The organism is Streptomyces sp. NPDC054813, assembly GCF_053611365.1.
In genome coordinates, this window is record NZ_JBSHAF010000012.1 from 20,131 (window position 1) to 76,194 (window position 56,064).

The 56,064-nt window shown below is 71.5% G+C and carries 51 protein-coding genes, 4 tRNA genes and 2 pseudogenes (1 of these 57 only partly in view); 29 read left to right on the forward strand and 28 right to left on the reverse strand.

What is annotated here, in order from left to right; genetic code table 11:
• The first annotated feature begins 128 nt into the window (after positions 1–128).
• Together ACWGJB_RS24480 and ACWGJB_RS24485 are read left to right on the forward strand one after the other, a co-directional pair.
• Positions 129–410, forward strand: coding sequence for a hypothetical protein (locus ACWGJB_RS24480; protein ID WP_453382254.1), 282 nt, complete (start codon positions 129–131; stop codon positions 408–410).
• Positions 411–468: 58 nt separating this feature from the next.
• A complete protein-coding gene (locus ACWGJB_RS24485) occupies positions 469–597 on the forward strand; it encodes a hypothetical protein (protein WP_453382255.1) in 129 nt (42 codons plus the stop codon).
• Positions 598–720: 123 nt separating this feature from the next.
• Here ACWGJB_RS24485 and ACWGJB_RS24490 read toward each other — a convergent pair whose 3' ends face one another.
• Positions 721–2,283, reverse strand: coding sequence for a helicase HerA-like domain-containing protein (locus ACWGJB_RS24490; RefSeq protein WP_453382256.1), 1,563 nt, complete (start codon positions 2,281–2,283; stop codon positions 721–723).
• A 112-nt stretch (positions 2,284–2,395) separates the two neighbouring features.
• On the opposite strand from ACWGJB_RS24490, the gene ACWGJB_RS24495 reads away from it, so the two are divergent.
• Entirely contained in the window at positions 2,396–2,692 is a 297-nt protein-coding gene (locus ACWGJB_RS24495; RefSeq protein ID WP_003955420.1) for a type II toxin-antitoxin system VapB family antitoxin, read from the forward strand.
• Positions 2,693–2,836: 144 nt separating this feature from the next.
• The gene (locus tag ACWGJB_RS24500; protein WP_453382257.1) at positions 2,837–3,484 is read left to right on the forward strand and encodes a LytR C-terminal domain-containing protein; all 648 of its coding nucleotides are present in this window, start codon (positions 2,837–2,839) and stop codon (positions 3,482–3,484) included.
• A 163-nt stretch (positions 3,485–3,647) separates the two neighbouring features.
• Here ACWGJB_RS24500 and upp read toward each other — a convergent pair whose 3' ends face one another.
• Complete coding sequence (upp, locus tag ACWGJB_RS24505; RefSeq protein WP_360481103.1) at positions 3,648–4,283, reverse strand: uracil phosphoribosyltransferase; 636 nt, start codon at positions 4,281–4,283, stop codon at positions 3,648–3,650.
• 116 nt (positions 4,284–4,399) lie between these two features.
• On the opposite strand from upp, the gene ACWGJB_RS24510 reads away from it, so the two are divergent.
• From ACWGJB_RS24510 to ACWGJB_RS24550, 9 genes are all read left to right on the forward strand, one after another.
• Positions 4,400–4,597 carry a hypothetical protein gene (locus tag ACWGJB_RS24510; RefSeq protein ID WP_360481335.1) on the forward strand — a complete coding sequence of 66 codons (198 nt, stop codon included), beginning with the start codon at positions 4,400–4,402 and terminating at the stop codon, positions 4,595–4,597.
• A 361-nt stretch (positions 4,598–4,958) separates the two neighbouring features.
• Complete coding sequence (locus ACWGJB_RS24515) at positions 4,959–5,498, forward strand: tRNA adenosine deaminase-associated protein (RefSeq protein WP_450760626.1); 540 nt, start codon at positions 4,959–4,961, stop codon at positions 5,496–5,498.
• A 56-nt stretch (positions 5,499–5,554) separates the two neighbouring features.
• The gene (tadA, locus tag ACWGJB_RS24520; RefSeq protein WP_453382258.1) at positions 5,555–5,986 is read left to right on the forward strand and encodes a tRNA adenosine(34) deaminase TadA; all 432 of its coding nucleotides are present in this window, start codon (positions 5,555–5,557) and stop codon (positions 5,984–5,986) included.
• A 77-nt stretch (positions 5,987–6,063) separates the two neighbouring features.
• Positions 6,064–6,148: transfer RNA gene (locus ACWGJB_RS24525), tRNA-Ser, on the forward strand.
• A gap of 218 nt (positions 6,149–6,366) precedes the next feature.
• Positions 6,367–6,543 (forward strand): hypothetical protein, encoded by a 177-nt coding sequence (locus ACWGJB_RS24530; RefSeq protein ID WP_360481094.1) that lies wholly within the window; start codon positions 6,367–6,369, stop codon positions 6,541–6,543.
• 22 nt (positions 6,544–6,565) lie between these two features.
• Entirely contained in the window at positions 6,566–6,859 is a 294-nt protein-coding gene (locus ACWGJB_RS24535) for a Dabb family protein (RefSeq protein ID WP_453382259.1), read from the forward strand.
• 234 nt (positions 6,860–7,093) lie between these two features.
• A complete protein-coding gene (locus ACWGJB_RS24540) occupies positions 7,094–7,981 on the forward strand; it encodes an RNA polymerase sigma factor SigF (protein WP_453382260.1) in 888 nt (295 codons plus the stop codon).
• 442 nt (positions 7,982–8,423) lie between these two features.
• Entirely contained in the window at positions 8,424–9,338 is a 915-nt protein-coding gene (locus ACWGJB_RS24545) for an RNA polymerase sigma factor SigF (protein WP_453382261.1), read from the forward strand.
• A gap of 50 nt (positions 9,339–9,388) precedes the next feature.
• Positions 9,389–10,117 (forward strand): hypothetical protein, encoded by a 729-nt coding sequence (locus tag ACWGJB_RS24550; RefSeq protein ID WP_453382262.1) that lies wholly within the window; start codon positions 9,389–9,391, stop codon positions 10,115–10,117.
• 116 nt (positions 10,118–10,233) lie between these two features.
• Here ACWGJB_RS24550 and ACWGJB_RS24555 read toward each other — a convergent pair whose 3' ends face one another.
• Positions 10,234–10,437 carry a hypothetical protein gene (locus tag ACWGJB_RS24555; protein WP_453382263.1) on the reverse strand — a complete coding sequence of 68 codons (204 nt, stop codon included), beginning with the start codon at positions 10,435–10,437 and terminating at the stop codon, positions 10,234–10,236.
• 194 nt (positions 10,438–10,631) lie between these two features.
• Between ACWGJB_RS24555 and ACWGJB_RS24560 the strand changes: the two genes are divergently transcribed.
• The 4 genes from ACWGJB_RS24560 to ACWGJB_RS24575 all read left to right on the forward strand — a co-directional run bounded on the left by ACWGJB_RS24560 (position 10,632) and on the right by ACWGJB_RS24575 (position 15,227).
• On the forward strand, positions 10,632–11,204 hold the full coding sequence (locus ACWGJB_RS24560) for a MarR family winged helix-turn-helix transcriptional regulator (RefSeq protein ID WP_453382264.1): 573 nt from the start codon (positions 10,632–10,634) through the stop codon (positions 11,202–11,204).
• A gap of 20 nt (positions 11,205–11,224) precedes the next feature.
• The gene (locus ACWGJB_RS24565; protein ID WP_453382265.1) at positions 11,225–13,762 is read left to right on the forward strand and encodes an MFS transporter; all 2,538 of its coding nucleotides are present in this window, start codon (positions 11,225–11,227) and stop codon (positions 13,760–13,762) included.
• Between the two features lie 111 nt (positions 13,763–13,873).
• Positions 13,874–14,695 (forward strand): YceI family protein, encoded by an 822-nt coding sequence (locus ACWGJB_RS24570; RefSeq protein ID WP_453382266.1) that lies wholly within the window; start codon positions 13,874–13,876, stop codon positions 14,693–14,695.
• 58 nt (positions 14,696–14,753) lie between these two features.
• Positions 14,754–15,227 carry a PPOX class F420-dependent oxidoreductase gene (locus tag ACWGJB_RS24575; protein WP_453382267.1) on the forward strand — a complete coding sequence of 158 codons (474 nt, stop codon included), beginning with the start codon at positions 14,754–14,756 and terminating at the stop codon, positions 15,225–15,227.
• A gap of 69 nt (positions 15,228–15,296) precedes the next feature.
• Here the strand turns inward: ACWGJB_RS24575 and ACWGJB_RS24580 are convergent, their stop codons facing one another.
• From ACWGJB_RS24580 to ACWGJB_RS24615, 8 genes and pseudogenes are all read right to left on the reverse strand, one after another.
• Positions 15,297–16,031: a TetR/AcrR family transcriptional regulator gene (locus tag ACWGJB_RS24580; RefSeq protein WP_453382454.1), complete on the reverse strand. Its 735-nt coding sequence runs from the start codon at positions 16,029–16,031 to the stop codon at positions 15,297–15,299.
• Between the two features lie 154 nt (positions 16,032–16,185).
• Positions 16,186–17,600: pseudogene (locus tag ACWGJB_RS24585) on the reverse strand (MFS transporter).
• Positions 17,601–17,707: 107 nt separating this feature from the next.
• Positions 17,708–20,005: a glycosyltransferase family 39 protein gene (locus tag ACWGJB_RS24590; RefSeq protein WP_453382268.1), complete on the reverse strand. Its 2,298-nt coding sequence runs from the start codon at positions 20,003–20,005 to the stop codon at positions 17,708–17,710.
• On the reverse strand, positions 20,002–21,492 hold the full coding sequence (locus ACWGJB_RS24595; RefSeq protein ID WP_453382269.1) for a glycosyltransferase: 1,491 nt from the start codon (positions 21,490–21,492) through the stop codon (positions 20,002–20,004). The genes ACWGJB_RS24590 and ACWGJB_RS24595 overlap by 4 nt, the downstream gene beginning before the upstream one ends.
• A 14-nt stretch (positions 21,493–21,506) precedes the next feature.
• Positions 21,507–23,141 (reverse strand): HAMP domain-containing sensor histidine kinase, encoded by a 1,635-nt coding sequence (locus ACWGJB_RS24600; RefSeq protein WP_453382270.1) that lies wholly within the window; start codon positions 23,139–23,141, stop codon positions 21,507–21,509.
• The gene (locus tag ACWGJB_RS24605) at positions 23,138–23,878 is read right to left on the reverse strand and encodes a response regulator transcription factor (RefSeq protein ID WP_234491525.1); all 741 of its coding nucleotides are present in this window, start codon (positions 23,876–23,878) and stop codon (positions 23,138–23,140) included. The genes ACWGJB_RS24600 and ACWGJB_RS24605 overlap by 4 nt, the downstream gene beginning before the upstream one ends.
• Positions 23,879–24,182: 304 nt before the next feature.
• Positions 24,183–25,055: a DUF2797 domain-containing protein gene (locus ACWGJB_RS24610; RefSeq protein ID WP_453382271.1), complete on the reverse strand. Its 873-nt coding sequence runs from the start codon at positions 25,053–25,055 to the stop codon at positions 24,183–24,185.
• Positions 25,056–25,128: 73 nt separating this feature from the next.
• Positions 25,129–25,497, reverse strand: coding sequence for an HGxxPAAW family protein (locus tag ACWGJB_RS24615; protein WP_453382272.1), 369 nt, complete (start codon positions 25,495–25,497; stop codon positions 25,129–25,131).
• Between the two features lie 196 nt (positions 25,498–25,693).
• Between ACWGJB_RS24615 and ACWGJB_RS24620 the strand changes: the two genes are divergently transcribed.
• From ACWGJB_RS24620 to ACWGJB_RS24630, 3 genes are all read left to right on the forward strand, one after another.
• Positions 25,694–26,203 (forward strand): MarR family winged helix-turn-helix transcriptional regulator, encoded by a 510-nt coding sequence (locus tag ACWGJB_RS24620; RefSeq protein WP_453382273.1) that lies wholly within the window; start codon positions 25,694–25,696, stop codon positions 26,201–26,203.
• 99 nt (positions 26,204–26,302) lie between these two features.
• The gene (locus tag ACWGJB_RS24625; RefSeq protein WP_453382274.1) at positions 26,303–26,824 is read left to right on the forward strand and encodes a hypothetical protein; all 522 of its coding nucleotides are present in this window, start codon (positions 26,303–26,305) and stop codon (positions 26,822–26,824) included.
• A 106-nt stretch (positions 26,825–26,930) separates the two neighbouring features.
• Positions 26,931–29,240: a YncE family protein gene (locus ACWGJB_RS24630; RefSeq protein ID WP_453382275.1), complete on the forward strand. Its 2,310-nt coding sequence runs from the start codon at positions 26,931–26,933 to the stop codon at positions 29,238–29,240.
• 366 nt (positions 29,241–29,606) lie between these two features.
• Here ACWGJB_RS24630 and ACWGJB_RS24635 read toward each other — a convergent pair whose 3' ends face one another.
• The 4 genes from ACWGJB_RS24635 to ACWGJB_RS24650 form a co-directional block, all read right to left on the reverse strand.
• A complete protein-coding gene (locus ACWGJB_RS24635; RefSeq protein ID WP_360481039.1) occupies positions 29,607–29,828 on the reverse strand; it encodes a hypothetical protein in 222 nt (73 codons plus the stop codon).
• Between the two features lie 186 nt (positions 29,829–30,014).
• Positions 30,015–30,905, reverse strand: coding sequence for a bifunctional helix-turn-helix transcriptional regulator/GNAT family N-acetyltransferase (locus ACWGJB_RS24640; RefSeq protein WP_453382276.1), 891 nt, complete (start codon positions 30,903–30,905; stop codon positions 30,015–30,017).
• Between the two features lie 108 nt (positions 30,906–31,013).
• Positions 31,014–31,086: transfer RNA gene (locus ACWGJB_RS24645), tRNA-Arg, on the reverse strand.
• A 281-nt stretch (positions 31,087–31,367) separates the two neighbouring features.
• Positions 31,368–31,458 (reverse strand) — tRNA-Ser (locus ACWGJB_RS24650).
• Between the two features lie 169 nt (positions 31,459–31,627).
• Here ACWGJB_RS24650 and ACWGJB_RS24655 point away from each other — a divergent pair.
• Both ACWGJB_RS24655 and ACWGJB_RS24660 read left to right on the forward strand, forming a co-directional pair.
• Positions 31,628–32,050, forward strand: coding sequence for an SSI family serine proteinase inhibitor (locus tag ACWGJB_RS24655; protein ID WP_453382277.1), 423 nt, complete (start codon positions 31,628–31,630; stop codon positions 32,048–32,050).
• A 308-nt stretch (positions 32,051–32,358) separates the two neighbouring features.
• Entirely contained in the window at positions 32,359–36,465 is a 4,107-nt protein-coding gene (locus ACWGJB_RS24660) for a PAS domain-containing protein (protein ID WP_453382278.1), read from the forward strand.
• Positions 36,466–36,608: 143 nt separating this feature from the next.
• Here the strand turns inward: ACWGJB_RS24660 and ACWGJB_RS24665 are convergent, their stop codons facing one another.
• From ACWGJB_RS24665 to ACWGJB_RS24700, 8 genes are all read right to left on the reverse strand, one after another.
• Positions 36,609–38,264: a long-chain fatty acid--CoA ligase gene (locus ACWGJB_RS24665; RefSeq protein ID WP_453382279.1), complete on the reverse strand. Its 1,656-nt coding sequence runs from the start codon at positions 38,262–38,264 to the stop codon at positions 36,609–36,611.
• Between the two features lie 124 nt (positions 38,265–38,388).
• Complete coding sequence (locus tag ACWGJB_RS24670; protein WP_453382280.1) at positions 38,389–38,946, reverse strand: SigE family RNA polymerase sigma factor; 558 nt, start codon at positions 38,944–38,946, stop codon at positions 38,389–38,391.
• A 192-nt stretch (positions 38,947–39,138) separates the two neighbouring features.
• Positions 39,139–40,305, reverse strand: coding sequence for a lipid-transfer protein (locus ACWGJB_RS24675; protein ID WP_453382281.1), 1,167 nt, complete (start codon positions 40,303–40,305; stop codon positions 39,139–39,141).
• Positions 40,302–40,751 (reverse strand): MaoC family dehydratase, encoded by a 450-nt coding sequence (locus ACWGJB_RS24680; RefSeq protein WP_453382282.1) that lies wholly within the window; start codon positions 40,749–40,751, stop codon positions 40,302–40,304. Before ACWGJB_RS24680 ends, ACWGJB_RS24675 begins: the two co-directional genes overlap by 4 nt.
• On the reverse strand, positions 40,741–41,895 hold the full coding sequence (locus ACWGJB_RS24685; protein ID WP_453382283.1) for an acyl-CoA dehydrogenase family protein: 1,155 nt from the start codon (positions 41,893–41,895) through the stop codon (positions 40,741–40,743). Before ACWGJB_RS24685 ends, ACWGJB_RS24680 begins: the two co-directional genes overlap by 11 nt.
• 1 nt (position 41,896) lies before the next feature.
• On the reverse strand, positions 41,897–42,859 hold the full coding sequence (locus ACWGJB_RS24690) for a bifunctional MaoC family dehydratase N-terminal/OB-fold nucleic acid binding domain-containing protein (RefSeq protein WP_453382284.1): 963 nt from the start codon (positions 42,857–42,859) through the stop codon (positions 41,897–41,899).
• Complete coding sequence (locus tag ACWGJB_RS24695) at positions 42,843–44,012, reverse strand: acyl-CoA dehydrogenase family protein (protein WP_453382285.1); 1,170 nt, start codon at positions 44,010–44,012, stop codon at positions 42,843–42,845. The genes ACWGJB_RS24690 and ACWGJB_RS24695 overlap by 17 nt, the downstream gene beginning before the upstream one ends.
• 185 nt (positions 44,013–44,197) lie before the next feature.
• Positions 44,198–44,515: a hypothetical protein gene (locus ACWGJB_RS24700; RefSeq protein ID WP_453382286.1), complete on the reverse strand. Its 318-nt coding sequence runs from the start codon at positions 44,513–44,515 to the stop codon at positions 44,198–44,200.
• A gap of 359 nt (positions 44,516–44,874) precedes the next feature.
• Here ACWGJB_RS24700 and ACWGJB_RS24705 point away from each other — a divergent pair, with 359 nt between their 5' ends.
• The 3 genes from ACWGJB_RS24705 to ACWGJB_RS24715 all read left to right on the forward strand — a co-directional run bounded on the left by ACWGJB_RS24705 (position 44,875) and on the right by ACWGJB_RS24715 (position 46,839).
• Positions 44,875–45,822 carry a bifunctional DNA primase/polymerase gene (locus tag ACWGJB_RS24705; RefSeq protein WP_453382287.1) on the forward strand — a complete coding sequence of 316 codons (948 nt, stop codon included), beginning with the start codon at positions 44,875–44,877 and terminating at the stop codon, positions 45,820–45,822.
• A 42-nt stretch (positions 45,823–45,864) separates the two neighbouring features.
• The gene (locus tag ACWGJB_RS24710) at positions 45,865–46,308 is read left to right on the forward strand and encodes a hypothetical protein (protein WP_453382288.1); all 444 of its coding nucleotides are present in this window, start codon (positions 45,865–45,867) and stop codon (positions 46,306–46,308) included.
• Between the two features lie 159 nt (positions 46,309–46,467).
• Positions 46,468–46,839: a hypothetical protein gene (locus ACWGJB_RS24715; RefSeq protein ID WP_453382289.1), complete on the forward strand. Its 372-nt coding sequence runs from the start codon at positions 46,468–46,470 to the stop codon at positions 46,837–46,839.
• Between the two features lie 21 nt (positions 46,840–46,860).
• Here ACWGJB_RS24715 and ACWGJB_RS24720 read toward each other — a convergent pair whose 3' ends face one another.
• From ACWGJB_RS24720 to ACWGJB_RS24730, 3 genes are all read right to left on the reverse strand, one after another.
• Positions 46,861–47,784, reverse strand: a complete 924-nt coding sequence (locus ACWGJB_RS24720) for a GNAT family N-acetyltransferase (protein WP_453382290.1) — start codon at positions 47,782–47,784, stop codon at positions 46,861–46,863.
• 124 nt (positions 47,785–47,908) lie between these two features.
• Positions 47,909–47,995: transfer RNA gene (locus tag ACWGJB_RS24725), tRNA-Ser, on the reverse strand.
• Positions 47,996–48,055: 60 nt separating this feature from the next.
• A complete protein-coding gene (locus ACWGJB_RS24730; protein WP_453382291.1) occupies positions 48,056–49,540 on the reverse strand; it encodes a S1C family serine protease in 1,485 nt (494 codons plus the stop codon).
• A 257-nt stretch (positions 49,541–49,797) separates the two neighbouring features.
• Between ACWGJB_RS24730 and ACWGJB_RS24735 the strand changes: the two genes are divergently transcribed.
• The 3 genes from ACWGJB_RS24735 to ACWGJB_RS24745 all read left to right on the forward strand — a co-directional run bounded on the left by ACWGJB_RS24735 (position 49,798) and on the right by ACWGJB_RS24745 (position 52,794).
• Entirely contained in the window at positions 49,798–50,625 is an 828-nt protein-coding gene (locus ACWGJB_RS24735; RefSeq protein ID WP_360480995.1) for a glycerophosphodiester phosphodiesterase, read from the forward strand.
• A 241-nt stretch (positions 50,626–50,866) separates the two neighbouring features.
• Entirely contained in the window at positions 50,867–51,505 is a 639-nt protein-coding gene (locus ACWGJB_RS24740; protein WP_453382455.1) for an ATP-binding protein, read from the forward strand.
• 299 nt (positions 51,506–51,804) lie between these two features.
• Positions 51,805–52,794: a DUF5926 family protein gene (locus tag ACWGJB_RS24745; RefSeq protein WP_453382292.1), complete on the forward strand. Its 990-nt coding sequence runs from the start codon at positions 51,805–51,807 to the stop codon at positions 52,792–52,794.
• 383 nt (positions 52,795–53,177) lie between these two features.
• Here the strand turns inward: ACWGJB_RS24745 and ACWGJB_RS24750 are convergent.
• Positions 53,178–53,690 (reverse strand): annotated as a pseudogene (locus ACWGJB_RS24750) (hypothetical protein); the annotation flags it as partial.
• 54 nt (positions 53,691–53,744) lie between these two features.
• A complete protein-coding gene (locus ACWGJB_RS24755; protein WP_453382293.1) occupies positions 53,745–54,419 on the reverse strand; it encodes a bifunctional DNA primase/polymerase in 675 nt (224 codons plus the stop codon).
• 611 nt (positions 54,420–55,030) lie between these two features.
• Between ACWGJB_RS24755 and ACWGJB_RS24760 the strand changes: the two genes are divergently transcribed.
• Positions 55,031–56,064 carry the 5' portion of a PP2C family protein-serine/threonine phosphatase gene (locus tag ACWGJB_RS24760; protein ID WP_453382294.1) on the forward strand. It continues 346 nt past the right edge of the window, so 1,034 of the gene's 1,380 nt are visible here — the first part of the coding sequence; its start codon is at positions 55,031–55,033; its stop codon lies beyond the right edge, outside the window.

Below are 56,064 nucleotides of genomic sequence, written 5' to 3' on the forward strand. Positions count from 1 at the left end.
TACGCCGAGGGCGCGGGTAGGGCGCGGGGGGGTTTGAACCCCGGCCGCGGGGTGGGTAGTTGCCCGCAATGAGACGGGGTCCCCCCTCGGGGCCCCCCCCGCCGGCCCCCGCGGGGGGGCGGGCGCTCGTGCTGCTGCTCGCCCTGCTGCTGCCCGGCGCCCCGACGGCCGCCGAGGCCCTTGCCGCGACCGCCCCGGCCGCCTCGGCGGAGACCGCCGAGTACGACGTCCTCGACACCCCGCTGCGGCTCCCCGCACGCGCCGTGCACCGCGCCGACGTACCCCGCCGCCTCGCACCGCTCCCCGACGCGGCGCCCGCCGACCCGGCGGACCGCCACCGCCCGTGCGCGACGGCATCGCGTCCGCCGTACGCCACGCCCCTGCTGCGCACCGTGGTCCTGCGCTGCTGACCGACCGACAGGTCCCGCACTCCCCCAGGTCAGTCAGTACTACGCAAGGAACACAGCCATGTCCTCAGACCCGTACGCGGTCCTGCGCGCCCTGCTGCGCGCGGAGGCCGTCCGCAGCGCGCCGAAGCCCGAGGCGAAGTTGGTGGAGCCGCCGAGGCCGCTGCCTCAGGAGCAGAAACGCGGTTGACCGGTCGGTCGGCAGCCGGGCGGCCCGCACGGGGCGCCCGGCCCACCTGGCCCGCCCGACTCACGCGGCCCACCCGACTCACCCGGCTCACCCGGCCCACCTGGCCCGCCCGGGCCACGCGGCTCACCTACGCCGGCGCGCCGTACCGAAGAGCGACCGGGTGATCTCGCGGCCGAGTTGCGTGCCCACGGAACGGGCGAGGGACCTGAACATCCCGCTGGCGACCACTTGTTCGACGAGCGAGGGTTCCTCTTTGAGCCGGGGTTTCTCGTCACGGGGCGCGGCCTTCGGCGCGGCGGCCGGGGTACGCCGCAGCTTCTCGTACGCCGACTCCCGGTCCACAGCCTGTGCATAACGTCCGTGGAGGGCGGACGCCCGTACCGCGTCGTCGAGTTCCGCCGCGTCGACCGGGGCCATCAGGGACTCCGGGGCCCGCAACCGGGTCGCCGCGACCGGCGTCGGGGCGCCCTTCTCGCTGAGCACGGTGACCACGGCCTCGCCGGTGCCGAGGCCGGTGAGCAGCTCCTCGAGGTCGTACGACGACTTCGGGAAGGTCTGCACGGTCGCCCGCAGCGCCTTCTGGTCCTCGGGGGTGAAGGCGCGGAGCGCGTGCTGGACGCGGTTGCCGAGCTGGGCCAGAACGTCGGACGGTACGTCCTTCGGGGTCTGCGTGACGAAGAAGACGCCGACCCCTTTCGAGCGAATCAGGCGCACGGTCTGGGTGATCGAGTCCAGGAACGCCTTCGAGGCGTCGTTGAACAGCAGGTGCGCCTCGTCGAAGAAGAAGACCAGCTTCGGCTTGTCGGCGTCACCGATCTCGGGAAGGTCGTGGAAGAGGTCGGCCAGCAGCCACATCAGGAAGGTGGAGAAGAGGAGCGGTTTGTCCTGCACGGCGGGGAGTTCCAGGACCGAGACGATGCCCCGGCCGTCCGGTGCCGTACGGAGGAAGTCGGCCGTGTCGAACTCCGGCTCGCCGAAGAAGTCCGCCATGCCCTGCGCCTCGAATGCGGTCAGCGAACGCAGGATCACCCCGGCCGTGGCCGTCGACAGCCCTCCGATGTCCTTCAGCTCGGGCCGGCCCTCGTCGGAGGTGAGGAAGGCGACCACCGCGCGCAGGTCCTTGAGGTCGATCAGCTCCAGGCCCTTGGTGTCGGCGTAGTGGAAGACCAGGCCGAGGGACTGTTCCTGGGTCTGGTTCAGCTGGAGCACCTTCGAGAGCAGCACCGGGCCGAAGCTGGTGATCGTGGCGCGGACCGGGACGCCGTGGCCGAGGCCGCCGAGTGCGAGGAACTCGGCGGGGAAGCCGGTCGCCGTCCACTCCTGTCCCACTTCACCCGCCCGCTCCAGGACCCTCTCGTCGCGCTGCCCGGGACGGGCGATGCCGGACAGGTCGCCCTTGACGTCCGCCAGGAACACCGGGACGCCCTGCGCCGAGAGCTGCTCGGCGATCAGCTGGAGCGTCTTGGTCTTGCCGGTGCCGGTGGCGCCGGCGACCAGGCCGTGCCGGTTGAGCATGGGGAGCGGGATGCGGATCGGGGCGTCGGGACGGCACCGGCCGTCCCAGAGGAGGGCGCCGAGGTCCAGGGCCTGCCCGGTGAACGCGTACCCGGCGGCGATCGCGGCTGCGGCCGGGGGTGGAGGCGAGGGCGGGTCGCCGGTCGCGGCGGCTTCACCGGCACTCATCATCCGACCCCCTGTTCCATTTTTGCCTTTTTGGTGACCTTTACGGCGTCTTTTCCAGCGTCGCACTCGGTCGCCATGGCTGCGCCCGGAACGTCAGGACCGGTAGGCTTTCCGTGTGATCTTCAAGCGCATCGGAAACGGCCGGCCGTACCCCGACCACGGCCGGGAGAGCACCCGGCAGTGGGCGGACGTCGCACCGCGCCCGGTCCGCCTCGATCAGCTCGTGACGACCAAGGGGCAGCTCGACCTGGAGACCCTCCTCGCCGAGGACTCGACGTTCTACGGCGACCTCTTCGCGCATGTCGTGAAGTGGCAGGGCGACCTGTACCTGGAGGACGGGCTGCACCGTGCGGTCCGCGCCGCCCTCCAGCAGCGTCAGGTGCTGCACGCACGCGTGCTCGAACTGGGCTGACCCGGCTCGGCCGATTCGACCGGCTCGGCCGACACCCGCTCGCCACCCGCCGTTTTCACGCCGGTTGCCCCTTTCGGGTTGGACCGTGCGACGTCGGATGATCATCTATTAGTCAATGCACCCGTGGCGCACTACGCTGCGCTCATGAGCATGCTGACTCCCCCCGGCATGGGCGGCCAGTACCGGATCACTGGGGACAAATTCCCTCGCATGCGCCCGCGCCGGCGGCGTGCCCGGCTCGTCCTCTCCATGGTCGCCTCCGTCACCGCGCTCGGCCTCGTCGGCTGGGGCACCCTGCAGCTCATCGACGTCTTCACGGGCGGCGACAAAGAGGCGGCGGCAGCCGGTGGCACGGCGTGCGTGAAGCAGGCCGCGGCGAGCCCGGGTCCGGCGGCCGGTGCGTCGGCGGCGGCGCTGCCGAAGCCGGCCCAGATCACGGTGAACGTCTACAACGCCACGACCCGTACGGGCCTGGCCAAGGACACCGCGGACGAACTAAAGAAGCGCGGCTTCAAGATCGGCGACGTCGGCAACGCGCCGGCGAAGTTCGACGCGAAGGTCAAGGGCACGGCGATACTGCTCGGACCGGCCTCGGCCCTGCACACGTCCCTGCCGGTGCTGGCCACGCAGCTCACGGCTCCGGACCAGCGCACGGAGGCGGGCCGCAAGGGCGCCGCCGTGGACCTGATCCTGGGCAACGCCTTCAAGACCCTCACCCCCCAGGCGACGGCGGCGAAGGCCATCACGGCCCTCTCGCACCCCGAGCCGAAGGCATCGAAGAAGACCTGCTGAGGCCCGCAGACCTCCGTCACGGCTGAACGCCGCCGGGGACAGCCGGACCGGAGGGGCACGGGGCCGTGTCGATGTGCGGCTCCGCCGCGTGCGCGCGACCGGGCACGACGGTCCCGCGGCCGCCGGCGCACCCGCACCCCTGCGGCGCCGAGACGGACGGCCCCTACTCGGCCGCCCCGTACAGGCGGTCGCCCGCGTCGCCCAGGCCCGGGACGATGTAGCCGTGTTCGTTGAGGTGGTCGTCGACAGCCGCCGTGACGACCGTGACCGGCGTCCCCGCCAGCTCCCGCTCCATGACCTCGACGCCCTCCGGCGCGGCCAGCAGGACCACCGCCGTCACGTCGTCCGCGCCCCTCCTGATGAGCTCACGGATCGCCGCGACCAGCGTGCCGCCCGTGGCCAGCATCGGGTCCAGGACGTACACCTGGCGCCCGGAGAGGTCCTCCGGCATCCGCGAGGCGTAAGTGGACGCCTGGAGCGTCTCCTCGTTGCGGATCATGCCCAGGAAGCCCACCTCGGCGGTCGGCAGCAGCCGGACCATGCCGTCCAGCATGCCGAGCCCGGCCCGCAGGATCGGCACCACCAGCGGGCGCGGACGGGCGAGCTTGACACCGGTCGTGGGCGAGACCGGGGTCTGGACGTCGACGGCCTCGGTCCGCACGTCCCGCGTCGCCTCGTAGGCGAGCAGGGTGACCAGTTCGTCGGCGAGCCGCCGGAACGTCGCGGAGTCGGTGCGCTGGTCGCGCAGGGTGGTGAGCTTGTGGGCGACCAGAGGGTGGTCGACGACGTGGAGACGCATGCCCATAACAGTAACCGCGTCCGCGTACACCTCGCGCGGGTCCCCGCTGGCATCAAACCCCCCGTCCGGGGGAAAGTGGGAATGACCGGACCTGGGGTGGTGTAACCGTGTCTGATCTGCCTGAGCTGCCTGAACCGCCCGACCGCGCGTACGGCGCGCCGGAGGGCGAGACCGAGGCCGAGCGGCGCCGCCGCCGGGCCCGGTTCCTGCGCGATCTCGCCGAGGCCAGGGCGCTGCGCGACCGGGTCCAGCCCCGCCGCGTCAAGACCGCCCGGCTGCGACACGCCATGCGTATGCGGACGTTCCGCTGGTAAGAGTCGGTAGAACCATAAGAACGGTAAGGGTCGTGAAGCCGATCCTCCGGCAAAGATCCACTCCTTGTGGCGCGTTGCGGTCCGTCATGGGGAAGGCCGTGCGTGGGCTGCGGGAAAACCCGCGTACGATCCGCAGGTGGCGGCAACGAGTGCGCTGGTGATTCCGTACGCGGGCACCTGGATGCCTCTTTGCATACGTGCGATCAAAACTGCCAGACACAGGGAGCCGAAGACGTCCCCTGAACGCCTTGTTTCTGCCACGATTCCGAGTGGGTGGGACTCGGAGCCCAGCTCTCCCCGCCCAGAACCTCCGCCGGGGGGACCCCCAACCGGCACGCCTAAGACCAGTGGGAGAGTCACGGTGTACTTCGCCGCACTGCTCGCGCGCACCGAAGACGGGTGGGAAGCGAGCGACACAGAGCTCGACGATGTGGAGACCTTGTCGGACCTGGCCGACCTGGCCCGGGAATCGGCGTCGGACGCCGACGACACGGTGCTCGTCTTCATCGAGCAGGAAGACGCGTGGTTCGGCGTCGTGCGCGTGGACGGCGAGGAGGACCCCCGGGTCTTCGTCTCCAACGCAGCCGCCGCCGCCCGTAGCTCGTACGGCGAGCTCCTGCTCACGGACGAACTGCTCGGAAGGGAGCCCAAGGACGAAGACGACGACCTGGACGCCCTCGACCTCGACGGCACCGAGGACGGTGAGCCGGAGGCCGAGGACGACGAGGACACGGATACGGGCACGGACACGTCCGCCGTACCGTCCGGCCCGGTCGGTGACAGCGGGATCCTCGACGACCTGGGCGTGAGCGCGAAGGAACTGCTGTCACTCAGCGACGACGCGCTCAGCGAGATCGCCGAGGTGCTGGGCGCCGCCGAGGTCCTGGAGACCGTCCGCTGACCTTCCACGAGGCAGCCGGGTCCGCCGACCCGGTACGCGACCGCTGGCGGGCCGCGATGCGGCTCGCCCTGGACGAGGCCGGCCGGGCCGTCCGGGGCGGGGATGTCCCCGTCGGCGCCGTCGTGCTGTCCCCGGACGGCACGACGGTGCTCGCGACCGGTCACAACGAACGCGAGGCCACCGGCGACCCCACCGCGCACGCCGAGGTCCTCGCGCTGCGCCGGGCCGCCGCGGCGCTCGGGGAGTGGCGGCTCACCGGCTGCACCCTCGTGGTCACGCTGGAGCCGTGCACCATGTGCGCGGGCGCCCTGGTCCAGTCCCGCGTGGACCGGGTCGTCTACGGCGCCCGCGACGAGAAGGCCGGTGCCGCCGGCTCGCTCTGGGACGTCGTACGCGACCGGCGCCTGAACCACCGTCCCGAGGTCGTCGAGGGCGTCCTGGCCGAGGAATCCGCCACGCTGCTCACAGAGTTCTTCCGGGCCCGCTGAGGCCCGCTCCAGCGCCGGTCCCGGGCCCCCGAATAGCGATTTCGGAGCACGGCCCCCCGTGCTGTAAGGTCTCTCTCGGTAGCGTGTCCGAGCGGCCGAAGGAGCTCGCCTCGAAAGCGAGTGTGGCGCAAGTCACCGAGGGTTCAAATCCCTCCGCTACCGCTGAAAAAGGGCCCCGTCGAAAGACGGGGCCCTTTCTGCGTCCATGGCCGCGCACATCTCCGTCGCGCGCCCCCGTTCGCGCCCCGGGACCCGGCAACGGGCCTCGACCAGCGGGCCGTTGGTCCCCGAGGGGGGCGCGAAGGTTACACTCGCGGCCGGCAGCAGGGTCCACAGGCTACGCAGACACGCCGGCAGAGGCAGGCACAGGGGAGGCCGCGGTGGCGGTGAATGCCAAGAAGATCGCCACGTACGTGCTCGTGGTCTTCGCGCTCTACGTGATCATTACAGACCCAGCCAAAGCGGCTGATTACGTCCAGATAGGCTTCGAGGGCATTTCGGACGCGGCCAAGGCCATCGGGACGTTCATGACCTGGCTCGTCAACGGAGCCAAATAGCGCACCACCCCCGGGAGCAACCATGATCCGCCACCTGGTCCTCTTCAAGCTCGACGAGGGCGTCGGGCGCGACGATCCGCGGGCCGTCGCGGGCGCCGCGGCCTTCTCCGCACTCGGCGACCAGATCGAGGAGCTGCGCTTCTGGGAGTGCGGCTGGAACATCACCGAGCGCCCCATCGCCCACGACTTCGCGATCAACTCGGCGGTCGAGGACGGGGACGCGCTGAAGCGGTACCTGGAGCACCCGGCCCACCAGGCGGCCGCGGCACAGTGGCGGGAGTTCGCCACGTGGGTGATCGCCGACTACGAGTTCTGAGCCGTACGGCGGCCCCCCGGAGGGCCGTACGAGGCCTTCCGCAGACCGTGCGGGACCTTCTGGGGACAGGCCCTCCGCCGGGAACAGCGGGGGGCCTTTCTGCGTCTTATGCCCCAACTTGCCGACTTTCACTCTCAACACGACGTTATGCGGTGCTTGCGCATGGTGCACATGTCTTGTGATGCTATGACCGCTTTTGACGGATGATTGACCGATGAAGAGGTGGCGTTGACCGTGTCGGCCAGTTCTGCGCCGCCCCAGGAAGAGGCGCCCGCCCCCGCTCCCCCCACTGCCCAGCCCCCCGACCAAGGACCCGCCCAGCCCCCCGCCCAGGCGCCCGCGCCGCCCCCGGAGAAACGGCGGGGCGCCGACACCCGGGCGCTGACCCAGGTGCTCTTCGGGCAGCTGAAGGACCTCAAGCCGGGCACGCCGGAGCACAACCGGGTGCGCGCGGCGCTCATCGAGGCGAACCTCCCGCTCGTGCGCTACGCGGCCGCCCGCTTCCGCTCCCGCAACGAGCCGATGGAGGACGTCGTCCAGGTCGGCACCATCGGGCTGATCAACGCCATCGACCGCTTCGACCCGGAACGGGGCGTGCAGTTCCCGACCTTCGCCATGCCGACCGTCGTCGGCGAGATCAAGCGCTACTTCCGGGACAACGTCCGCACCGTGCACGTCCCGCGCCGGCTGCACGAGCTGTGGGTCCAGGTGAACAGCGCGACCGAGGACCTGACCACCGCCTTCGGACGCTCCCCCTCCACCGCCGAGATCGCCGAACGGCTGCGGATCAGCGAGGAGGAGGTGCTGTCCTGCATCGAGGCCGGCCGGTCGTACCACGCGACCTCCCTGGAGGCCGCCCAGGAGGGCGACGGGCTGCCGGGCCTGCTGGACCGCATCGGCTACGAGGACCCGGCCCTGGACGGCGTGGAACACCGCGACCTGGTCCGTCATCTGCTGGTCCAACTCCCGGAGCGCGAACAGCGCATCCTCCTGCTGCGCTACTACAGCAACCTCACCCAGTCGCAGATCAGCGCGGAGCTGGGCGTCTCCCAGATGCACGTCTCCCGCCTCCTGGCCCGCAGCTTCCAGCGACTGCGCTCGGCGAACCGCATCGAGGCCTGACCGCACCCACCGCCGCGGCTCCCGCCCCGAGGCCCACCCCGAGCCCCACCCCGAGACCCTCCGCACGCGACGGCGCGTGCGCCGTCGCACGGCCCGCCGCACGCACCGGCGCAGCGCCCGCAGCAGGACCCGTTACCGGTCCGAGACACGCTTCAGGCGACTTGGTGCGGCCGAAACCGCAAGCAGGATCGAGCCATCACCGTCACGAGCGAATCGCTCACCAGCGCACTTCCCGACAGTTGGGGGTCGAAATACCGTCAGACCCCCTGCATCCAGGGCGGATTCACCTTCCCCGTGTCGACATGTCACTACAGCGTGTTGCCGACATGTGACATTCTGCCGGAAGCGCGTTTGCCGGGGCTTCGGCTCCGGTATTCAGGTGAAGGCGCCGTTCCTCGTGAGGGGCGTCGCCGCGACCGTCCCGCGACCCAAAGGGGGTGGCATGTCCGCAGACCAGGGCAGCTCGAAGGTGCTTACGCTCACTAAGAGCGAGGCAGCGCCCAAGGAGCTCGACGCCATCGACGTGCTCGACAGCATCGACGGCGCCCCGGCGCTGGAGACCCCTCCGACCCCGGATCTCCCGGTGGCCTCGGGAAACCTCGACACCCGCACCCTGTCCCGCTCCCTGTTCCTGCGCCTCGCCGCACTCGATGAGGACAGCCCCGAGCGTGCCTATGTCCGGGACACCCTGATCGAACTCAACCTCCCCCTCGTGCGCTACGCGGCGGCCCGCTTCCGCAGCCGCAACGAGCCGATGGAGGACATCGTCCAGGTCGGCACCATCGGCCTGATCAAGGCGATCGACCGCTTCGACTGCGAACGGGGCGTGGAGTTCCCGACGTTCGCGATGCCGACGGTCGTCGGCGAGATCAAGCGGTTCTTCCGCGACACCTCCTGGTCGGTCCGCGTCCCGCGCCGCCTCCAGGAGCTGCGCCTGGCCCTCACCAAGGCCAGCGACGAGCTCTCCCAGAAGCTGGACCGCTCCCCGACGGTCACCGAACTGGCCGCCGTGCTGGGCGTGTCCGAGGAGGACGTGGTCGACGGCCTGGCCGTGGGCAACGCCTACACCGCCTCCTCCCTCGACTCCCCGGCCCCCGAGGACGACGGCGGCGAGGGCTCGCTGGCCGACCGCCTCGGCTACGAGGACACGGCCCTGGAGGGCGTCGAGTACCGCGAGTCGCTGAAGCCGCTGCTGGCCAAGCTCCCGCCCCGCGAGCGCCGGATCATCATGCTCCGCTTCTTCGCGAACATGACCCAGTCCCAGATCGGCGACGAGGTCGGCATCTCCCAGATGCACGTCTCCCGCCTGCTGACCCGCACCCTGGCCCAGCTCCGCGAGGGCCTGATCGCGGACTGAACCGGTTCCGACGGGTTCCTTACTGACGGGGCGTCAGCCACACTGGCGCGATGCTTCTCCGTAGGACACCGAGTGGCCGCCGAGGCGCCGTCACGGCAGCGTCGGCGGCCGCCGTCTGCCTGGCCTCGGCACTCACGGCGTGCGGAGGCGGTGGCAGCGGCGGCTATACGGCGGTGGGGGCGGCCGGCACCTCACCGGGGACGTCGGGGGCGTCGTCGAGACCTACCGGATCGGTGACGCTGGTCCCGCTGGACGGCTCCCCGGCGGGGGCGACCAACGGCTCACCCTCGGCGGAGGACGGCCGGCCGGCGGCAGCGGCCGGGTCGGCCGACCCGGTGACCTCGGCCACGACGCCGCCACCCGCTGGCTCCCGGCGCGACGACACCCGGCCCCGACGGTCCACTCCGCCGGCGCCGAACTCGCCACAGCCGACTGCCACTTCTCCCACCGGCACCACCCCCACCGGCGCCTCGCCCGCCGCCCTCGCCTGGAGCACCCCCACCCGCGAGCCCACGGACAAGCGGTGGTGCGAGAAGGTGACGGTCGCGTTCCGCAACTCGGGCGGCACGGCGGTCCGTTCCGGCACGGTCACCCTCGGCACGCACATCATCGACCTGCTCGGCATCGACTGGGCGACGATCGAATCGACGGAGCCCCTGCCGGCCCCGGTCGCGCCCGGTTCCCGTACCAGCGGGACCTGGACGGTCTGCGTGGACGACTGGCGCGTGCCCCTGGGCATGCATGTCGAGACCCGGGTCGTGACGGTCGACTGGAGCTGAGCCGCGGCGCGTCCGTGCGGGCACGACGAAAGCCCGGGGTAGTGGACCCCGGGTTCTTCGTCGGGCCGCCGCCCCGACCCTCGTATCGCCCGAGGGGCCGAGCGAGCGGCGGGTGACTACTTGAGTGCCAGCCAGGCCACCGCCGCGACCACGACCACGACGGCGACGACGCCGAGGATCAGGCCGATGCGGGGGCCGCCGGAGGAGGAGGGGGACGCCGTCTGCTGGGAGGTCTGCGGAGCCTCGTCGACGAACGCCCGGAACATCTGGGTGCTGCCGGCGGGGTCGTAGTTGCCCTGGGGGCCCTGGGTGTTAGCCATGCCCCGAGACACTAGCGAATCCGGTGGTCCGGCCCAAGTGGGGGGCTGCCCGCAAGCGCAACCAGCCTCACCTGGGCGTTTACGTTCGCAATACTTGCCTTTGCCAAGTTTTTATCCCCATCGCCGCCCGTTTATTTGCCTGTGGCAACCAAGCAGTTCTATGGTTGCCCAAAGCAACGAATACGGGAGGTGTGATGGCGGAGCAGGCGCAGTTCGAGGAGCTGGCGCGTCAGCTCAGCGCCGTCGGAGCTGTGAAGCGGGACCTCGCGCGGATCCTGCCGCACGAATGCCCGGCCGGTTCCGCGGCCGTGCTGACGCTGCTCGGCCGCTACGGATCCATGCGCATGAGCAAGCTCGCCGAGCTGCTCGCCGTGGACATGTCCGTGACCAGCCGGCACGTGGCGCATGTCGCCGAGCGCGGCTGGATCGAGCGGTCCCCCGACCCGGCGGACAAGCGTTCCCGCATCCTGCACCTCACCCCCGCGGGCGAGGCGACGCTACGGGACCTGTCCCGGCGCAGCACCGAGCTGCTCACCGAGCGGCTGGGCGACTGGAGCCACGAGGAGGTCGACCAGCTGATCCGGCTGATGAGCCGGCTCCGGGACAGCTTCGACTGCCGGACCGGCCCTGTGCGGCCGACCGCGACGGGCCCGGCCGGGCCGGTCCCGGGATCCCCGAAGGCCGCCGCCACGGCCGCGGTCGCCTCCGCCGCCCGCGCCCCCACCATCGCCCCCGTACTCGAACCGACCACCCGTACACCCGCGTAAGACGTAAGAAAAGGAAGCCCATGGCAACGACCACACCAGCCGGTGTGCGGGCCCATGCAAGGCACGGGGGAGGCTCCGTCGAGCAGGCTGCCCCGATGACGCACCGGCAGATCATGGAAGCGATATCCGGGCTGCTGCTCGGCATGTTCGTGGCGATTCTGTCCTCCACGATCGTCACCAACGCCCTGCCGCACATCATCACCGACCTGGGCGGCGGCCAGTCCGCCTACACCTGGGTCGTCACCGCCTCCCTGCTGGCCATGACCGCGACCACCCCGCTGTGGGGCAAGCTGTCCGACCTGTACAGCAAGAAGGCGCTCGTCCAGATCGCCCTGGTCATCTACGTCCTGGGTTCCGCGGCCGCCGGTCTGTCGCAGAACGCCGGCATGCTGATCGCCTGCCGTGTCGTCCAGGGCGTCGGTGTCGGCGGTCTGTCGGCACTCGCCCAGATCGTCATGGCCGCGATGATCTCGCCGCGTGAGCGCGGCCGTTACTCCGGCTACCTCGGCGCGACCTTCGCCGTCGCCACCGTCGGCGGCCCGCTGCTCGGCGGTGTCATCACCGACACCTCGTGGCTGGGCTGGCGCTGGTGCTTCTACGTCGGCGTCCCCTTCGCCGTCGTCGCGCTGATCGTGCTGCAGAAGACCCTGCACCTGCCGGTCGTGAAGCGAGACGTCAAGGTCGACTGGTCCGGCGCGTTCTTCGTCGCCGCCGCCGTCTCGCTGCTGCTGGTCTGGGTCACCTTCGCCGGTGACAAGTACGACTGGATCTCCTGGCAGACGTACGCCATGATCGGCGGTTCGATCGCGCTCGGCCTGATCTTCGTGCTCATCGAGTCGAAGGCCAAGGAACCGATCATCCCGCTGCGGCTGTTCCGCAACCGCACCATCACCCTGGCCTCGCTGGCCTCCCTGTTCGTCGGTGTCGCGATGTTCACCGGCACGGTCTTCTTCAGCCAGTACTTCCAGCTGGCCCGCGACAAGTCCCCGACGATGTCCGGCGTGATGACGATCCCGATGATCGGCGGTCTGTTCATCTCCTCCACCGTCTCCGGGCAGTTCATCACCCGCACCGGCCGCTGGAAGGTCTGGCTGGTCAGCGGTGGCGTGCTCGTGACGGCCGGCCTCGGCCTGCTCGGGACCATCCGGTACGACACGACGTACTGGAAGATGGCCATCTTCATGGCGCTGCTGGGTCTCGGCATCGGCATGATGATGCAGAACCTGGTGCTGTGCACGCAGAACCAGGTCGAGCCCTCCGACCTCGGGTCGGCCAGCTCCACGGTCACCTTCTTCCGTTCCCTCGGTGGTGCGGTCGGCGTCTCCGCGCTGGGCGCGGTGATGGCCCACCGGATCACGCACTACGTGACCGAGGGCGCCGCCGCCCTCCCGCACAAGTACCAGGCCGCCCTGGCCGGTTCCAGCTCGTCCAACGACAGCCTCCCGGACCTGGGCAAGCTGCCGGTCCCGCTGCGCACCCTCTTCCAGAGCGCCTACGGCCACGGCATCGCCGACGTCTTCCTGATCGCCGGCGGCCTCGCGGCCCTCGCGTTCCTGATCAGCCTGTTCATCAAGGAGGTCCCGTTGAGGACCAAGGGCGCGCTCGCCCAGGCCGCCGCCGCGGAGCAGGGCATCGAGGCCGCTCCGGTCGCCGCCGCTGCCGTCCCGGCTCCCGCCGAGGAGACGGTCCCCAGCTGGGCCGCCCCGGTCGTGAGCGGCACCACGGACGCCGCCGCGGAAGCCACCCGGCAGTTCGCCGCCGTGGCCACCCTCGCCCCCGAGCAGTCGGCGGGCTCCGGCTCCACCCCGGTGCACGGCTTCGTGCGCGGCGCCGAGAGCGCCCCGGTCGCCCAGGCCGCGGTCACCCTCATCTCGCTCTCCGGCCGCCAGCTGGGCCGCTCGGTCGCGGGCTTCGACGGCTCCTACCGCCTGGACGCCCCCGGCGCCGGTTCGTACGTGCTGATCGCCTCCGCCGACGGCTACCAGCCGCAGGCCTCCACCGTCCTGGTGGGCGAGGACCCGCTGCCGTACGACATCCTGCTCAGCGGCACCAGCGGGCTGAGCGGTGTGGTGCGGGGCGCGGGCAGCGCGCTGCCGGTCAAGGACGCGATGGTGATCGTCACCGACGTGCGCGGCGACCTGCTGGCCACCGCGGCCACCGGTGAGCAGGGCCAGTTCGTCTTCGGTGACCTGGTGCCCGGTGTGGTGACGGTCGCGGTGAACGCGGCCGGGTACCGCCCCCGCGCCCTGCCGGTCCAGATCGGCACCACCGGGGTCACCCGGATCGAGGTCGACCTGGACGCCGGCGCCCAGCTCCAGGGTGTCGTAAGGGCCCCGCACGGGCCGCTGGCCGACGCCCGCGTCACCCTTGTGGACGCGGCCGGCAACGTGGTCGGCACGTCCACCACCGGCCTGGACGGCGCGTACGCCTTCGCCGACCTGGACGGCGGTGACTACACCGTGATCGCGACGGGCTACCCGCCGGTCGCCACGGCCCTGAACGTCACCGGCGCCGGTGTCGACGGGCACGACATCGAACTCTCCCACCCCGGCGAGTAGTTCACCGCGGCCCGGGGCAGCGATGGTGCATCGGCTGCCCCGGGCCGTCGCAATCTGTGCAATTTATAGGGGTTTTCACGCCTCTAGATCGGTTTTCAGGGAGAATTCGGGATGGGACTCACCGCCAGGATCCGCACCCGGGACGGATGGGCCGTGTCGCACGCGGTCGTCACGGTGACCGACATGACCGGCACGCAGGTGCTGCGCGTCGAAGCGGACGACGAGGGCACGGTACGGGACCCGAACCCGCTCGCGCCCGGGGCGTACACCGTCATCGTCACCGCCGTGGGCTACGCGCCCGTCGCCTCCAGCGCGATCGTCACCGCCAGCGGCCGTGCCGAGATCGGCAAGATCACGCTCGCCCGGCAGGGCGGCACCGAGCTGCCGCCGCCCGGCCCGTGGACCGCCGACCCGGCGCACTCCACGGTCGCCGCGGTCGCCCAGCACCTGGGCATCTCCAGCGTCCGCGGCCGCTTCACCGACTTCACGGCGGCCATCGAGATCGCCCCCGACGACGTCGCCAAGTCCCGCGTCCAGGCCGTCATCCGGGCCGCCTCCATCGACACCGGCAACGGCATGCGCGACACACATCTGCGCTCGGCCGACTTCCTGGACGTCGAGCGGTACCCCGAGCTGACGTACACCTCGACGGGCCTCACGGCGGCCGGCTCCGACCGCTGGACGGTCCACGGCGAGCTGTCCATGCGCGGTGTCGTACGACCCGTCGACCTCCACCTCGCCTACCTGGGCACCGGCGCCGACCCCTGGGGCGGCACGCGGGCCGCGTTCCGCGCGACGGCCGAGCTGCACCGCGAGGACTTCGCGATGAACTACAACCAGGTCGTCCAGGCGGGCATCGCGGCCATCGGCACGACCCTCAAGGTCGAGCTGGAGATCCAGGCGGTGCAGGGCGAATCCCTGCCGCAGGCGTAGGCACAGCAGGGACAGGCAGAGGCAGGCGGGGCGGGTCCCGTCGGCCTAGGCTGACGCCATGGCACCGAACATCGCGACGAACACCGCCGTCTCCCTCGACGAACTGCTGGACTTCGTACGATCCCGCCACCGCGCGATCCTGCTCACGCGCCGCGCCGACGGCAGCCCCCAGGGGTCGCCGCTGACCTGCGGGGTCGACGACTCCGGACGGATCGTGGCCTCCACGTACCCCGAGCGGGCCAAGACCCGGAACGCCAAGCGGGACGAGCGGGTGAGCGTGATCGTCCTGAGCGACGACTGGAACGGGCCGTGGGTCCAGATCGACGGCAGCGCGGAGGTGATCGACTCGCCGGAGTCGGTGGAGCCGCTGGTGGAGTACTACCGGAACATCGCCGGGGAACACCCGGACTGGGACGAGTACCGGGCGGCGATGCTGAAGCAGGGGAAGTCGATCATCCGGGTGACGCCGGAGAAGTGGGGGCCGGTGGCCACGGGCGGGTTCCCGGCGCGTTTGGCTTCGCCGGAGGCCTAAGGGGTGGGGGTGCGGGTCGGTCGGCGGGTGCGGGTGGATTGTGGCTGGTCGCGCAGTTCCTCGCGCCCCTCAGGTGGGTCGAATCACCTTCGCCTCAATGCCGGCGATCAGCAGATCCAGGGCGAAGGTGAAGTCCCTGTCCAGCATCTCGGCCACCGTGTCGCCGCCCCTCGCAGCCATGAGGTCCTTGGACTCCTCGATGATCCGGGCCGTCGCCGGGGCCTCGGTCACCGCGGTCATCGCGGTGCTGAAGTACTCGTCCGGGGTCATGCCGGCCGCTGCCACCCGCTCGGCGAAGTGGCCCTCGATCGTGCCGTAGCCGTAGACGAACTGGAAGACGGCCGAGATCGCGCCGGTCACCCCGTGTGCGGGCAGGCCGGCGCGGCGGACGACCTGCTGGACCACGCGGGAGAAGGCCAGTGAGTGGGGGCCGATGTTGAGGTACCGGCCGGCCAGCGGGGAGAGCCAGGGGTGACGGACCAGCAGCGCGCGGTACTCCGTGGCCAGTGCCCGCAGTTGCTCCTGCCAGTCGCCGTCGGCCGCCTCCGGCAGGCGCAGTTCACCGAAGGCCGCGTCGAGGGCGAGTTCCAGCAGGTCGTCCTTGGTGTCGACGTACCAGTACACGGACATGGCGGTCACGTTGAGCTCGGCCGCGAGCCGCCGCATGGAGAACTTGTCGAGCCCGTCGGAGTCCAGGAGCCGGACGCTGACCGAGGTGATGCGCTCACGGTCGAGCCCGGACGGCTGACCGCTACGGCCGCCCTTGCGGGCCTTCTCCTCCAGCCACACACTGGCCCGCGCCATCACGGCCTCCTCCTCGACGATCACTTCCCAAGATGCTACGGCCGCAACGCCCCTGGAAGGGGCGCGGGACCGAGTCCGATATGCGGCTCCGCCGCGTGGGCGCGACCAGCCACAAACCACCTGCACCCGCCGCTGGACATGTACCCCCTCCCCCTCAGGCGACATTCCTCTCCGCCCGACGAAGAAGTCCCGCCGCCACGAACCCCCCGACCACCACAGCGACCGCCCCCACCGACTGCCCGGCCCCCAGCCCCGCCGACAGCGACTTCCCCGACGCCACCGACGCGCTCAGAACCGCTCCCAGCACGGCCACCCCCAACCCGTTCCCGAACTCCGCCAGCGTGCCGTTGATCCCGGCCCCCACCCCGGCCTTCTCCGGAGGAATCGCGCTCATGATGGCGTGCGCCATGGCCGGGTTGGCGATCGCGCACCCCGCTCCGATCAGCAGCAGACCGAGCAACGTGCCGCCGTACCCGCTCGAGTCCAGTACGGCGATGGACACCAGCCCGAGCGACATCAGCAGCATCCCCAGGGCTATCGCCACCGGCGTACCCAGCTTGGCAGCCCACCTGGCCGACAGGCCGCTGAAGTTGAGGGCGACGACCGTGAGCGCGAGCGGTGCCGTGCGCAGGCCGGCCTCCAACGGGCCGTAGCCGAGGACGAACTGCAGGTGCTGGGTGAGCAGGAAGAGCGCGCCGCCCATGCCGAAGGTGATGAGCACCGCACCGGCGACGGCACCCGTGAAGCGGCGGTCCCGGAAGAAGTGGGGGTCGAGCATGGGGTACGGGATCCGGTTCTCCCAGTACGCGAACACGGCCAGGACCATCACCGCCACGCCCCCCGTGACCAGCACCCGCGCCGACGTCCAGCCGTGCTCCGGGCCGGAGATGATCGCGAAGACCAGTGCGGCCATGCCGATGGTGGAGAGCAGCGCGCCGAGCAGGTCGGGGCGGTCGCCTTGCGGGTTTTTCGACTCGGGGACCAGGACGACCACCGCCGCCAGGGCCAGCGCCGCGACCGGCAGGTTGATCAGGAAGATCGCGCCCCACCAGAAGTGGTTGAGCACGAACCCGCCGATCAGCGGCCCGGCGGCGAAGCCCAGCGCGTTGACCGCGCTCCAGATGCCGATGGCCTTGGGGTGTTCGTCGGGGGTGAAGATCTGCATCACCACGGCGAGGGTGGTGGTGAGCAGCAGGGCGCCGCCCACGCCCATCCCGGCCCGCGCGGCGATCAGCTGGGCGGTGGAGCCGGCCAGGCCCGCGGCCAGCGAACCCGCGCCGAACAGGACGAGTCCCGTGATCAGCATCTTCTTGCGGCCGATGGGGGTCCCCCCACGCCCTTCGGGCAGTGGGGGAGGTCGGCCGCGCTGCCGGCGGTGAGCAGCAGGCCGGACTGGACGAGCGAGTACGCGTTGATCATCCACTGGATGTCCGCGGTGGCCGCGTGCAGCTCCCGGGTGAGGGAGGGGATGGCCACGTTCAGAACGGTGTTGTCGAGCAGCACGGTGAGCTGCGCGAGGCAGATCACACCGAGGATCAGCCAGCGCTGGGGGTGGCCCTGAGAAGTCATGTTCTACACCGTAAGGGGATTCCCATACGGTGTAGAACGCAGTTTTCCCCGGCGCACGCGAGAGGGCGGTGGCCGAAACCACCGCCCTCTCGCCGATCAGGCAACCGTCAGCTGCTGCTCGCCTTCTGCGTCAGGTCGTAGAAGGTGGACGAACCGACCGTCACCTTCTTGAAGTTCTTCTCCACCCACGAGGTGATCTGCGAGGACGTGCCGCTGCTGCTGCCGCCCATGCCGCCGCCGGTGCCGGACGAGATGAAGTAGTGGATCCTGCCGTCCGCCACGTATTCCTTGAACTGGGCCAGCGTCGGGGACGGGTCGGTGCCGTTGAAGCCGCCGATCGCCATCACCGAGTCGTCGGTGGCCAGCTGGTAGCTCGCCGCGTTCTGGGCACCGATGGCCGCCGCGGCCCAGGTGTACTTCGAGGCGTCCTGCTCCAGCAGCTTCTTGGCCTCGGAGGTGACGGTCGCGCCGTTCAGCAGGCCGCCGACGCCACCGCCGCCGCCCATGCCGCCGCCTTCGCCCAGCTGACCGCCGCCGGGGAAGCCGTTGCCGTTCTGCGTGCTTCCGTTCCCGTTCTGGCCCTGACCCTGCTGGTTCTGGCCCGGCATGCCGCCGCCGGTGCCACCGCCGAAGCCGCCGGTGCCGCCGGTGCCGCCACCCGGGAAGCCGCCCGTGCCGTTCTGGCCCTGCTGGTTCTGGGTGTTGCCGTTGCCGTTCTGGCCCTGCTGGTTCTGGCCGAAGCCACCGCCTCCGCCCATGCCGCCCCGGCCGCCGCCCCCGCCGGGACCGCCGCCGAAGCCCATCATGCTCGCGCCCGCCGGGCCCGCCGTCGGGATGGAGCCGGTGTGCGCGGAGTCCACCGTGCTGAGGGTGTAGGCCGTCGGGCCCGCCAGCGCGGCCACCAGGCCCACCGCGGCCGCCCCGAGGGCGAGTTGACGGCTGATCCGGCCCGCGAAGATCAGGCCGAGCGCGGCGGCCAGACCGCCGATCAGGACCAGCCACTTCAGCCAGGGCAGGTACGTGGAGGTGCGGTTGAGAAGGACGTAGCCCCAGACCGCGGCCGAGACCACGGCGGCGGCGAGGGTGATCGACGCCCACAGCTCGGCGCGCTTCTCCCACAGCAGCCCCGCGCCCATGCCGACCACCGCGGCGATGTAGGGGGCGAGGGCGATCGTGTAGTACTGGTGGAAGATGCCGGCCATGTAGCTGAAGACCACCATGGTGATCAGCAGCGAGCCGCCCCAGACCAGGAACGAGGCCCGGGTCACCGAGGTCCGCTTCAGCTTGCGCGTCGCCACCAGGCCCGCGACCAGCAGGATCAGCGCGGCCGGGAGCAGCCAGGAGATCTGGCTGCCGATCTCCGAGTTGAACATCCGGTCCCAGCCGGTGGCACCCCACTGCCCGGAGCCGGTGCCGCCGCCACCGCCGCCGACGCTGCCGGTCTCGTCGCCGCTGAGACGGCCGAGGCCGTTGTAGCCGAAGGTCAGCGACAGGAAGCTGTTGTCCTGCGAACCGCCGATGTAGGGGCGGGAGGAGGCCGGCCACAGCTCGACGATCGCCACCCACCAGCCCGCCGAGACGATCAGCGCGCCGGTCGCCAGGGCCAGCTGGCCGATCCGCTTCTTCAGCGTGTGCGGGCCGACGGCCGCGTACACGAAGGCCAGCGCCGGCAGGATCAGGAAGGCCTGCAGGGTCTTGGCGAGGAAGGCGAAGCCGATCGCCACGCCCGCCCACACCAGCCACTTCGTCTTGCCGTCCTCGACGGCCCGGACGACGAAGTAGCAGGCCAGCGCCATCAGCAGGGCCAGCATCGCGTCCGGGTTGTTGAACCGGAACATCAGCGCCGCGACGGGGGTGAGCGCCAGCACGGCGCCCGCGATCAGGCCGGCCGCGGGGCTGAACCGGCGGCGCACGGAGGCGTGGACGACCGCGACCGTGCCGACGCCCATGAGGACCTCGGGGCCGAGGATCGTCCAGGAGTTCAGGCCGAAGATCCGGGCCGCGATCTCCATCGGCCACAGGAACGCCGAGGGCTTGTCGACGGTGATCGCGTTGCCCGCGTCCAGCGAGCCGAAGAACATCGCCTTCCAGCTCTTGGTGCCCGCCTGGACGGCGGCCGAGTAGAAGGAGTTGGAGTAGCCGTTGACGCTCAGGTTGTAGAAGTAGAGCACCGCGGTGACGAGCAGCAGGCCGAGGAAGGCCGGGCGCGCCCAGCGGGGGTCCTCGGGGCGGCCGCGCCAGAGTCTGCGGGCGAAGGGCTGCTTGGGCTCGCCCGAGCCCGCCTGCGGCACCGGCGTGGCCGGGACGTCCTGGACATCCTGGCCGTTCGGCGCCTGCCGGGGCGCCGGGGGAGCCTCGGAGGCCGGACCCCACTGGGCCGGACGGTCGGTGTGGGTGCTGCTCATCGGGGATCCCCCGGATCGGTGTCATGGGGGCGCACCGGCTGCAACTGCATGGTGGCGTCCCTCCAGGTGCCGTCCGCGGCTTCGCCGGCGCGGAGTCGGGTGGTCGTGGTGGCGCCCTGGGCGTAGGGCTGGTGCGTCGGGCGCTGCGGGAGCGGGCCCTGCGGCTGGTGTCCGCCGGAGGCCGTGGTGTACGTCGGCGACGACGGGTTGTGCGTGGCCACCACCGTGGAGGAGTCCTGCCGGCTGCCGTCGCGGTCCGGGAAGACCCAGGCGCGGAAGAGCAGGAAGCGCAGGACGGTCGCGGCGAGGTTGGCGGCGACCAGCACCGCCAGCTCGGTGGAGTGCGCGGGGTCGCTGCTCGCCGCGTTCAGGGCGGCGAGCGAACCGCTGGTCAGCGCCAGGCCGATACCGAAGACGACCAGGCCCTGCGCCTGGTGCCGGACCGCCCCGCCCCGGCCGCGCACCCCGAAGGTCAGGCGCCGGTTGGCGGCCGTGTTGGCCACGGCCGACACCAGCAGCGCCAGCGCGTTGGCGATCTGCGAGCCGGAGAACTGCCGGAAGAGGCTGTACAGGACCAGGTAGAAGAGGGTCGACAGGGCGCCGACCACGCAGAAGCCGACGAGTTGGCGGGCCAGGCCCTTCGGCACGTCCTGGATGTCGCGGTCGCGCGGGTCGTCGCCGAACGGGCGGGCGACCCGGTCCAGCGGCAGCGACCCGGTGGCCAGCGCCTTGCCGACCCGCCACACGCCCTTGAGGTCGTCGGTGGCCGTCTTCACGATGTGCACGGTCGAGTTCGGGTCGTCGACCCAGTCCACCGGCACCTCGTGGATGCGCAGGCCCGCACGCTCGGCGATCACCAGCATCTCGGTGTCGAAGAACCAGCCGGTGTCCTCGACCATCGGCAGCAGCACCTGCGCGACATCGCGCCGGATCGCCTTGAAGCCGCACTGCGCGTCCGAGAAGCGGGCCTGCAGCGAGCCGCGCAGGATCAGGTTGTACGAGCGGCTGATGAACTCCCGCTTGGCGCCGCGCACCACGCGCGACGAGCGGGCCAGCCGGGAACCGATCGCCAGGTCGGAGTGGCCGGAGATGAGCGGCGCCACCAGCGGCAGCAGCGCGTTCAGGTCGGTCGACAGGTCCACGTCCATGTACGCGAGGATCGGCGCGTCCGAGGCCGACCAGACGGTCCGCAGCGCACGGCCGCGGCCCTTCTGCTCCAGCCGGAACGACTTGACCTCGGCCAGCTCCGCCTCGAGCCGCTTCGCCACCTGGGGGGTGGTGTCCGTGGACGCGTTGTCCGCGATGGTGATGCGGAACGCGTACGGGAAGGTGCGCTTGAGGTGGTCATGCAGTCTGACGACGCATGGGCCGAGGTCCTTCTCCTCGTTGTAGACGGGGATCACTACGTCCAGGACAGGCGTACCGGCGTCTCCGGCCGGGAGGTGCTCCCGCGCCGGCAGGGTGCCGGGAGAAGAGTCGGTTCGCATGGGAACGACTCTGGTCAAGCGCCCTGTTGCACCCATGTGGTGGCACTGTGCTGTGCCTGTGAGTGCGATTGCCAGTTCGTTTCGGGGGCCGGCTGGGGAGCCGCCGGGGCAAGCGCGGGGAGATAGAGGGTGAACACCGTGCAGCCGGGAACGCTGTCCACGGTGACGGCACCGCCGTGCGCGGAGGCGACGGCCTGCACGATGGCGAGCCCCAGGCCGGTGGAGCCGGTGGACCGCGACCGCGCGGAGTCGCCGCGCGCGAAGCGCTCGAAGACGTGCGGCAGCAGGTCCGGCGGAATGCCCTGCCCGTTGTCCTCGACGTCCACGCACATCCACGGGCCGCGCCGCTGGATACGGGCGGTGACGGTGGTCCCCGGCGGGGTGTGCTTGCGGGCGTTGCCGAGCAGGTTGACCAGCACCTGCTGGATACGGGCCGCGTCGGCGGCCACCAGGGCCGGCTCGTCGGGCAGGTCAAGCCGCCAGTTGTGGTCCATGCCGGCCGCGCGCGAGTCGCTGATGGTGTCGACGACGAGCGGGATGAGGTCGGTGTGCTCGAACTGCAGCGGACGGCCCGCGTCCAGCCGGGCGAGCAGCAGCAGGTCCTCGACGAGGAGGGTCATCCGCCCCGCCTCGGACTCGATACGGCCGAGGGCGTGCCGGGTGTCGGGCCCGACCTCCTCCCGGCCGCGCCGGGTCAGTTCGGCGTAACCGCGGATGGAGGCGAGCGGGGTGCGCAGCTCATGGCTGGCGTCGGCGACGAACTGCCGTACCCGCATCTCGCTCTGCTGGCGGGCGTGCAGCGCGCCGTGCACGTGGTTGAGCATGCGGTTGAGCGCGGCGCCGACCTGGCCGACCTCGGTGTGCGGGTCGCACTCCGCCTCCGGGACCCGCTCGCTGAGGTTGACCTCCCCGGTGTGCAGGGGGAGTTCGGAGACGCGGGTGGCGGTGTTGGCGACCCTGCGCAGCGGGCGGGTGGCCACGCCGACCATGACGGTGCCGGCGAGGGAGGCGGCGATCAGGCCGGAGAGGGTGAGGCTGATCTCGACGATGATCAGGGTGTTGATCGTGCCGTCCACGTCGGAGGTCGGGATGCCGACGTAGAAGGTGCCGTTGTTGCCCTTGACGTACTGGGCCTGGTACGTGCCGAGGCCCGGGATGTCGACCGTGTGCGGCCGCTGGTCCTGAGCGACGGAACCGAGCGCCTTGATCTGGGCCTCGGTGAGGCTCTCGGGGGTCATCTGGGTGTAGCCGGCGGAGTTGTTCTCCTTGGTGCCGACCTTGCCGCTGGTGATCGACCCGTTCTCGACCTGGGCCGCGATGGTCTTCTGCGGCTGCGGCCCCTGGGTGACGAAGTCGCCGAGGGTCTTCGGCTGGTTCGGCTTGAGCTTGTTGGCGTTGCCGGCCGCCGGCGGGCTGCCCTTGCCGTCGAAGCCGCCCACGGGCCCGCCGGCCGCACGCAGTGCCACCTCGCGCAGGTTGCTGTTCAGCTGCCCGTACAGGTGGTCGCGGAGCACGAGGGTGGTGACGGTCCCGATCACCGCGCAGACCACGGCGATCAGGGTCACGGACACGACGACGAGCCGGGTCCGCAGGGTGCGCGGCTGTCCCGCTCGTCGCTTCTGCGCACGCGGCCGTCGTCGCCCGCTCATGACGCGGCGGGCTTGATCAGGTAACCGGCCCCACGCCGGGTGTGGATCATCGGCTCCCGGCCGGCGTCTATCTTCCTGCGCAGGTACGAGATGTAGAGCTCGACCACGTTGGCCTGCCCGCCGAAGTCGTAGGACCACACACGGTCCAGGATCTGGGCCTTGCTGAGCACGCGCCGCGGGTTGCGCATCAGGAAGCGCAGCAGCTCGAACTCGGTGGCGGTGAGGTGGATCGAGTCCCCGGCCCGCGAGACCTCGTGGCTGTCCTCGTCCAGGGTGAGGTCGCCGACGACGAGCACCGAGTCCGACCGCCGGTCGGCGGCGCCGGAGCGGCGGATCAGCCCGCGCAGCCGGGCCACGACCTCTTCGAGGCTGAAGGGTTTGGTGACGTAGTCGTCGCCGCCCGCGGTGAGACCGGCGATCCGGTCCTCGACCGCGTCCTTCGCGGTGAGGAACAGCACCGGCACGTCGGGCAGCTCGCGCCGCAGGCGACCGAGGACGGTGAGGCCGTCCATGTCGGGCAGCATCATGTCGAGGACGACGGCGTCGGGCCGGAACTCCCGGGCGGTCTGGATGGCACCCGTGCCGTCACCCGCACTCCGGATCTGCCAGCCCTCGTAACGCAGGGCCATGGACAGGAGTTCGGTGATCGACAGCTCGTCGTCCACCACAAGCACTCGGACGGGGCTCCCGTCCGGCCTCAGCAGTTCGGTGCGCCCCTGGGGCGAGGTCGTGGTCATGGTGGACACCTTGTCGGGGTCCTCTGAGAACACGCTTTCACTAATCTGTGATTTCCCTAAGAAACACACAGGCGCCTCTCAGGGAACACCTGGGAATCCCCTCACGTACGCACGAACTCGTGACCGCGCCCGCCTGCGGGCTGTGCGGATCATGTACGTCCGGTGTGCGACCCGGCCCGTCGATGAAAGCCCGATGAACCGCTGATGAGAGCGTACCGGGGCGGCCGGCAGGGCGCCTGTCGGGTGGATTCGTGCGGACCTCGGCAGGTCCCCCCGGGGGGCCTTCTCGGGTGTTCCGCACGGGTCAGAACAGACCCTCCTGGGGTGCGGTGAACTCCCGCACGGGTACGCCGAGTTCACCCTCGCCCCCCGCACCGACGGCGGTCAGTTCCCACCCGGGCAGCAAGCGCGTGTCGAGGACGACGACCCCGCGCCGGGTGGCGAGATGCAGGTCCGGCCCGGCGGCCGCGACGAGCTCGCCGCTCACCACGCCGCCCGGGACCAGCTCGACCACCTCTCCGACGGCGGCGGGCGCTCCGTCAAGGCCGAACACCCGCACGTGGTCGACGACTTGGCAGGGCTCGGGAACGAGCGCCTCGGGCCACGCCCCGAGCGCCAGGGCCCGCGCATGGAGCACGACGACCTCGGCGGCCCGCTCGGTGTCGCTGCCCGGCAGGGCGGCCCGTACGACGCGCTTGTCGCCGTAGGGGATCCGGTCGGGCACCCTGAGCGCGGCCCGCAACAGTTCCTCGGCCCGCCGCGCGGCCATCAGCGGCCCGGCACCCAGCCAGCTGAAGCACACGGCCCCCTGCTCCAGCAGTCGCGCCGACCCGCGCTCGACGCCGGTGATCCCGACCTTGACCATCCCGGGCCCGAACCACGCCAGATACACGTGGTACGGCCGAGGATCATCGGCGATGCCGTCGGCCGCCACGGAGTGCGCCCGGTCCAGCCGGCCGCACTCCTCGCAGCGGGCGCCGGTGCTCCGCCCGGAGACAGAGGCGTGTACCGCGCAGGGGTGCCCACGCGCCCCCACGCACTCCCGCCCACCTCCGTCGGCCGCCCGGAAGGCGACGCGCCTGCCCGGCCCGAGCACACTGCGCCGCCCGCCGCTCCACACCAGCACGGGCCCGTCGTCCGACCACCGCAGCCCCGAGCATTTCCACACCTGTGCCATCACTCGCGAGCGTAGAGGGCGGCACTGACAACGGGGCGGAGCCGGGGCCTCGGCGGTGGGTGCCGGCTCCTGGTCAGCCGCCGGTCCGGGCGGTGGCCGGCTCGGCCTCCCCGGTGGTGGTCACCGGCTCCAGCACGGACCCGGTACGTCGTCCCCGGCCCGCGAGCCGGCACCCCACGCATCCGGAGTGGCCGTCGCGTGCGCCGGTGTCCCGTACTCCGAGGGCCCACTGCGCCCGGGATCGGGGGCCGGGCGGCTTGCCCCAGCCGGCGAGGTGCAGATACCAGGTGACCAGGATGCTCGCGGCACCCACCGCGCCCCCTGCGACCAGGGCGGGGACCGAGACGGCACACACCCCCCACCCCAGCAGACCGCTTCCGACGGTCGCGATCGCGGTACCCGTCCACCCGGCGACCGTGTGACCTTCGTCGTGCAGACTCACGTACCCGCCTCCCCTTCGTAGGCAGCGGAACTTCAATGGCAGCAGAGACCCGACGTCCGACGCGAGGACGACTAGAATCCCTCACTGTCTAAGAAATTTACCCTCTACATCTCTCATGCGCTAAGGGAATCGGCGAATCTCCGAGAATCGACGGACCTCCAGGGATCCGCGACCCCCCAACGAATCGGGAACGACCATGCACGGCAAGCCGCGACCGCCCGCGGACCCCGCCCGCGCCCTGGCCGCGATGGACCACCTCATCGCGGCCCATGTGATCGGCCAGCAGGAGCTGGCCCGGCGGCTCGGGGTCAACGTCACGGACCTCACCTGCTTCGGCTTCGTCCTGGAGGCGGGCGAGGACCTGCTGACGGCGGGCGACCTGGCCGCCCGTGCCCATGTGACGACGGGCGCGGTGACGGGCATCCTCAACCGCCTGGAACGCGCGGGTTACGTGACCCGGCGCCCCGATCCCGACGACCGCCGCCGGGTCAGGGTGGCCGCGGTCCCGGACGCGGTCAGCCGCGTCGAAGCGGTGTACGCCGGCCACTACAGACGCCTCACGGACCTGTTCGCCGACTACACCCCCGACGAACTGGCCACCCTCACCGACTGGTTCACCCGCGCGACGAATCTGGCCCACGAATACCTGGAACGGCTGAACCACAACGAGTCCGAGGCGTCCGGCGGCTCCGCGGGGCCGTGCTGAGTCCTCCCCCGGGTAGAGCAGCCGCATCCACCCGTTTTCCACCCTGCTTCCACCCATGGGTCCAAGTGCCGGACTGGTCCGGAACCGGATAGTCGAGGCATGACGATTTCCGACTGGATCATCGATGTGGCGCTCATCCTCGTGGTCATCAGGCAGATGCGGGAGGAGAGGCTGACGGCCTTCAGGCTGCTGCTGCCACTGGGCCTGATCACCTGGGTGGCGACCAGCTACCTGCACGACATCCCGACCGCGGGCAACGACCTCTCCCTCACAGCGGCGTTCGCCGGGATCGGCATCGCCTGCGGCGTGGCCGGCGGCCTGCTCACCCGGGTCCGCTTCGCGGACGGGCACGTCCGGGTCAAGGCGACCCTGGGCGCGGCGGCCCTGTGGGTACTCAGCATGGGCTTCCGCCTGGGCTTCGCGATCTGGACCTCCCACCCCTCCGGCGAGACCCGCATAGCCCACTTCTCCGCCACCCACGACATCACCAGCGGACAGGCGTGGGTCGCCGCCCTGGTCCTCATGGCCGTCAGCGAGGTCGTCATCCGGTTGGGCATCATCGTCGTACGCGGCCAGGCCCTCCGCGGCCGCGAGCGCACCCGCGTCCTCACCACGGCGTGAGCCGCGCCCAACCTCCCCCCGCGGGCCGTCCGACCTGCCCCGCCCGCTGTCAAATCCCTGTGTTAGGTTGCGCCCCTTGATCGTGAGGGTTATGTGGGGGGCTTTCATGAAGTCGGCACGAATCTCGGTGCCAACCGCCGCAGCACTGCTCCTGGGACTGACGACCGTCATAGGTCCCGGCGCGGTCGGCTCGTACGCGGCGTCGTCGGACACACCGCTGCCCATCGCGCACTTCGCGCACCTGGTCGTGGACGCCCCGCACGGGCACCTGTTCATCAGCGGCGGCGCCGGCACCGACGGCATTCTCGTCACCGACCTCGACGGCGGGAACCCGACGCTGATCGGCGACGAGCCGGGCGCCACCGGCCTCGCCGTCTCCGCCGACGGGTCCGCTCTGTACGCGGCTCTCCCGGGCCAGGACGCGATATCGGTGATCAGCACGGAGCAGCTGACCGAGTCGGCTCGTTACGCCACGGGCGCGGGCACCCGTCCGGACTCGCTGGCCGTCGCCGGGGGCACCCTCTGGTTCGGCTACGGCACGGCGGGCGCCGGCGGAATCGGCTCCGTCGACGGAGCCGGTACGGTCACTTTGCGGCAGGATTCCGGCACTTGGTCAGCAGCGCCCATGCTGGCGACGACCCCGATGCCCTCCGGCGTACTCGCGGCCGCCGTGCAGACGGGCGACACCTCCGCCCTCGTGACGTACCAGGCCGAGGACGGGGCCCTGACCCGCCAGGCCGCGAAGGAACTGCCGGTCCCCGACCTGAGCGACCTCGCGGTCACGGCGGACGGACAGCACGTGGCGGTGTCGTCCTGGCTGGGCGCGACCGCCAACCGGTACCGCACCTCGGACCTGGCGGTGGACGGGCGCTTCCCCGAGGCACTGGCAGGCAAGGCCGTCGCCGTGGCCCCGGACGGCACCCTGGCCGGCTGCGGCTGCAACTACGGGTTCGAGGCCTTCCCGGAAACCGGCACAGGCGTCTACAACCTCTACGAGATCAACGCTCCGCTGCACCTGGCCCCGCACGGCCTCGCCTGGGCCCCGGACGGCAGCCGGCTCTACGGCGTGGCCGTGGACGCCTCCGGTGGAACACCGACACTGCGGACAGCCAGTAACCCGGAGACCGCGTGGGTCAGGCTCGGCGGCAGACCGACCACCACCCCGCTCGCCCCCGGCGAGGTCTACTCGTTCCAGACGTACTTCGATTCGTACCTCTCGCTGAGCGCCGGCCAGACCCTGCTGCCGGGCACCGTACGGATCACCCGCTACGACGATGCCGACCCGGACGGCGTGCTCGTCCCGGACCCGACGACCACCCCGGCGAGCGTCGCCGACTTCTTCGGCTCCTACTACGTCGCCGGCACCGCTCCCCTCACCGGCCCGCTGAGCTTCCACGTCGACTACTCGGGAAGCGGCCACTACGGCCCGGCCGCCCAGACCTTCACCGTCCCCGTCGCGAAGTACGCGCCCGCCATGGCGCTGACCGCTCCCTCCTCCTCCGGCCGTGCCGCACCACTGACCGTCACCGGTCACCTCACCTGGCCGCACGCGCATGTGAAGACGGGCGCGGTGCACGTCGTCAAGACCGACCTGGCGCACCCCTCCGGCTACTCGGCGGGCACCGTCTCCGTCGCCGCCGACGGCACCTTCGCCTTCCACGACACCCCGCAGGCCGGCGGCACGAACACCTACGCCTTCACCTACGACGGCGGCACGTCCTACCTCCCGGTCACCGCTTCGGCGAAGGTACAGGTCTCCCGGGCCACACCCGCCCTGACCGTGACGACCGACGCGAAGTCGTACCACTCCGGCGCGACCGTCAAGGTCACCGCGCACCTGGGGACCACGTACAACTCCCGCACCGTGACGCTGTACGACCAGCCTGCGGGCAAGCCTCGGGCACAGCTCAAGAGCGGCAAGGTCGACGCGCACGGGAACCTCGTCACGGCGTACAAGGTCACCCGCAACACCGTCTTCAGCGCCGCCTTCGCGGGTGACTACCGCTACGCACCTCGCACGGTCACCACCGGCACGACCCTCACACCCACGGTCCGCACGGAGCTGCAGTACCCGTGGAAGACCACCCGCATCGGCTCCACGACCTACCAGGTCTTCTACAAGTCCGAAGTCAACATGGGCTTCGACGTCCAGGTCAGGCCCAGTCAGGCCAGCGGCTGCGCCTCGGTGTACATCGAGCACTACTACTCGGGGTCCTGGCACCAGGCGACCTCGAAGAGCTGCGTCCCCCTGTACTCCGACGGCTGGTACGGCTACGCCCGGGCCCTCAAGCTCTTCACGAGCAACGACCACTACCGCATCCGCGCCCACTACACGCCACCAGCCAAGGGCGCCCAGACCAGCAGCGTCTGGACCGGGTGGACCTACCTCACGGTCCGCCCCGGCAGCCCCTCGTAAGCCCGAACCTCGCGGCTGCCCCGCCCCGCCCCAACGCCAAAGGCCCCGGACGAACCCGGGGCCTTTGCTGTCGGTTGCCGGCGTGGCCGCTCGCGAGGTGGCCGTCGAACCCGACCGCTAGGCAGCCTTGGGCCGCGCCGCGGGCGTGCCCGGGGCGGGCTCCTGCGCATCCTCGGACCAGGAGATCTCGTCTTCTCCGAAGTCCGGAGCCTGGAAGGGCATGGTCGTCGGAGGCGGCGAAACGGCGGTGGAGCGGCGGGGTTGCCCTTCCACGGCGGAGAACAGCGACGTCGAGTCGATGAGAGGTCTGCCTTTCGTTACAGGTCCCTGACGGGACCCGGCGTGCCGTGACCGGGCACGACGGTCCTACAGTTTGGTCATCTTGGCGTACGGGCTCAGGATCCGCATTTGCGCCGAACCGAAGTCCACGAGCGCTGCGGTTCCCTCTTCGATGCCGATGACCCGGCCGAGTCCGTACACGTCATGGGTGACCTGATCGCCCATGGCGAAGTGCTTGGGAGCCGGTGTGACCGGGGCCTTGAAGGGGCTGGTAGGCAGATGACGCTTCGGCGCCGCAGGCTTAGTCATGGCTCAGTATGAGCCCACGCGGAGCCCGTTTCGCTGTGGCCGTCGGCACAGATCCAGACGTGAACAATCGCATCATGCCACTGACCTGGTGTTTCCCGCTTAAATCAGGCGTCTGTATCTGGCACGGCCGACGCACGAACCTCTGTCCGGACAAAGGGGACGTTCCGGTACAGCCGTCGGCTCATGTCAGCGTGCGAGGTTCCGCTCGAACCAGTGGTGCGCGTACCGCTCCGTGTTGAATGCCTCGACCTCCACGAATCCCGCGGTCTCGTAGAGGCGTCTGGCCTCCGCGAGCGTACGGTTCGTCTCCAGTCGTAGCGCCTCCATCCCGCGGGTGATCGCTTCGTCCGCGAGACGCTCGAGGATGCGGCGGCCCAGGCCGAGGCCGCGAACGTCCGGGGACGCCCACATCCGCTTCACCTCCGCGATCCGCGTCGTGGGGTGAAGCTTGAGCGCCCCGCACCCCAGCGGAGTGCCCTGCGCGCTCGCCACCAGAAGCAGTCCGTCCGGCAGCGTCATCTCCTCGTCGCTCGCGGAGAGGCTGTGGGCGGGGTCGAAGCCGGTGTCGAACCGTCGTCCCAGCTCCTCGAAGTAGGAGCGCAGGCAGTACCGGGCATCGGAGTCGCGTGGGTCCGTGATCTCGATCCGCACCTGTGAGGCCAGCAGCAGCCGCTCGACCTCCGTCATCGCCGCCGCCAGGCGCCCCCGCTGGCTGTCGGTCAGTGGGTCGAGGATCGACTCCGCAAGTCCGTCCGACGCGCGGTCCAGCACCGCCCGCTCCGTAACGCCGGTCCGGGTGAGACGTACCTTCCGCACCCGCCCGTCGTCCGGGTCCGGGTCCGTGGTCACCAGGCCGTCCGACTCCAGCCGCCGCAGTTGCCGGCTCAGGTACCCGGAGTCAAGGCCCAGCCGGGACCGGAGAACGCGCACCTCGGATCCGTCGGGTTCGATCTCCCACAGGAGCCGCGACAGGCCGAGTGAACGGTCCCGCGACAGGTATTCGTCGTTCAGTGCACCGACCCGCTGCGTGACCGCACGGTTGAACCTGCGCACCACATCGATCTGCTCTCGCTCCATTCTCTGACAGTAGTCAGAGAAATCTGGGGAAGCGAGGGCACTCAGGACCTGCTTCCCGACCACAAAAACGCAAGAGGCCCCGGATCTCTCCGGGGCCTCTTGCCTGTGTGCACTCGGCAGGATTCGAACCTGCAACCTTCTGATCCGTAGTCAGATGCTCTATCCGTTAAGCTACGAGTGCTTGTTCTCTTGCTTTTTCGTCTTCGCTTCCGGCCCTTCCGGCCCGCCCGCGGCGACAGGAAGAACATTACATGACTGCCGCCGCCATGTGAAATCCGTTAGGTGCACCCCTTGTGACCTGCGGAAACGTCAAATATCGGGGGTCCTGCACGCACCGGCTGACCGGCCGTCGCGGCGGCGCGCCCGACGCTCCGGGCCACCGAGGCCCGACGGGAGCGGCGGTGATCACCAAACAACTCAGGGAGCCCAGACCGAAAATGGTCGGGCTCCCTGAGTCAGGTGCGGAGGCGGAGGGATTTGAACCCTCGATGGGATTGAAGTCCCAAACCGCATTAGCAGTGCGGCGCCATAGACCGGACTAGGCGACGCCTCCCGCACAGCCGCCCGCGCGAGCGCGAGTGGTGCGTGCAGATGATGACACAGTCGAGCGTGCTGTCACCAATCGGCTCCCACGGTACTAGGCAGCCGGGCCGCAGGGCAAAGCCCTTCCGGCCGTCGGGGGCGCGGCGCAACGTCCGGGCCGCCGGCGCGTTGGGCAGGGCATGTCTCACTTCGCCGTGCGCGGCGCCCTCGGGGCCGTCGCCGCCGTTCTCGGATCCCTCCCCGCCCTGCACGCCTCCGCCGCCACCGCCGACCAGGGCGACCACCTCACCGTCACCGTCCTGCACGCCGGGGACAGGCGGGACGGGACGTACGAGCTGTCCTGTCATCCCGGCGCCGGCAGTCACCCGGACGTGGACGGGGCCTGCGAGGCGCTCGACCGGAACACCCGCTGGGGACGCGACACCTTCGCCCCGGTCGCCCCCGGCACCGCCTGCACCATGCTCTACGGCGGCCCGGCCACCGCCCATGTCACCGGCACCTGGGCCGGCCGCCCGGTCGACGCGACCTACGACCGCAGCAACGGCTGCGAGATCGGCCGCTGGAACCGGATGGTGCCGCTGCTGCCCGACCTGGGTTCATGAGCGCCGGGCTCGTCGAGTTCCCGGAACCCGGGCACAGCGGCCCGCCCGCCCGTGAGGCGATTCGGCCATCAGGAAGGCACAGCCGTTTCGTGGTGGAGGCCCCGATCCCGTAAAAGTCCCGCGGAGGTACGGCGGAGGTGAGGTGTGTCGGGCACATGTTCGCCGTCACTTCGTCGTGCGACCTCCCTCTCATCCGGCGTCGTGAGCGCAATCGGTGCCTTTAGACTCCCTCGCGTGACACGCCGCGGGCCGGTTGGCAAGATGGCCCGAGCGGTCGGCAAGGTGCGGTAACAGGGAGGAAGCGTCTCGTGAGCAGCAGGCCATCCCGAGGCGCTGCTCGCCTCGCAGCCATACTCGATGCGCTGCCGGACGCGTTGGTGCTGGTCAACGCCAACGGGACCGTCGTCAACGCGAACACGATCGCTCTGGAGGCGTTCGAGGCACCGGGTACCGCGCTGGTCGGGCGAGGGCTGCTGGATCTGCTGCCGCAGTTCGACTCCCGGCTCATCCCGGGGTCCATGCGGCGGCCCGATCACATGGATCCGCGCGGGCGGACCAAGCCGACCCGGATGGTGGCGCGGCGGACCGACGGCTCGGAGTTCCCGGTCGAGGTCACCAGCGCCAACCTGGAGAACGGGCAGCAGGCGTACGACGGTTACGGCTACGGCGCCGACGAGCTGCTGATGCTCGTCGTGCGCGACCTGACCGGCACCGTGGACACCGAGGCCGAGCTGGCCCGCTCGCAGCGGCAGACCGAGATGATCCTGCGGGCCGCCAGCGAGGGCGTCGTGGGGACGGACACCGACGGGCGGATCGTGCTCGTCAATCCGGCCGCCGCTCAGATACTGGGATACCGGGCCGGTGAGCTGGGCGGCAAGGAGCTGCACAACCTGGTGCTGCACGCGCGCGCGGACGGCTCGCCCTTCCCGTACGCCGAGTCGCCGCTCGCCGACACCCTGCGCTCCGGACGCAAGCACCGGGTGCGCGGCCAGGTGCTGTGGGCCAAGGGCGACAAGAAGGTGCCGGTCGATCTGACGACCGCACCGGTACGCGACGGCGACCAGCTCGTCGGCGCCGTGATGACCTTCACCGACCGGCGGCCGTACGACTCCCTGGCCGAGGAGAAGGACACCCAGGAGAAGGCACACACCGAAGAGCTGGAGCGGCTCTCCGAGGAGCACGCCTCCGACCTGACCGCGCTGCGCCAGAAGCACGTCACCGAGGTCGAGGAGCTGCGCGAGCGGCACGCCGAGGAGCTGGCGTCCGGCGAGGAGCGGTACGCCGCCCTCGGCGAGCGCGAGAAGGACCGGTACGAGGCCCTCCACGGTCGCCACGAGCAGCTGCTGACCCTGCTCGCGCAGTCGCTGCGCGGCCCGCTCGACGAGCTGCGCCGGGAACTGGCCGCGCTCGCCGCCGACGACGCCGGGCAGCTGTGGCCCGAGGCCAACCAGGTGCTCCACCACCTCTCGGCCGGTTACTCGCGCATCACCCAGCTCATCGACAACGTGCTCGGCTACCAGGCACTGGACGCCGGGACCGAGGACATCAACCGCACGAAAGTGATGCTGGACGCCGTCGTCGCCGCCGGTGTGGACGGGGCGGTGGAGCTGATCGGGCCCGGCCGGGTCCAGTTCGCCGTGCACGCGCCGCCCATCGAGGCCGAGGTGGATCCGCAGCGGCTCGCCGTCGCCCTCGCGCATCTCGTCGCGGACGTGGCGGGTGTCGACGCGACCGGCAACGCGCCCGTCTCCGCCGGCGGCTACATGGACAACACCGTGGTGGTCGCGGCGGCGCAGCGCGGTGAGGTCGTCCGTATCGAGGTGCGCGGGCCGTACCCCGGGGGCGACCCGGTGCACGAGCCGATCGTGCGCGGGATCGTGCGCGCGCACGGCGGTGTGCTGCAGACGCACGAGGTGCCCGGCATGAGCGGAAGCGCGTTCGTCCTGGAGGTGCCGATCGGGGGCGGCGCCGGGGCCGTGCCCCCGCCGCCCGGTACGGCGGTGGCCATGATCCCGGCCGCCGACGACAGCGGTGCCGGTGGGCGGCGGCGGGCCCGGCGGTCCTCCGTGGACGCCTTCCTGGAGAGCGACGCGCCCGGCGGCGAGGCCGCCGACGGCGAGGCCCCGGCCGTGGCGCCGACCGGGCGGCGGCGCCGGCGTGCCGCCGAGGCGGCGGCCCTGGAGAGCGGGCCCGCCGCGATCGAGAGCGCCGCGAGCATCGAGAGCGCGGAGTCGGCGTCCGGTGGTACCGGGCGGCGGCGCGGGCGCCCGGCCGACGTGGGCGGCGGCGAGGACGCGGCGGTCGCCGGGATCGCCGGTGTCTCCGAGGGTGCCGTGGTGACGGCGGCCGAGCAGGGCGCCGGTACGGCCGCCGCGGGTACGGGGCTCGGGGGCACCGTTCCGCCGCAGGGCGTGCCCGCGCCGGCGGCGGGGCGACGCGCCCGGCGTGAGCCCGACGAGCGGCAGGCGCTGCCGCCGGCGCTGCCCGCGGCCGCACCCGCTGCCGCGGCCACGCAGGACGACGAGGCACAGCCGAGCGGGCGCCGGCGCCGGGCGCTGGCGGCTGCGGCCGAGCGGGCGGAGCAGGCCGAGCAGCAGCAGGCGGGCCCCCGCCCGGTCTTCGCGCTGCCGCCCGCCGAGGCCGACCGCGCCCCCGAGCCGGTCGCGGTGGCGGGCGAGGAGGGGCGGCACGACGCCGTGGCGCACGACCAGGCCGAGGACCACACCCCGCCGCAGCCGCACCCCACCAACGCGCCGACGGGCCGCCGTCGACGGGCCGTGGGCCAGCCCGAGGAGGCCGCGCCGGCCGTTGTGCCGACGGTGCCCGCACAGGCGAGCGCGCCCGGCCAGCCCAACCAGCCCGGTCAGTCGGTACCGCCGGGGCAGCTTCCGCCCGGGCAGCCCGGGCAGGGCATCCCGGCCCAGGCCGGGCCCGCGGCCCAGGTCGCCGCGCCGTCCGGCATCCCCGTCACCCCGGCGGCCGCCGGTCAGCAGCCCGTGCCGGCCGGTCAGCCAGGCCAGCCGGTTCCGCAGGCGCTGCCGGGCGCGGCCGCCGTGCCGGCGCAGGCACAGCAGCCACAGAGCCCCGCTCCGGTGGCCCCGGGGCAGCCGGTGCCCGCGCAGCCCGCCCCGGCCGGCGCCCAGCCGCTGCCGGCGGAGGCCGCGCCCGTGGCCCCCGTACCGCAGCAGTGGCCGGGCGGCGCCGACGCAGCGCCCGCGGCCGCCGCTCAACCCGCGCGTGCCGCGCAGCCGTTGCCCGCCGAGGCGGCGGCGACGCCCGCGCCGCCCGACCCGGACTCCACGCAGGGCCGGGCGTTCAGCGTGCGGACGCTGGGGCAGGGAGTGCCGTTCTCACGGCAGGCCGCACAGGTGCAGCAGCCGACGGCGACCCCGCCCCCGCACCAGCCGGGCGGCAACGGACGGCGCCGCAAGCTGGGCACGCGCAACGAGCAGCAGCAGCCCGAGCACGCCGCCCGGCCGCATCCGTCGGCCGAGCAGCCGGCGGCCCAGCCGCTGCCCCAGCCGTCGCTGGCCGGGCAGTCCCGGCTCGCGGGTGCCACCGAGGGCGCCGGACGGTCGTACGCGATAGGCGCACCGGACGTGAACGCCGCCGAGGGCCCGGAACCGCTGGACGGTCCGGGCGGGGCGGTCGAGGTCGCGGATCCGCCGCGCCCGCAGCCGATGGACGACGAGCTGCCCCCGGAGCCGCTGGACAACCCGCGCCGGCTGCTGGTGTGGCCCGCGCCGGACGTCACCACCCAGCAGGCGCTGAGCGACCGCGGCTACCGGCCGGTGATCGTGCACTCCCGTGAGGAGGTCGACGCGCAGATCGCCGCGTTCCCGGCGGCGCTGTTCGTGGACCCGCTGACCGGGCCGATCACGCGGACCGCCCTGCAGTCGCTGCGGCAGGCGGCGGTGGCGGCCGAGGTGCCGGTGATGGTCACGGCCGGACTGGGACAGGCGACGCGCGAGGCGGCGTACGGCGCCGATCCCGCCGTACTGCTGAAGGCGCTCGCGCCCCGGGACACCGAGCAGCATCCGCCGCGGGTGCTGCTCATCGAGGAGCACGCGGAGATCGCCCTCGCCCTGACCGCGACGCTGGAGCGGCGCGGGATGCAGGTCGCGCGGGCCGCGAGCGACGCGGACGCGGTGACGCTGGCCGGGCAGTTGCGGCCGAACCTGGTGGTGATGGACCTGATGCAGGTGCACCGCGGCCAGGCCGGCATCATCGACTGGCTCCGCACCAACGGGCAGCTCAACCGGACGCCGTTGGTCGTCTACACGGCGGCCGTCGACCAGGCGGACCTGCCTCGGTTGGCGTCCGGTGAGACGGTGCTGTTCCTGGCGGAGCGGTCGACGAGTTCCGAGGTGCAGGACCGGATCGTGGATCTGCTCGCACGGATCGGGACGAACTGAGGAAGCGCCGTTCGGGGAACTGTCGTCGTCGGCCGCGCGTTGACCGTGGCTGATCGCGCCCACGCGGCGGTAGCCGCATAGCGAATACAGCCCCGCGCCCCTTCGGAGCGCTCCAGTGCGGGGCGCTCCCGTGCAGGGTGTCTTCAGAGGCTGGTGACGTCCAGTTCGCCCTCCGCGTAGCGCCTCCGCAGCACCTTCTTGTCGAACTTGCCGACGCTCGTCTTCGGTACCGCCTCCACCACCGTCCAGCGCTCCGGGAGCTGCCACTTCGCGATCTTGCCCTCCTCGGCGAGGAAGGTGCGCAGAGTCTCGAAGGTCGCGTTGGCGCCCTCCCGCAGCACGACCGTCGCCAGCGGGCGCTCGCCCCACTTGTCGTCGGGTACGGCGACCACGGCGGCCTCTGCGACGTCCGGGTGGGACATCAGCGCGTTCTCGAGTTCGACCGAGGAGATCCACTCGCCGCCGGACTTGATGACGTCCTTCGCACGGTCGGTGAGGGTGAGGAAGCCGTCGGGCGAGATGGTGCCGACGTCACCGGTCTTCAGCCAGCCGTCCTCGCTGAACTTGTCGGCGGGACGCAGCGGGCCGGCGTCGGGGCCGTTGTAGTAGGCGCCCGCGATCCAGGGGCCGCGCACCTCCAGCTCGCCGGCCGACTCGCCGTCCCAGGGGAGGCGTTCGCCGCCGGGGCCGCTGAGCCGGGCCTCGACACCGGCCGGGAAACGGCCCTGGGTGAGCCGGTAGGCGAACTCCTGCTCGGTGCCGACCGCATGCGCCGGCGGGCGGGAGACCGTGCCGAGCGGGGAGGTCTCGGTCATGCCCCAGGCGTGGCAGACCCGCATGCCCAGCTTGTCGAACGCGGCCATGAGGGAAGGCGGGCAGGCCGAGCCGCCGATGGTGACCTGGGTGAGCGAGGCGACGTCCCGGGGCCGGGCGGTGAGTTCGCCGAGCAGGCCCTGCCAGATGGTGGGGACCGCGGCCGCGTGCGTGGGCCGCTCGGTTTCGATCATCTCGGCGAGCGGGGCGGGCTGCAGGAAACGGTCCGGCATGAGCAGGTTGACGCCGGTCATGAAGGTGGCGTGCGGCAGGCCCCAGGCGTTGACGTGGAACTGGGGCACGACGACCAGGGAGGTGTCCTGGTCGGTCAGGCCCATCGACTGGGTCATGTTGACCTGCATGGAGTGCAGGTAGATCGAACGGTGGCTGTACACCACGCCCTTGGGGTCGCCCGTGGTGCCCGAGGTGTAGCACATGGCGGCGGCCTGGCGTTCGTCCAGCTCCGGCCAGTCGTACGCGGTCGGCTTGCCGGCGATCAGGTCCTCGTACTCGTGGACGGCCACGGTCGCGCCGTCCAGCAGGGAACGGTCGCCGGGGCCGGAGACCACGATGTGCCGAAGCGGCTTGAGGTGCGGCAGCAGCGGGGCGAGCAGCGGCAGCAGCGAACCGTTGACGATCACGACCCGGTCGGCCGCGTGGTTCACGATCCAGACCAGCTGTTCGGCGGGCAGCCGCAGGTTGAGCGTGTGCAGGACCGCGCCCATGGAGGGAATCGCGAAGTACGCCTCGGTGTGTTCCGCGTTGTTCCACATGAGAGTGGCCACGCGGTCGTCGTCCTGGACACCCAGGTCGTCACGCAGGGCGTGGGCCAACTGGGCGGCGCGGGCGCCGACATCGGCGAAGCTGCGGCGGTGCGGCTCGGCTTCGCCCGTCCAGGTGGTCACCTGTGACTCGCCGTGAACCCGCGAACCATGCGTCAGGATCGTGGAGATCAGCAGCGGTACGTCCTGCATGGTGCTCAGCACGGCGTCCTCCCGGGGGCGACATTGCCTACTCGGCGGTAAAGGGGCTGCGCTGATTCTGCTCACATACCGGTCGGTATGTCACTAGGGGAGAGCCAACTAACACCGTCGGCGGCGGTCCGTCCCGTTATCGGGCGACGTCCAGCTCAGGGTCCTCGCGCAGCTTGCCGAGCGCACGCGACACGGCGGACTTCACCGTGCCCACCGACACCCCGAGCACCTCGGCCGTCTGCACCTCGCTGAGGTCCTCGTAGTACCGCAGCACGACCATCGCCCGCTGCCGCGCGGGCAGCTTCGTGATCGCCCGCCACATCGCGTCGCGAAGCGCCTGCCGTTCGGCCGGGTCGTCCCCGCCGCCCACCGGCTCCGGCTCGGGCAGTTCGTCGCAGACGAACTCGTCGACGCGGCGCTTGCGCCACTGTGAGGTCCGGGTGTTCAGCAGGGCCCGGCGCACATAGCCGTCGAGCGCCCGATGGTCCTCGATCCGCTCCCAGGCCACGTACGTCTTGGTGAGCGCGGTCTGGAGCAGGTCCTCCGCGTCGCTCGGGTTCGCGGTCAACGACCGGGCGGTGCGCAGCAGGACCGGCTGGCGAGCCATGACGTACGACGCGAAGGACGGGTACGGCCGGGTCTGCCTCGCCGAGACAGCGGCGTCCGAAGCGCTGGTGCAGACGGGTGTGGTCATGGCTCCACGCTATGAGCGAACAGCGTGACGGCGGATCGGCCGCAGGTCCCGAAGGGGACTCCGCCTCAGGTTGTAGGGGTAGGGCTGGCTACACCTCCTGAAGGTGGAGTACGGGGGCAGTACTCCTGCGGGTTTACCCCTGAGGGGGTAGTACGGCCGAGGCGGCGCGCCGCGCCCCGGCAGGCCGCCGGTTCACCCGTCCGAGGTCAGGACCAGCCCTGACGTCGGTACCCCGGTGCCGGCGGTCACCAGGACCCGGCCCGCGCCCGGTATCTGGTTCACGCCTGTGCCCCGCAACTGGCGTACCCCTTCCGCGATCCCGTTCATCCCATGGAGGTACGCCTCCCCGAGCTGTCCTCCGTGTGTGTTCAGCGGCAGCCGCTCCTCGGCCACGAAGTCCGCCGCCTCCCCGCGTCCGCAGAACCCGAACTCCTCCAGCTGCATCAGCACGAACGGGGTGAAGTGGTCGTACAGGATCCCCACGTCGATGTCGGCCGGGGCGAGCCCGGAGGTGCGCCACAGCTGCCGGGCCACCACGCCCATCTCCGGGAGCCCGGTCAGGTCGTCCCGGTAGAAGCTGGTCATCTGTTCCTGGGCCCGGCCGGCGCCCTGCGCGGCCGCCGTGATCACGGCCGGCGGACGCGGCAGATCACGCGCCCGCTCCACCGAGGTGACAACGAGCGCCTGTCCGCCATCCGTCTCCTGGCAGCAGTCGAGGAGTCGGAGCGGTTCGACGATCCAGCGGGATGCCGCGTGGTCGGCGAGGGTGATCGGACGGCCGTGGAAGTAGGCGGCGGGATTGGTCGCCGCATATCTCCGGTCCACCACCGCCACCTGCCCGAACGCCTCCGGGGTCAGCCCGTACGTGTGCAGGTAGCGCTGCGCCGCCATCGCCACCCAGGACGCCGGGGTGAGCAGCCCGAACGGCAGCGCCCAGCCGAGCGCCGCGCCCTCCGCCGACGGCTCCCGGTGCAGCACGCCCGAGCCGAACCGGCGCCCCGACCGCTCGTTGAACGCCCGGTAGCAGACGACGACCTCGGCCACCCCCGTCGCCACCGCCAGCGCCGCCTGCTGGACCGTCGCACAGGCCGCGCCGCCGCCGTAGTGAACGCGGGAGAAGAAGGACAGCTCACCGATCCCGCAGGTCTGGGCCACGGTGATCTCCGGGCTGGTGTCCATCGTGAACGTCACCATCCCGTCCACGTCCGCCGGGGTCAGCCCCGCGTCGGCCAGCGCGGCCCGCACCGCCTCCGCCGCCAGCCGCAGCTCGCTGCGCCCCGAGTCCTTGGAGAACTCGGTGGCCCCGATCCCCACGATCGCCGCCCGCCCGCCGAGCGAGTCCCGGCCCCGCACGCTCATGAGTCCCCCTCGTCGGTGAGGGTGACGGTCACCAGGCCCCCGGTGAGTTCGACGGTCACCGTGCCGGTCACGTGGTTGCCGATGCCGTTGGCGCCGACCACCCGGATCGTCGCCGTCCCCGTCACCTCGTCCAGCTCCTCGATGCGGCCGGTCAACACCATCGTGTCCCCCGGGTAGTTGGGCGCGCCCAGCCGGATGGCGACCTTGCGGAGCTCCGCCGTCGGACCGAAGTAGTCGGTGATGTACCGGCCGACCAGGCCGTTGGTCGTCAGGATGTTCATGAAGATGTCGGGGGAGCCCTTCAGCCTGGCCAGTTCGGCGTCGTGGTGCACGTCCTGGTAGTCCCGGGACGCGATCGCGCCGGCCACGATCAGCGTCCGCGTGATCGGGATCTCCAGCGGCGGCAGCACGGTGCCCACCCCCGGTCGTTTCGTCTCAACTCCCACTCGCGATCAACTCCCCCAGTTCCTGGAGCACTTCGCTCCCGCTGCCCAGATACGCGTCCAGCTGACGCCCCCACAGGAAGTGCCGGTGCACCGGATGCTCGACGTCGGCGCCCGCGCCGCCGTGCAGATGCTGGCCCGTGTGCACGACCCGCTGCCCCGCCTCGGACGCCCACCAGGCGGCGGTCAGCGCGTGCGTGGCGTACGGCAGCCCGGCGTCCCGCCGCCAGGCCGCCTCGTACGCCGTCACCCGTATCGCCTCGGTGTCCATATGGGCGTCGGCGGCCCGGAGTTGCACCCCCTGCCGGGTGGCGAGCGGGCGCCCGAACTGCTCGCGGGTGTTGGTGTGCGCGACGGCCCGGGCCAGGGAGCCCGCACAGACACCGGCCTGGAGCCCGGCGAAGGCGGTACGGGCGGCGGCCAGGACGTCGGCGTAGGCGGTGGCGTCGGAGGTGGGGGCGGGGGCGGGGGCATAGGCGCCGGGAGCGAGGACGCCGGAGTCGGGGGCGAGGGCGCCGGGGCCGGTGCCTCCGGGGCCGGGGCTGAGGTCGAGGTCGGGCCCAGGGCCGGTTTCGGTGCCGAGTGGCTCGGCGGGGGCCTCGTGGAGGGTGAGCCGGCCCGCCGACCAGGGCGCGGTGAGCTCGGTCTCCTCGATGCCGGTGCCCTCCCCGAGCGGCACCAGCCAGAGCCGCCGGCCGGCGTCCGCGACCAGCACGTGCGTGGCGTCGCGCAGCCACGGGACGACGGGCACGGTGCCGCTCAACCCGCCCCGCGCGGCGGGTCGTACCCCCTGCTGGGCCGGAAACGCCCCGGCGACGACCACCGACCCGTCTCCGATCCCCGGCAGCAGCCGCTCCCGCTGTTCACTCGTGCCGCGGGCCGCGATCGCCAGCTGCCCGTACACGCAGGTCGCCGCGTACGGCACCTGGGCCGTGGTGCGCCCCTGTTCCTCCAGGAGCAGCACCAGCCCCAGCAGACCCAGCTCCTCCACCGCGGCCACCAGCCCGGCCGCGGTGAGGGCCTTCCACAGCTCCGGGTCACTGCCGGTGCCGGCGGCCCGCAGCCGCTCCGGGGTGGCGAGGTCCGCAAAGATCCCGGCGGCCAGGTCACGGGCGTCGGCCTGCGCCTCGGTGGGCGTGAAGTCCATGTCAGACCTCCCCACCGAGACCGGCAAGGGTGTCGACGCTCCGGAAGACGGGCAGGGTCAGCGCCCCCTCCTCGTCCTCGTACCGGCGGAACTCCACCCGTACCGGCAGCCCGATCCGCACCTTGTCGTACGGCACCCCCACCACGTTGCTCACCATCCGCACGCCCTCGGCGAGTTCGATCAGGCCCACCGCGTACGGACCCGCCGCGTCGGCGGCGTCCTCGGATTCCGTGAAGGCCGGGAAGGGCGGGTGGTGCATCACGACGTACGAATAGACCGTGCCCGCACCGGCCGACTCGACCGTGTCCCAGTCGGAGCAGCCGCAGGCGTTGCAACCCGGCAGCCAGGGGTGGCGCAGGGTGCCGCAGCCGGCGCAGCGCTGGATGAGGAGGCGGCCCTCGGCCACGCCCTCCCAGAAGCCGGCGTTGTCCCGGTTGATCACAGGGCGGGGCCGCGGCGGAGCCTTGAGCGGCTTCCCCGCGGGCGCGTACTTGAGGACGCGGAGGCGGTGGACACCCGCCAGTTCCTCGCCGACACGGATGTCCGTGCGCGTGGTGACGAAGTAGCCCGTGCCCAGCTTCGTCGTCTTCCGGCCGGACACCGACTCGATCACCGTGTCGAAGACCAGCTCGTCGCCCGGCCGCAGCGGCCGCAGATACTCCTGCTCGCAGTCGGTGGCGACGATCGAGACACAGCCCGCCTCGTCGAGCAGGGCGGACAGCTCGTCGTACGCGCCGGTGCGTGCCATGTTCCCGGAGAGGCCGCCCATCGTCCATGCCTGGAGCATGGTGGGCGGGGCGACGGCATCGGCTCCCCGGTACGCCGGATTCGTGTCGCCCATCGCCTCACACCAGTGCCGGATCATGGGCAGGTTGACCGGGTCCTTGCCGGTGCCCGCACGGGAGGCCGGCAGCCCCTCGTACGCCTTGAGCCGCACGCCCAGTTCGTCAGTCCCCCCGGCCACGGCCACCCCTCCTCATCCCGAGCCGCATCGTCGCGACGATCTCCCGCTGCACCTCGCTCACCCCGCCCCCGAACGTGTTGATCTGCGCCGCCCTGTTGAGCCGCTCCAGCTCGCCGTCCCCGAACGCCCCCGGCGATCCGGACCGGACCAATGCCGTCTCGCCGACGATCTCCTGACACATGCGATACGTCGCGACTGCCGATTCCGTTCCCGCGAACTTCACGCCGCTGGCCTCCGCGGGGGCCACCCGGCCCGCCCCCGCGTCCCCCACCAGACGCCAGCTGAGCAGGCGGTTCGCCGCCAGCCGGGCGTGCGCTTCGGCCAGCCGAAAACGCACCCAGGGCTCGTCAACACGACGTCGGCCCGTCACCGGATCGGGGGTGCGGGCGGCGATGAGCGCGGCGTCGTAGAAGTCCTCGGCCTGCATGGCGGTCGTGGCGAGGGCGACCCGCTCGTGGTTGAGCTGGTTGGTGATGAGCGACCAGCCGTCGTGCTCGGCGCCGACCAGGTGGCCGGCCGGGACGCGGACGCCGTCGTAGTAGGTCGCCGTGGTGATCTGGCCGCCCACCGTCTCGATCGGGGTCCAGGAGAACCCGGGGGCGTCGGTGGGGACCAGGAGGATCGAGATGCCTCGGTGCCTGGGTGCCTCGGGGTCGGTACGGCAGGCCAGCCAGATCCAGTCGGCGTGCTGGGCGCCCGAGGTGAAGATCTTCTGTCCGTCGATCCGCCAGCCGTCGCCGTCCCGCACCGCCCGGGTGCGCAGCGAGGCGAGGTCGGTCCCGGCGGCGGGTTCGCTGTAGCCGATGGCGAAGACCAGGTCGCCGCTGAGGATGCCGGGCAGGAAGCCGGCCTTCTGCTGGTCGCTGCCGTACTTCATGAGCGTGGGCCCGACCGTGTTGAGCGTGACCATCGAGACGGGGGCGCCGGCCCGGTACGCCTCGTCGAAGAAGACGAACTGCTCGTCGGCGCCCCGCCCTTGACCGCCGTACTCGACGGGCCAGCCGAGGCCGAGCAGGCCGTCCGCGCCGATGCGGCGCAGCAGCGCACGGCGTTCCTCGGGCGCCTCGGGGGCGGGAGAGGGGATCAAGGACCGGAAGTAGGCGCGGAGTTCGGCGCGCAGCCGCTGCTGGCGTTCGGTGGGGGCCAGATGCATGGTTTCTGACTGTCCGTCAGATTGGACTCCCTGTCAAGGTCGAACAGGCCCCGCGCAGCGCCGGAAGGCGGAGAGTCGCCGAGCAGCCATGGGCCGGAAAAACGCCTGCGCGGCGGTACCGGAGTACCGCCGCGCAGGCGTGCCGCATCCCCACAGAGCACACCCCACCAGGGCTCAGTCGGGGACTACCACAGCTTGGTGAAGTGGACGGCAACGTTGTCGTTGCCCTGCTGGATGGCCGTCCACACGGAGCCCTTGACCTGCGCGGTGTTGCTCTGGTTCGAGGCACCGTTGCCCACCGCGTTCTGCTGCGTGGTGGAGGAGTTGCCGTTGTTGTCGTGGCCCACACCGCTGCCGATGATGCCCGCCACCCCGGCGTTGGCGCTCGATCCGTTGTCCGCGATCGCACCGTTGCCCGCGGCGGCGACACCGGCGAAGAGAGCGGCGGCGAGCGGGAGGGCGGAGACGGCGGCGAGAACGCGGGCGGTACGGATGCTTGCCATGTTGTTTCCTCTCAGAGCCCGGCTTTGCCGGAAACTACGTCAAGTAAGGCTGTTTCCGGGGCAGTTGGCCGACCGCCTCGGTGGTTGTCGTCGACGTCGCGAGATCAGAATTGCCCACCGAATCCCCGGCGAACCAGCCCTGAAGGGATCATTCGCCCTCAAGCGTGATGACAAGTCGATAAACCCCTTTCGCCATCTTTGGTCGACTCCAGCCCCAGTCATGACCAGTCCGGACATTGACCCTTCAAGCACCCCAAGGGGAGAACCGATCCGGCACCTTTTCCGGCCAAGCCGCCACCCCCGGCGTGTCACACCGGACCCTTCTTCCCTTTTTCGAACATGAGTACGAACATGGAGGCATGGCCACCACCGACCGGCAGGCCACCACACTGGCCCTCGCACACGCCCTGTCAGCCGCCGAGCGCGGCCTGGCCGTCATCCCCCTGTCCCGCACCAAACTCCCGGCCCTGCGCTCCCCGCACCGGTCCCTGTCCCTGGACCGATCCCCGGACCGGCCTCTGTCCCCGGACCGATCTCCGGAACGTTTCCTGGACCCCGGCGAGCCGGAACCGCCGCTGCCGCCCTGCCACGGCGAGTGCGGCCGCCCCGGCCACGGGGTGTACGACGCCACCACCGACCCGGCCCGCATCCGCGAGCTGTTCGCCGCGGCGCCCTGGGCGACCGGCTACGGCATCGCCTGCGGGCTGCCCCCGTACCGCCTCATCGGCGTCGACCTCGACGTGAAGTCCGGTACGGACGCCACCGGATCCCTGCGCGAACTGGCGCTGCGGCACCTGTTCACGATCCCGCCCACCGTCGTCGTGCTCACGCCCAGCGGCGGCCGCCACCTCTGGCTGACCGGACCGCCGGACGCCGTGATCCCCAACTCGGCCGGCCGGCTCGCCCCCGGCATCGACATCCGAGGCGCGGGCGGCTACCTGGTCGGCCCCGGCTCCCGCACCGACCACGGCGTCTACGCCACCGCCCCCGGCACCGAACACCTGGTACCGGCCCCCTGCCCGCCGTCCCTGCTCCGCCTCCTGCTCCCGCCCCCACGGGCACCCCACCCCGCGACCCACCCCTCGGTCGGCGACCGTGGCCAGGGCCTGGTCCAGTTCGTCCTCGCCGCCCACGAGGGCCAGCGCAACACCCGCCTGTTCTGGGCGGCCTGCCGCGCCTACGAGAACGGGATCGGCCGCGCCCTGCGAGCCCCGCTGATCGACGCGGCGGTCCACACCGGCCTGACGGAGAACGAGGCCCGCGCGACGATCGCGTCGGCTGCCCGCATGACCGGCCACCGCCCATGAAAATCGAACACCGACAACCGCCGCCCCTCTGGCCTGCCGCTCATGCCCCTGACCCGTGTCGTCCTCGCCTCCGGCCGCTCGATCGGTCTCTCCCACCTGCGGCTCTCGGCGACGTACGACGGGCTGCTGGAGGGCTACCCGTACCAGGCCGTCAGCGACCGCCACGTCAACGGCCTGCTGTCCTCGGCCGCGGCGGTCTTCCCCCACTCCCCGACCCATCTGGTCCCGCGGCCGCGCGAACACCGGGAGGACCACCGCCGCGGCCCCTTCGGCCCGGTGGAGATCCTCCCGCCGGTGGGCTGCATCGGCTTGTTCGAGTCCGACCCCGTCAGCCCCGACCACGACCCGGTCCTGCACCGCTCGTCCCTCACGATCGTCTGGTTCCAGACCATCCCTCAACCGCCGTCGGGCCACGACGCGGACCAGGGGCTGCGGGAGGTGGCCTGGGAGAAGCTGGCACAGGACTTCGAACTCTCCGGGAGCTGAACCGGGCGGAGCTCGCTCGGCATGCTGGCGGTATGGATCGGGCGAAGATTTCCCGGCGTGCGCTGATGGGCGCCGCCGCTGCCGCCGCTGCCGTTGCCGACCGGGGCGACCGGCGCGGCCTCAGCTCTGGGGGCGCAGCCGGCATCCGGAGCGCGGTCGGTGGCGGCCGGAGCGCGGAGAACTCGGGGAACTCTGACAGCCGACAAGGCCGCGGCGATCATCAGCCAGAAAGCCCTCTTCCAGCGGCGCGGGCGTATCGTCCTGCACCCCGACGAACTCGTCCTCACTGACTGGTCCGAGGCCGGCTCCCTCGTCCTCACCCGAGCGGACATCTCCGCGGCCGAAACCCGCTTCACCGACCTCTCCGGCCGTTTCCTCGGCGGCCTCCTCAACGCCGGCAAGCCCCTCATCCTCACCACCGCGTCCCCGTCGGCCGACGAGATCTACCTGCTCATCAACCGCCGCGAGATCATGGAGACGACGGACGACAGGGAGTGGGAGCAGCGCATCAACGACTGGCGCAACGGCTGACCCGCAGGCCCTGCCGAGGCCCTAGCCGGCTTCCGGAGCGGCGTACGAGAAGTCGTACACGGCCCAGTCGGTGAGCCTGCGGTAGCCGAGGCGCTGGTAGAGGGCGTTGCTGGTGGGGTTGGACAGATCCGCGAACAGGACGACGTCCCTGGCGCCCGCGGCCAGCGCGGCCCGGCTCACCTCCGCCGTCACGGCGCCCGCGGCCAGCGCGGCCCGGCTCACCTCCGCCGTCACGGCGCCCGCGTAGCCGCGGCCACGCAGGTGGGCCGGGGTGTAGACGATGTCCACCTGGATCTGGCCGCCGATCTGCGGGTTCAGGCCCGCGACGGAGACCGGAGTGCCGTCCGGGGTTTCCCAGAGCGTGTAGCGCTTGTCGGCGAAGCGGGTGTCGGCCCAGGTGCCGACGTCGAGTGAGACGTCCTCCCCGACGGCCTTGGCGAACTCGCCGCACCAGAACATGGCTTGCTCGAGGTCCTGCTCGCCCAGGACGCGGCCTCGGCCCGCCGGCAGCGGCTCCGGTGGGGTGAGCGCGCCAAGGCGGTACAGACGCAGCCGCGTGTCGCGGAGTTTCGGGGTCGCGCCGGTGTGCCGCTGCCAGGCTTCGGCGAAAGCGGTGGCCGTGCCGTGGTCCGCGCTGGCGGAGGGGACGGCATGGCCAAGGGCGGCCAGGCGGGCGGCGAGGGAGTCGGCCTGCTCGAGCGTGAGCGGGGAAAGGCCGAAGCCGCGGGGCGGGAGGCGGTAGAAGGTGGCGTGGACCTCGCCCGCCCGCTCCAGCACACCGAAGACGGGGGCTTCGCCGCCGAACCCGCCGGCCCGGCCAGTTCGCACCCTCTCGGCCCAGGTCAGCTGCATGACGTGCGGGCCGGGCCGGAAGCGCAGGAAGTCCCCGGCCCGGGCCAGGAAGTCGTCGACGTCTTCGGTCAAGTACCAGTCAGCTGAGCGCATCCCCGAAGCTTTCCCATCCCAGAGGCACACGTCCAGACCTCACGCGTAAGGGGCGCCCCTTCACCGGAGCACCCCTCACACGTAAGGGGCGCCCCCTCACACAGGAGCACCCCTTACGCAGCTGCGGTGGGTGTGGGATTTGAACCCACGGTGACATTGCTGCCACGACGGTTTTCAAGACCGTTCCCTTAGGCCGCTCGGGCAACCCACCCCGCGTCGACCGAGATCGGCGCGGGGAACAGAGTAACCGGTCGGCACGCGCGTGTGCGGGTCAGTTGTCGCCCACGCGGGAGCCCAGGGTCATTTCGACCGTGTGTTCCGAACCGCCCCGCTTGTAGGTGACCTGGACCTTGTCGCCGGGCGTGTGGGTCCAGATCTCGCCGATCAGGGTGGGGCCGCTGTCGATCACCGAGTCGTCGAGCTTGGTGATGACGTCGCCGGGCTTGAGGCCGGCCTTGTCGGCGGGACCGCCCGACTCGACCGCGGCCGAGCCGCCCGAGCCGGAGTCGGTGATCTGCGCGCCGTTGCTGCTGTCCTCCAGGGACACCGACGCGCCGATCTTCGCGTAGACCGGCTTGCCGGTCTTGATCAGCTGCTGGGCCACGTACTTGGCCTGGTTGATCGGGATGGCGAAGCCCAGGCCGATCGAGCCCGACTGCCCGGTGCTGCCCAGGCCGCCGCTGGAGGCGGACTGGATCGCGGAGTTGATGCCGATCACCGCGCCGGAGGCGTCCATCAGCGGGCCGCCGGAGTTGCCCGGGTTGATGGAGGCGTCGGTCTGCAGGGCGCTCATGTAGGACGCCTTGCTGGTGGAGCTGCCGTCGCTGGAGGCAACCGGGCGGTTCTTGGCGCTGATGATGCCCGTGGTGACCGTGTTGGACAGGCCGAAGGGGGCACCGATCGCGATCGTCTCGTCGCCGACCGCCACGTTGTCCGAGTTGCCCAGGGCGAGCGGCTTGAGGTCGGACGGCGGGTTCTTGAGCTTGATGACCGCGACGTCGTAGCCCTGCGCGTGGCCGACGACCTCGGCGTCGTACTTCTTGCCGTCCGGGAAGGTCGCGGTCAGCTTGCCGCCGTCGAGGGCGTCCGCGACCACGTGGTTGTTGGTGATGATGTGGCCCTGGGTGTCGAAGACGAACCCGGTGCCGGTGCCGCCCTCGCCGCTGGTCGACTCGGCCTCGATGGTGACCGTGCTGGGCAGCGCCTTGCCGGCGACCGCCGCGATGGTGCCGGCGGCGCGCTTGACCTGGGTGGCGCCGCCGTCCGAGGAGGCGGAGACGGTCGTGGAGCCCATGTCGTCGTTGTTCTTGGCCAGTGTGTAGCCGAGGCCGCCGCCGAGGCCGCCCGCGACCAGCGCGGCCACCAGGACGGCGGCGATCAGGCCGCCGCGCCCGCTGCCCTTCTTCGGCGCGTGCTGCGGCTGCTGGAACGGCTGGTGTTGCTGGTACTGCTGGTGCTGCTGGTCGTACGGAGAGCCCCAGCCGACGCCGGCGGCCGACCCGGAAGCCGCACCCGCGCCGGCGTCCGCGTAGGAAGGGGTCGCGGGGGGCGGGGGCGGCCAGGAGCCCTCGGGGGCCTGCGGTGCGGCGTAAGGGTCACCCGCGGGCGCGCCCTGGGGCGCCGGCGGGATCGGGGTGGTCGGTGCTTCCCCGCCGTCGGACGCGGCTGCCTGCGGCGAAGCAGCGGGAGACGTCGGCGGCACGGGAGGTGCGGACGGGGCCGGAGGTACCGGGTTGCCCTCGTTCTCGGTGCTCACAGCTTCTCTCCTCGGTCCACGGCTTTTCTTCTCGGTCGCACTCGGTCACGCTCTTTCACGCTTGCTGTCGGTCCGGCGCGATTCAGCTGTGCACGTGCTTTTGTATGCCGTCAGCTTTTCCCACAGGCCGTCAGAGCACCATAAGCGGTGGCTGTGGGTACACCGACAACCTTTATATAGGGCTTGTCCGACAAAAGTTCCCTTAGCTGGCATCGGGGATGCCCCCACGTACGCCCGCACGGTGGCACCATGTCGCGGTGACCCACGCACCACAGCATCGCATCCAGGTCGTCGCCCACCGCGGGGCCTCCGAGGACGCCCCCGAGCACACCCTTGCCGCCTACAAAAAGGCCATCGAGGACGGCGCCGACGCCTTGGAGTGCGACGTACGGCTGACCGCGGACGGCCATCTGGTCTGCGTCCACGACCGCCGCGTCAACCGTACGTCCAACGGGCGCGGAGCGGTGTCGGCCCTGGAGCTCGCGGATCTGGCCGCCCTGGACTTCGGTTCCTGGAGGAAGGGCCCGGCCTGGCGGGGGCGGGACGAGGAGCCCGAATGGGAGTTCCGGCCGGAGGACCGCGCGGACACCGCCGTACTCACGCTGGAGCGGTTGCTGGAGCTGGTCGCGGACGCCGGGCGGCGGGTGGAGCTGGCGATCGAGACCAAGCACCCCACGCGGTGGGCGGGGCAGGTCGAGGAGCGGCTGATGCACCTGCTGAAGCGGTTCGGCCTGGACGCCCCGGCCACGGCCGCCGAGTCGCAGGTGCGGGTCATGAGCTTCTCCGCGCGGTCGCTGCACCGGGTGCGGGCGGCCTCGCCGACGCTGCCGACGGTCTATCTGCTGCAGTTCCTCTCGCCCCGGCTGCGCGACGGCCGGCTGCCGGCCGGGGTGCGGATCGCGGGACCCTCGATCCGGATCGTGCGCAACCACCCCACCTACATCGAGCGGCTGAAACGGAACGGCCACCAGGTGCACGTCTGGACGGTGAACGAGCCGGAGGACGTGGATCTGTGCCTGGAGCTCGGTATCGACGCGATCATCACCAACCGGCCGGGGGCGGTGCTGCGGCGGCTCGGGCGATGAGCCCGATGAACCGGATCCCGTCCTGCTGATCCATGGGCCGATCGAGGCGCTGATCGAGGCTCAGATAAAGAGTCGCGTAAGGAATCGCCGCACCCCTTGACCCCACAGCCCACTCACACCATCCTCACGTATCGGCCACACCATCGAAATCAAGCCACACGAAGCCATATCCGGGGGGTATGGCGACGAACCCGTCACAGGGTGTGCTCCGGCGCGTTCGGTCCGTATTCGTTCGTTGCGAGTGCGTCACCGGACATTCATTGGCCGGTTTCCGGTTCAGGCCGATGGGGCATCCACACCGTGGCGTGGGGCAAAGGAGGTCTCGGGGGTGGCGTTGGTGGTGGCACAGGAGGTGCCCACGTCGTCGAGCATGGCCGTACCCCATGGCCCTGCGGGCGTGGGGAAGGCGAGGCACCGCATGCGCGATCAGTTGCGCACCGGTGGCGTATCGGAATCGATCATCGACGATGCCGTACTTATCCTTTCCGAACTTTTGAGCAATGCGTGCAAGCACGGCCGCCCCTTGGGGGACGCGCTGGCCGGGGACGGGGACGTCCGGGCCGCCTGGCGGGTGGACCCGCGCGGCCGGCTGATCGTCGAGGTGACGGACGGCGGCGGACCGACCCGCCCGGCTCCCATGACCCCGTCGGTCACGGCGCACGGCGGCCGCGGACTGAACATCATCACGGCCCTGGCGGACGACTGGGGGGTCCGGGACGACGCCCGGGGCGAGGTGACGGTCTGGGTCGTGGTCCACAAGGACGTCGGTGATCCGGACGGCAGGGTCCGCCGGGACGCCTTCGCTACGCGCGTCATGGCGCCCGCCGCCCCGGAGACGGCCGGTCTGGACTTCGCCGACGCATTCGAAGACCTGGACTGACCGTACCGACCTGGACCGGCCTAAGCCGTCCGATACCAACCTGGACCGACCGGTACTGCCCGGTACCGCCCGGTACCGCCCGGACGGACTGATACCGCCCCGGAACGACCGGTACCAATCCGGCCCGACCAGTACCGATCTGGACGCGCCGCGTCCGACCCGTCCGGCCGACGGCGAGCCGTACTGACCCGTCCGGCGGCGCCCGGTGCCGCGGCTCTGTCCACAGGTACCCGTGGCTCAGGGTATGAACGGCTAGGCTCCCGCCAGTACGAGACGAGCCGTAACCGGGAGACACCCAGATGGCCAAGAAGCGACCCCAGACAAAGGCCACGCGGCCGCAGCTCAGCGATGCGGCCCGGGCCGGAAGCGCTGATGGAGACTTTCCGGTTGTCGGTGCCCGGGAACCCTGCCCCTGCGGCAGCGGCCGGCGCTACAAGGCGTGCCACGGCCGGGCCGCCGCACACGCCGCGACCGAGCTGGTGCACCGCCCGTTCGAGGGGCTGGCCGGCGAGGGCGACTGGGTGGCACTGCGCGAGCTGGTCCCCGCCGCCACGGTGGAGCTGACCCTGAAGGACGGCCTGCCCGAGGGCGTCCCCTCGGTCACGCTCGCGACGGTGCTGCCGATGGCCTGGCCGGCGCTGCGCCGCGAGGACGGCACCGTCCTCCTCGGCCTGCAGAACGACACGGCGTCGGGCGACATCAGCCGCGACCTCGCCGACACCCTCCAGCGCGCCCTCGCCGCCGAACCGGGCACCCCGGTGCAGGGCCGCCGCGCCCCCGCCGACAGCCCCCGGCTGCAGGATCTGCTCGACCCCGAGGGCCCGTTCGCGCCGGTCGTGCACGAGGGCTTCGAGTTCTGGGTGCAGGACGCGGAGAACGCCGCCGCCGAGGTGACCGCCTCCCTGGAGCGGGCCAACGCGGCCGCCATCCCGACGGTGAAGCTGACCGGCGTCGACTCCGCCTACTGGTGCGAGACGCCGGAGAAGAACCATCTGCGGTGGGTCATGCCGTATCCCGAGGAGCAGCTTCTGGACGCTCTCGCCCGGCTGCACGCGGCGGGCCGGTCCAGCCTCGGCGAGGGGACCCGGCTGGTCGGTTCCTTCCGCGCCCACGGTCTCACCGTGCCGGTCTGGGACCTGCCGAGCGGGGTCGGCGCCGAGGACGTGGAGAAGCCGGCCGCCGAGTTCGCGGAGCGGCTCGCGACCGCTCTGGCCTCGGAGGCACCGCTCACGGCGGACGAGCGCCGGGCCCGTGGCGGGCTGACCAACCGGCAGGTCACGCTCAGCTGACGATCAAGGGCGGCGGAGGGACGCGGCTGACCGACCGGACAGCCGCTCCGGACCCGTTGACTCGGGTGACTCCTGTCACAACTTCCCTACGTGGCAAGCAAATACGTGTCCGAATAGCCGAGATCGAATTTGCGAACCGCCGATCTCTTGTTACGGTCTCAGTAGCCCGGTTGCTGGTGCATCCCCCGTCGCCAGCAACCGGGCCTTTTCATGCCTGCGCTCATGCCGGCGTCCGGTGTACGGACCGTAGCGATACGTCAACTGCCGTTTGACACACCAAAGTTGCTGCCGGACGAGCCCGCGGCCTCCCGCCCGGCGTCACCCCCGGAGCGGCTCCCGAAGTCACCCCCGGCATCGCTCCCGGAGCCGTTTCCGGAGTCGCCCGCAGAGTCGCTCGCGGAGTTGCTGGCGCTGCGCAGCAGCAGCGGTCCGTCGTCGTCGCGTGCCGCGAACTCCGAGACGGCCGTGTACGCGTCCAGCGCGCCCCGCGTGTGCTCCCGGGGCGTCTCACAGGTGGCGGGCTCGTCGTCGGCGTCCGCGACACAGTGCGTCTGCACGGTGCGGCCGTGCGGGCCCATCAGGCTCAGCACGGACTCCAGGTCCGCTCCGGTGGCGTTGCGGTAGTAGGTGCGCGCCCAGGTGTCCGCGCCCTGGACCATCACGCAGGTCTGCGCCTCCACTCCGCCGGGGGAGGTGAGTTCGGGACCGCAGCGGGCGGCCGTGGCCAGGCCCAGGCCGAGCACCATGGGGGACCGGACGGGCGCCGGCAGCTTCTCGTCGTCGCTCCCGGCGGGGTGACCGGCGGCGTCGCCCACCTGTCCCGCGGACGCCACGGTCAACGGCAGCGCGACCGCGCACACCATGACGCCCGCGAGGGCGAGCAGACGTACGTTCATGTGCGGAAGATAACCAGCGAGGCACGAGAAGCCGTGTTCTCGCGCCCGACACCCTTACAACTCGGGTGCACTCACACCCGTACGGGTGAGCGCGTCGACCACGGCGTCCACCACGGCCTCCACATCGGGCACCCAGGGCTTGGCCGAACCGGGCAGCGGGGCGCGCTCCCAGCGGATGGCGCCCTGGCCGGTCTCCGAGGGGGGCAGTGCGAGATAGCCGCCCTCCCCGTGGAAGCGGAGCGAGCCCGGGACGAAGTCCTTGGCGTACAGCAGCTCGCCCAGCTGCTCCATGGAGTACGGCTTGACGAGCAGCGCCCAGCGGGTGGGCGCCGCGACCACCGGCCCGAGGCGCATGCCGCGGCGGTCGAGAAGAGTGAGGGCATGGGAGGCGGCGAGGGCGGGCAGACTGACCGCGCAGGGTGCCGTGCCGCCGGCGACCCCGGTGGCCAGGATGATCGGCGCGGTCGGCCGGTTGCCCCACCACCAGCGCACCATGCGCTCGTCGGTGGTGGCAGCGAGCAGACCGGGGTCGAAGGGGTGCGCACCCGGCACCGTGCACTCCGGGTCGGGACAGGCACAGCGGGCCCGGCCCTGTGGGTCCGGAGCCACGCCCGGGAGTACGGGCCACTGCCATTCCGTCGCGAAGGTCAGGGCCGCGCCGAGAAACTCAGGCCCCTTGTCTTTCCGCCTGGACAGGAGCCTGCGTCGCCTTCCGAGGATCTCGCGCATGAGCGCTCGTTCCTTTCCGTTGCACCGCTGGCAACACCGAGGACCACATCACATCATGTGTCGATCACTTCACTGTGCGTACCTGTTGGCGCATCACACCCCTGCACTGGCAAGGGGAACCCCAAGAGTCGAGCGGGGGCCGCGCCCGCATCCAATACTGCGTCTATCAAAAGCACGGCCACGGCGTGGGGGTGGCGAAGTCTGGCGTTTTGCCGTTCCGAGTGTTTCTCTCCGCCGCCGCCACGGGAGGATGGGGCACGGTCGTCGGTGGTTAAGACGCCCGGGTCCGTCGCCAGGTTCCGGGTGATCCCCAACCACCCCTGGCCTTCTCCGAGTACGTACCCATCACAACCGCTGTGACGCTCCGTGGAGCAAGGCCAGTCGACCGCAACGAACCGTTACCCGAGTCAGTTTTAAGCCAACTTTGCTTTTGTGCAAGCCGTCCGGGAGAAGTCGCCGGAAGCCCCATGGACACCAGGAATCCCGGCAGGACAATGCTGGACATCCCCTCACGAGTGCGTGTACATGTGGAGACACTGCTAGCGGCGCAGAAAGACATGGGGGTTTGCGATGCTTTTGAGCAATACGCACAGGTCTGAAAGCCGGACACGATGAGCGCCCCGCACCCTCCGAAAGTGGCTGGAATCGATTCAACGGTCCCCACGCCCGCACAGACTGTCGCGTCGGTTCCCCCCGCCCCGGGCGCACCTCACGTCCCGAAGGTCCCCGCCGCACCGGCGCCCGGCACCGTCCTCCAGGACCGGCTGGCCGGCTGGGTCTCCGACCTCACCACCCTCCATGAACTGACCGAACGGCTCACCCGCACCGGCGGACTGGAGGCCGCCCTTCAGGAACTGCTGCGCGCCGGTGCCGCCCTCGTGGGCGCCCGGCGCGGACTCGTGGCACTGGAGCCCGCCGACGGTCTCGGCCCGCACACCACGCTCGGCCTCGGACTCGGCCGCGCGGACCTCGGCCACCTGGAGACGATCCCGGCCTGCGCGCTGCCGTACGGCACCGGCACCGAGATCGTCCACCCCGACCTGTTCGCCGAGGACGGCCTCGACCCCCGGCACCGCGAGGTCGCCGCCCGCCTCGGCTACGCCGCCAGCTACGCGCTCCCCCTGACCACCGACGCCGCAGCCCGCCTCGGCGCGGTCCTGTGGCTGTACGACGGGCCGGCCGAGCCGAACGAGCGCCAGCGCCACCTCATCGGCCTGTACGTCCGCTTCGCCGCCGAGCATCTGGCCCGGCTGCTGGAAGTCGAGCGCACGCGCGCGTGCATGGCGACCATCGCCGAGGAGCTGCTCCCCTCCCGGCTGCCCCGGGTGGCCGGCGTCCAGCTCGCCGCCCGGCACCGCACCGGCCCGCGCGGCGGCGGCGACTGGTACGACGCACTGCCGCTGCCCGACGCCGCCCTCGGCCTCGCGGTCGGCTCGGTCACCGGTTCCGGGCCCAGCGCGGTGGCCGCCATGGGCCGGCTGCGGGCCTCCCTGCGGGCGTACGCCGTGATGGAGGGCGAGGACCCGGTCGCGGTCCTCTCCGACCTCGAACTGCTGCTGCGGCTGACCGAACCGGCTCGCTCCGCCACCGCCCTGTTCGCCTACTGCGAGCCCGCGCTGCGCAAGGTCACCCTGGCCGGGGCCGG

Coding starts and splice junctions, on each gene's coding strand:
- ACWGJB_RS24580 (WP_453382454.1), bottom strand. CDS start 16,031: ATGGCGCGGGCCAGTGTGTGGCTGGAGGAGAAGGCCCGCAAGGGCGGC.
- ACWGJB_RS24535 (WP_453382259.1), top strand. CDS start 6,566: ATGATCCGCCACCTGGTCCTCTTCAAGCTCGACGAGGGCGTCGGGCGC.
- ACWGJB_RS24635 (WP_360481039.1), bottom strand. CDS start 29,828: ATGACTAAGCCTGCGGCGCCGAAGCGTCATCTGCCTACCAGCCCCTTC.
- ACWGJB_RS24710 (WP_453382288.1), top strand. CDS start 45,865: ATGCCCCTGACCCGTGTCGTCCTCGCCTCCGGCCGCTCGATCGGTCTC.
- ACWGJB_RS24600 (WP_453382270.1), bottom strand. CDS start 23,141: ATGAGCGGGCGACGACGGCCGCGTGCGCAGAAGCGACGAGCGGGACAG.
- ACWGJB_RS24620 (WP_453382273.1), top strand. CDS start 25,694: ATGCACGGCAAGCCGCGACCGCCCGCGGACCCCGCCCGCGCCCTGGCC.
- ACWGJB_RS24590 (WP_453382268.1), bottom strand. CDS start 20,005: ATGAGCAGCACCCACACCGACCGTCCGGCCCAGTGGGGTCCGGCCTCC.
- ACWGJB_RS24675 (WP_453382281.1), bottom strand. CDS start 40,305: ATGAGCGTGCGGGGCCGGGACTCGCTCGGCGGGCGGGCGGCGATCGTG.
- ACWGJB_RS24625 (WP_453382274.1), top strand. CDS start 26,303: ATGACGATTTCCGACTGGATCATCGATGTGGCGCTCATCCTCGTGGTC.
- ACWGJB_RS24570 (WP_453382266.1), top strand. CDS start 13,874: ATGGGACTCACCGCCAGGATCCGCACCCGGGACGGATGGGCCGTGTCG.
- ACWGJB_RS24685 (WP_453382283.1), bottom strand. CDS start 41,895: ATGGACTTCACGCCCACCGAGGCGCAGGCCGACGCCCGTGACCTGGCC.
- ACWGJB_RS24545 (WP_453382261.1), top strand. CDS start 8,424: ATGTCCGCAGACCAGGGCAGCTCGAAGGTGCTTACGCTCACTAAGAGC.
- ACWGJB_RS24745 (WP_453382292.1), top strand. CDS start 51,805: ATGGCCAAGAAGCGACCCCAGACAAAGGCCACGCGGCCGCAGCTCAGC.
- ACWGJB_RS24695 (WP_453382285.1), bottom strand. CDS start 44,012: ATGCATCTGGCCCCCACCGAACGCCAGCAGCGGCTGCGCGCCGAACTC.
- ACWGJB_RS24605 (WP_234491525.1), bottom strand. CDS start 23,878: ATGACCACGACCTCGCCCCAGGGGCGCACCGAACTGCTGAGGCCGGAC.
- ACWGJB_RS24485 (WP_453382255.1), top strand. CDS start 469: ATGTCCTCAGACCCGTACGCGGTCCTGCGCGCCCTGCTGCGCGCGGAG.
- ACWGJB_RS24630 (WP_453382275.1), top strand. CDS start 26,931: ATGAAGTCGGCACGAATCTCGGTGCCAACCGCCGCAGCACTGCTCCTG.
- upp (WP_360481103.1), bottom strand. CDS start 4,283: ATGCGTCTCCACGTCGTCGACCACCCTCTGGTCGCCCACAAGCTCACC.
- ACWGJB_RS24555 (WP_453382263.1), bottom strand. CDS start 10,437: ATGGCTAACACCCAGGGCCCCCAGGGCAACTACGACCCCGCCGGCAGC.
- tadA (WP_453382258.1), top strand. CDS start 5,555: ATGCGGCTCGCCCTGGACGAGGCCGGCCGGGCCGTCCGGGGCGGGGAT.
- ACWGJB_RS24550 (WP_453382262.1), top strand. CDS start 9,389: ATGCTTCTCCGTAGGACACCGAGTGGCCGCCGAGGCGCCGTCACGGCA.
- ACWGJB_RS24705 (WP_453382287.1), top strand. CDS start 44,875: ATGGCCACCACCGACCGGCAGGCCACCACACTGGCCCTCGCACACGCC.
- ACWGJB_RS24655 (WP_453382277.1), top strand. CDS start 31,628: ATGTCTCACTTCGCCGTGCGCGGCGCCCTCGGGGCCGTCGCCGCCGTT.
- ACWGJB_RS24755 (WP_453382293.1), bottom strand. CDS start 54,419: ATGCGCGAGATCCTCGGAAGGCGACGCAGGCTCCTGTCCAGGCGGAAA.
- ACWGJB_RS24670 (WP_453382280.1), bottom strand. CDS start 38,946: ATGACCACACCCGTCTGCACCAGCGCTTCGGACGCCGCTGTCTCGGCG.
- ACWGJB_RS24500 (WP_453382257.1), top strand. CDS start 2,837: ATGAGCATGCTGACTCCCCCCGGCATGGGCGGCCAGTACCGGATCACT.
- ACWGJB_RS24700 (WP_453382286.1), bottom strand. CDS start 44,515: ATGGCAAGCATCCGTACCGCCCGCGTTCTCGCCGCCGTCTCCGCCCTC.
- ACWGJB_RS24720 (WP_453382290.1), bottom strand. CDS start 47,784: ATGCGCTCAGCTGACTGGTACTTGACCGAAGACGTCGACGACTTCCTG.
- ACWGJB_RS24640 (WP_453382276.1), bottom strand. CDS start 30,905: ATGGAGCGAGAGCAGATCGATGTGGTGCGCAGGTTCAACCGTGCGGTC.
- ACWGJB_RS24560 (WP_453382264.1), top strand. CDS start 10,632: ATGGCGGAGCAGGCGCAGTTCGAGGAGCTGGCGCGTCAGCTCAGCGCC.
- ACWGJB_RS24565 (WP_453382265.1), top strand. CDS start 11,225: ATGGCAACGACCACACCAGCCGGTGTGCGGGCCCATGCAAGGCACGGG.
- ACWGJB_RS24595 (WP_453382269.1), bottom strand. CDS start 21,492: ATGCGAACCGACTCTTCTCCCGGCACCCTGCCGGCGCGGGAGCACCTC.
- ACWGJB_RS24610 (WP_453382271.1), bottom strand. CDS start 25,055: ATGGCACAGGTGTGGAAATGCTCGGGGCTGCGGTGGTCGGACGACGGG.
- ACWGJB_RS24490 (WP_453382256.1), bottom strand. CDS start 2,283: ATGATGAGTGCCGGTGAAGCCGCCGCGACCGGCGACCCGCCCTCGCCT.
- ACWGJB_RS24575 (WP_453382267.1), top strand. CDS start 14,754: ATGGCACCGAACATCGCGACGAACACCGCCGTCTCCCTCGACGAACTG.